55 protein-coding genes (1 of these 55 only partly in view) are annotated in these 57,039 nt (G+C 54.8%); 36 read left to right on the top strand and 19 right to left on the bottom strand.

Going from position 1 to position 57,039, the window contains the following annotated elements; translation table 11 throughout:
* A protein-coding gene (gene mgtE / locus A6R74_RS00310; RefSeq protein ID WP_064232393.1) for a magnesium transporter crosses the window boundary here: on the top strand, positions 1-890 show its 3' portion. The gene continues 493 nt to the left of window position 1, outside the view; the window shows 890 of its 1,383 coding nt (coding positions 494-1,383); the start codon falls outside the window, past its left edge; it ends in the stop codon at positions 888-890.
* Positions 891-966: 76 nt separating this feature from the next.
* Here mgtE and A6R74_RS00305 read toward each other — a convergent pair whose 3' ends face one another.
* Entirely contained in the window at positions 967-2,160 is a 1,194-nt protein-coding gene (locus tag A6R74_RS00305; protein ID WP_064232392.1) for a cation diffusion facilitator family transporter, read from the bottom strand.
* Between the two features lie 246 nt (positions 2,161-2,406).
* Between A6R74_RS00305 and A6R74_RS00300 the strand changes: the two genes are divergently transcribed.
* From A6R74_RS00300 to nhaD, 5 genes are all read left to right on the top strand, one after another.
* Complete coding sequence (locus tag A6R74_RS00300; RefSeq protein WP_064232391.1) at positions 2,407-3,207, top strand: undecaprenyl-diphosphate phosphatase; 801 nt, start codon at positions 2,407-2,409, stop codon at positions 3,205-3,207.
* Positions 3,208-3,331: 124 nt separating this feature from the next.
* Complete coding sequence (locus A6R74_RS00295) at positions 3,332-4,441, top strand: FAD:protein FMN transferase (RefSeq protein ID WP_064232390.1); 1,110 nt, start codon at positions 3,332-3,334, stop codon at positions 4,439-4,441.
* Between the two features lies 1 nt (position 4,442).
* Positions 4,443-5,813, top strand: a complete 1,371-nt coding sequence (gene glmU / locus A6R74_RS00290; RefSeq protein WP_064232389.1) for a bifunctional UDP-N-acetylglucosamine diphosphorylase/glucosamine-1-phosphate N-acetyltransferase GlmU — start codon at positions 4,443-4,445, stop codon at positions 5,811-5,813.
* A gap of 207 nt (positions 5,814-6,020) precedes the next feature.
* Positions 6,021-7,847: a glutamine--fructose-6-phosphate transaminase (isomerizing) gene (glmS, locus tag A6R74_RS00285; protein ID WP_064232388.1), complete on the top strand. Its 1,827-nt coding sequence runs from the start codon at positions 6,021-6,023 to the stop codon at positions 7,845-7,847.
* Between the two features lie 158 nt (positions 7,848-8,005).
* Entirely contained in the window at positions 8,006-9,472 is a 1,467-nt protein-coding gene (gene nhaD / locus A6R74_RS00280; protein ID WP_064232387.1) for a sodium:proton antiporter NhaD, read from the top strand.
* A 118-nt stretch (positions 9,473-9,590) separates the two neighbouring features.
* Here nhaD and A6R74_RS00275 read toward each other — a convergent pair whose 3' ends face one another.
* The 3 genes from A6R74_RS00275 to A6R74_RS00265 form a co-directional block, all read right to left on the bottom strand.
* Positions 9,591-10,190 (bottom strand): CBS domain-containing protein, encoded by a 600-nt coding sequence (locus A6R74_RS00275; protein ID WP_064232386.1) that lies wholly within the window; start codon positions 10,188-10,190, stop codon positions 9,591-9,593.
* A gap of 132 nt (positions 10,191-10,322) precedes the next feature.
* Positions 10,323-11,708: an ATP-binding protein gene (locus A6R74_RS00270; protein WP_064232385.1), complete on the bottom strand. Its 1,386-nt coding sequence runs from the start codon at positions 11,706-11,708 to the stop codon at positions 10,323-10,325.
* Positions 11,705-12,385 carry a response regulator transcription factor gene (locus A6R74_RS00265; RefSeq protein ID WP_064232384.1) on the bottom strand — a complete coding sequence of 227 codons (681 nt, stop codon included), beginning with the start codon at positions 12,383-12,385 and terminating at the stop codon, positions 11,705-11,707. The genes A6R74_RS00270 and A6R74_RS00265 overlap by 4 nt, the downstream gene beginning before the upstream one ends.
* Positions 12,386-12,610: 225 nt before the next feature.
* Here A6R74_RS00265 and A6R74_RS00260 point away from each other — a divergent pair, with 225 nt between their 5' ends.
* Both A6R74_RS00260 and A6R74_RS00255 read left to right on the top strand, forming a co-directional pair.
* Complete coding sequence (locus tag A6R74_RS00260) at positions 12,611-13,609, top strand: GNAT family N-acetyltransferase (RefSeq protein ID WP_064232383.1); 999 nt, start codon at positions 12,611-12,613, stop codon at positions 13,607-13,609.
* Between the two features lie 208 nt (positions 13,610-13,817).
* A complete protein-coding gene (locus tag A6R74_RS00255; protein WP_064232382.1) occupies positions 13,818-14,678 on the top strand; it encodes a c-type cytochrome in 861 nt (286 codons plus the stop codon).
* A gap of 87 nt (positions 14,679-14,765) precedes the next feature.
* On the opposite strand, the gene rep is transcribed toward A6R74_RS00255, so the two are convergent.
* Positions 14,766-16,835, bottom strand: a complete 2,070-nt coding sequence (rep, locus tag A6R74_RS00250) for a DNA helicase Rep (protein WP_064232381.1) — start codon at positions 16,833-16,835, stop codon at positions 14,766-14,768.
* 96 nt (positions 16,836-16,931) lie between these two features.
* On the opposite strand from rep, the gene A6R74_RS00245 reads away from it, so the two are divergent.
* Positions 16,932-17,402 (top strand): tRNA (cytidine(34)-2'-O)-methyltransferase, encoded by a 471-nt coding sequence (locus A6R74_RS00245; RefSeq protein WP_064232380.1) that lies wholly within the window; start codon positions 16,932-16,934, stop codon positions 17,400-17,402.
* Here the strand turns inward: A6R74_RS00245 and pyrE are convergent, their stop codons facing one another.
* Positions 17,403-18,068 (bottom strand): orotate phosphoribosyltransferase, encoded by a 666-nt coding sequence (pyrE, locus tag A6R74_RS00240; RefSeq protein WP_064232379.1) that lies wholly within the window; start codon positions 18,066-18,068, stop codon positions 17,403-17,405.
* A gap of 285 nt (positions 18,069-18,353) precedes the next feature.
* On the opposite strand from pyrE, the gene A6R74_RS00235 reads away from it, so the two are divergent.
* Positions 18,354-19,121 (top strand): exodeoxyribonuclease III, encoded by a 768-nt coding sequence (locus A6R74_RS00235; RefSeq protein WP_007112246.1) that lies wholly within the window; start codon positions 18,354-18,356, stop codon positions 19,119-19,121.
* Between the two features lie 104 nt (positions 19,122-19,225).
* On the opposite strand, the gene rph is transcribed toward A6R74_RS00235, so the two are convergent.
* The gene (gene rph / locus A6R74_RS00230) at positions 19,226-19,948 is read right to left on the bottom strand and encodes a ribonuclease PH (RefSeq protein ID WP_205634119.1); all 723 of its coding nucleotides are present in this window, start codon (positions 19,946-19,948) and stop codon (positions 19,226-19,228) included.
* A gap of 161 nt (positions 19,949-20,109) precedes the next feature.
* On the opposite strand from rph, the gene A6R74_RS00225 reads away from it, so the two are divergent.
* Positions 20,110-20,988: a YicC/YloC family endoribonuclease gene (locus A6R74_RS00225; RefSeq protein WP_064232377.1), complete on the top strand. Its 879-nt coding sequence runs from the start codon at positions 20,110-20,112 to the stop codon at positions 20,986-20,988.
* Positions 20,989-21,040: 52 nt separating this feature from the next.
* Here A6R74_RS00225 and A6R74_RS00220 read toward each other — a convergent pair whose 3' ends face one another.
* On the bottom strand, positions 21,041-22,135 hold the full coding sequence (locus A6R74_RS00220; protein WP_240488121.1) for a type II toxin-antitoxin system HipA family toxin: 1,095 nt from the start codon (positions 22,133-22,135) through the stop codon (positions 21,041-21,043).
* 146 nt (positions 22,136-22,281) lie between these two features.
* Positions 22,282-22,647 (bottom strand): helix-turn-helix domain-containing protein, encoded by a 366-nt coding sequence (locus A6R74_RS00215; protein ID WP_082906528.1) that lies wholly within the window; start codon positions 22,645-22,647, stop codon positions 22,282-22,284.
* A 309-nt stretch (positions 22,648-22,956) separates the two neighbouring features.
* Here A6R74_RS00215 and A6R74_RS00210 point away from each other — a divergent pair, with 309 nt between their 5' ends.
* Entirely contained in the window at positions 22,957-23,562 is a 606-nt protein-coding gene (locus tag A6R74_RS00210; protein WP_064232376.1) for a hypothetical protein, read from the top strand.
* A 1-nt stretch (position 23,563) separates the two neighbouring features.
* On the top strand, positions 23,564-24,775 hold the full coding sequence (locus A6R74_RS00205; RefSeq protein ID WP_064232375.1) for a helix-turn-helix domain-containing protein: 1,212 nt from the start codon (positions 23,564-23,566) through the stop codon (positions 24,773-24,775).
* A gap of 216 nt (positions 24,776-24,991) precedes the next feature.
* Here A6R74_RS00205 and A6R74_RS23315 read toward each other — a convergent pair whose 3' ends face one another.
* Both A6R74_RS23315 and A6R74_RS00200 read right to left on the bottom strand, forming a co-directional pair.
* Positions 24,992-25,279 carry a DUF3800 domain-containing protein gene (locus A6R74_RS23315; protein WP_121499335.1) on the bottom strand — a complete coding sequence of 96 codons (288 nt, stop codon included), beginning with the start codon at positions 25,277-25,279 and terminating at the stop codon, positions 24,992-24,994.
* Positions 25,280-25,449: 170 nt separating this feature from the next.
* Positions 25,450-26,496 (bottom strand): PDDEXK nuclease domain-containing protein, encoded by a 1,047-nt coding sequence (locus A6R74_RS00200; protein WP_064232374.1) that lies wholly within the window; start codon positions 26,494-26,496, stop codon positions 25,450-25,452.
* 85 nt (positions 26,497-26,581) lie between these two features.
* On the opposite strand from A6R74_RS00200, the gene A6R74_RS00195 reads away from it, so the two are divergent.
* From A6R74_RS00195 to A6R74_RS00185, 3 genes are all read left to right on the top strand, one after another.
* Positions 26,582-27,157: a histidine phosphatase family protein gene (locus tag A6R74_RS00195; protein ID WP_064232373.1), complete on the top strand. Its 576-nt coding sequence runs from the start codon at positions 26,582-26,584 to the stop codon at positions 27,155-27,157.
* A 62-nt stretch (positions 27,158-27,219) separates the two neighbouring features.
* Entirely contained in the window at positions 27,220-28,260 is a 1,041-nt protein-coding gene (locus tag A6R74_RS00190) for a zinc-dependent alcohol dehydrogenase family protein (protein WP_064232372.1), read from the top strand.
* A 113-nt stretch (positions 28,261-28,373) separates the two neighbouring features.
* Positions 28,374-29,252 (top strand): pirin family protein, encoded by an 879-nt coding sequence (locus A6R74_RS00185; RefSeq protein ID WP_064232371.1) that lies wholly within the window; start codon positions 28,374-28,376, stop codon positions 29,250-29,252.
* Between the two features lie 38 nt (positions 29,253-29,290).
* Here A6R74_RS00185 and A6R74_RS00180 read toward each other — a convergent pair whose 3' ends face one another.
* Complete coding sequence (locus tag A6R74_RS00180) at positions 29,291-29,902, bottom strand: DNA-3-methyladenine glycosylase family protein (protein ID WP_064232370.1); 612 nt, start codon at positions 29,900-29,902, stop codon at positions 29,291-29,293.
* A gap of 280 nt (positions 29,903-30,182) precedes the next feature.
* Between A6R74_RS00180 and A6R74_RS00175 the strand changes: the two genes are divergently transcribed.
* Positions 30,183-31,412 (top strand): MFS transporter, encoded by a 1,230-nt coding sequence (locus A6R74_RS00175; RefSeq protein ID WP_064232369.1) that lies wholly within the window; start codon positions 30,183-30,185, stop codon positions 31,410-31,412.
* 121 nt (positions 31,413-31,533) lie between these two features.
* Positions 31,534-31,785, top strand: coding sequence for a hypothetical protein (locus tag A6R74_RS00170; RefSeq protein ID WP_064232368.1), 252 nt, complete (start codon positions 31,534-31,536; stop codon positions 31,783-31,785).
* 28 nt (positions 31,786-31,813) lie between these two features.
* On the opposite strand, the gene A6R74_RS00165 is transcribed toward A6R74_RS00170, so the two are convergent.
* Entirely contained in the window at positions 31,814-32,509 is a 696-nt protein-coding gene (locus tag A6R74_RS00165; protein WP_064232367.1) for an extensin-like domain-containing protein, read from the bottom strand.
* Between the two features lie 149 nt (positions 32,510-32,658).
* Between A6R74_RS00165 and gmk the strand changes: the two genes are divergently transcribed.
* The 4 genes from gmk (at position 32,659) to A6R74_RS00145 (ending at position 36,310) form a co-directional block, all read left to right on the top strand.
* Positions 32,659-33,291 carry a guanylate kinase gene (gene gmk / locus A6R74_RS00160; RefSeq protein WP_064232366.1) on the top strand — a complete coding sequence of 211 codons (633 nt, stop codon included), beginning with the start codon at positions 32,659-32,661 and terminating at the stop codon, positions 33,289-33,291.
* A gap of 94 nt (positions 33,292-33,385) precedes the next feature.
* Positions 33,386-33,643: a DNA-directed RNA polymerase subunit omega gene (gene rpoZ / locus A6R74_RS00155; protein ID WP_007112267.1), complete on the top strand. Its 258-nt coding sequence runs from the start codon at positions 33,386-33,388 to the stop codon at positions 33,641-33,643.
* A gap of 32 nt (positions 33,644-33,675) precedes the next feature.
* Positions 33,676-35,823: a RelA/SpoT family protein gene (locus A6R74_RS00150; protein WP_064232365.1), complete on the top strand. Its 2,148-nt coding sequence runs from the start codon at positions 33,676-33,678 to the stop codon at positions 35,821-35,823.
* Between the two features lie 97 nt (positions 35,824-35,920).
* Positions 35,921-36,310: a RidA family protein gene (locus A6R74_RS00145; protein WP_064232364.1), complete on the top strand. Its 390-nt coding sequence runs from the start codon at positions 35,921-35,923 to the stop codon at positions 36,308-36,310.
* An 11-nt stretch (positions 36,311-36,321) separates the two neighbouring features.
* Here A6R74_RS00145 and A6R74_RS00140 read toward each other — a convergent pair whose 3' ends face one another.
* Complete coding sequence (locus A6R74_RS00140) at positions 36,322-37,203, bottom strand: SDR family oxidoreductase (protein WP_064232363.1); 882 nt, start codon at positions 37,201-37,203, stop codon at positions 36,322-36,324.
* 168 nt (positions 37,204-37,371) lie between these two features.
* Between A6R74_RS00140 and A6R74_RS00135 the strand changes: the two genes are divergently transcribed.
* Together A6R74_RS00135 and recG are read left to right on the top strand one after the other, a co-directional pair.
* On the top strand, positions 37,372-38,301 hold the full coding sequence (locus tag A6R74_RS00135; protein WP_064232362.1) for a hydrogen peroxide-inducible genes activator: 930 nt from the start codon (positions 37,372-37,374) through the stop codon (positions 38,299-38,301).
* Entirely contained in the window at positions 38,298-40,373 is a 2,076-nt protein-coding gene (recG, locus tag A6R74_RS00130) for an ATP-dependent DNA helicase RecG (protein WP_064232361.1), read from the top strand. Before A6R74_RS00135 ends, recG begins: the two co-directional genes overlap by 4 nt.
* Here the strand turns inward: recG and yccS are convergent.
* A complete protein-coding gene (gene yccS / locus A6R74_RS00125) occupies positions 40,370-42,577 on the bottom strand; it encodes a YccS family putative transporter (RefSeq protein WP_064232360.1) in 2,208 nt (735 codons plus the stop codon). The two genes, recG and yccS, sit on opposite strands and share 4 nt — an antisense overlap.
* Positions 42,578-42,762: 185 nt before the next feature.
* Between yccS and A6R74_RS00120 the strand changes: the two genes are divergently transcribed.
* From A6R74_RS00120 to A6R74_RS00100, 5 genes are all read left to right on the top strand, one after another.
* Positions 42,763-43,581, top strand: a complete 819-nt coding sequence (locus A6R74_RS00120; protein ID WP_064232359.1) for a DUF3100 domain-containing protein — start codon at positions 42,763-42,765, stop codon at positions 43,579-43,581.
* Positions 43,568-44,062, top strand: coding sequence for a hypothetical protein (locus A6R74_RS00115; protein WP_081899118.1), 495 nt, complete (start codon positions 43,568-43,570; stop codon positions 44,060-44,062). Before A6R74_RS00120 ends, A6R74_RS00115 begins: the two co-directional genes overlap by 14 nt.
* Before the next feature lie 10 nt (positions 44,063-44,072).
* Positions 44,073-45,230, top strand: coding sequence for a M20 aminoacylase family protein (locus A6R74_RS00110; protein WP_064232358.1), 1,158 nt, complete (start codon positions 44,073-44,075; stop codon positions 45,228-45,230).
* A gap of 119 nt (positions 45,231-45,349) precedes the next feature.
* Positions 45,350-46,252: an NAD(P)-dependent oxidoreductase gene (locus tag A6R74_RS00105; protein ID WP_064232357.1), complete on the top strand. Its 903-nt coding sequence runs from the start codon at positions 45,350-45,352 to the stop codon at positions 46,250-46,252.
* Entirely contained in the window at positions 46,249-47,799 is a 1,551-nt protein-coding gene (locus A6R74_RS00100; RefSeq protein WP_064232356.1) for an aldehyde dehydrogenase family protein, read from the top strand. Before A6R74_RS00105 ends, A6R74_RS00100 begins: the two co-directional genes overlap by 4 nt.
* Here A6R74_RS00100 and A6R74_RS00095 read toward each other — a convergent pair.
* From A6R74_RS00095 to A6R74_RS00080, 4 genes are all read right to left on the bottom strand, one after another.
* A complete protein-coding gene (locus A6R74_RS00095) occupies positions 47,778-48,722 on the bottom strand; it encodes a LysR family transcriptional regulator (RefSeq protein ID WP_064232355.1) in 945 nt (314 codons plus the stop codon). The genes A6R74_RS00100 and A6R74_RS00095 overlap by 22 nt on opposite strands.
* A 13-nt stretch (positions 48,723-48,735) precedes the next feature.
* Positions 48,736-49,092: a hypothetical protein gene (locus tag A6R74_RS00090; protein ID WP_064232354.1), complete on the bottom strand. Its 357-nt coding sequence runs from the start codon at positions 49,090-49,092 to the stop codon at positions 48,736-48,738.
* Positions 49,092-49,364 (bottom strand): HU family DNA-binding protein, encoded by a 273-nt coding sequence (locus A6R74_RS00085; protein WP_064232353.1) that lies wholly within the window; start codon positions 49,362-49,364, stop codon positions 49,092-49,094. The genes A6R74_RS00090 and A6R74_RS00085 overlap by 1 nt, the downstream gene beginning before the upstream one ends.
* Before the next feature lie 108 nt (positions 49,365-49,472).
* Positions 49,473-50,663: an NAD(P)/FAD-dependent oxidoreductase gene (locus A6R74_RS00080; RefSeq protein ID WP_064232352.1), complete on the bottom strand. Its 1,191-nt coding sequence runs from the start codon at positions 50,661-50,663 to the stop codon at positions 49,473-49,475.
* A 182-nt stretch (positions 50,664-50,845) separates the two neighbouring features.
* Here A6R74_RS00080 and A6R74_RS00075 point away from each other — a divergent pair, with 182 nt between their 5' ends.
* The 7 genes from A6R74_RS00075 (at position 50,846) to A6R74_RS00045 (ending at position 56,949) form a co-directional block, all read left to right on the top strand.
* On the top strand, positions 50,846-51,421 hold the full coding sequence (locus A6R74_RS00075; RefSeq protein WP_064232351.1) for a chorismate--pyruvate lyase family protein: 576 nt from the start codon (positions 50,846-50,848) through the stop codon (positions 51,419-51,421).
* 35 nt (positions 51,422-51,456) lie between these two features.
* Complete coding sequence (gene ubiA / locus A6R74_RS00070) at positions 51,457-52,347, top strand: 4-hydroxybenzoate octaprenyltransferase (protein ID WP_064232350.1); 891 nt, start codon at positions 51,457-51,459, stop codon at positions 52,345-52,347.
* 142 nt (positions 52,348-52,489) lie between these two features.
* On the top strand, positions 52,490-53,179 hold the full coding sequence (phoB, locus tag A6R74_RS00065; protein ID WP_009286297.1) for a phosphate regulon transcriptional regulator PhoB: 690 nt from the start codon (positions 52,490-52,492) through the stop codon (positions 53,177-53,179).
* 2 nt (positions 53,180-53,181) lie between these two features.
* Positions 53,182-54,468 carry a phosphate regulon sensor histidine kinase PhoR gene (gene phoR / locus A6R74_RS00060; protein WP_064232349.1) on the top strand — a complete coding sequence of 429 codons (1,287 nt, stop codon included), beginning with the start codon at positions 53,182-53,184 and terminating at the stop codon, positions 54,466-54,468.
* Positions 54,469-54,774: 306 nt separating this feature from the next.
* Entirely contained in the window at positions 54,775-55,083 is a 309-nt protein-coding gene (locus tag A6R74_RS00055; protein ID WP_082906527.1) for a hypothetical protein, read from the top strand.
* A gap of 633 nt (positions 55,084-55,716) precedes the next feature.
* A complete protein-coding gene (locus A6R74_RS00050) occupies positions 55,717-56,019 on the top strand; it encodes a hypothetical protein (protein WP_064232347.1) in 303 nt (100 codons plus the stop codon).
* Positions 56,020-56,625: 606 nt separating this feature from the next.
* Positions 56,626-56,949, top strand: coding sequence for a hypothetical protein (locus A6R74_RS00045; RefSeq protein ID WP_064232346.1), 324 nt, complete (start codon positions 56,626-56,628; stop codon positions 56,947-56,949).
* The last annotated feature ends 90 nt before the right edge of the window (positions 56,950-57,039 follow it).

Here is a 57,039-nt window from a genome sequence, read left to right as displayed (position 1 = left end):
TGATGCGGGTGCGTCAAACCGCCCCGGATGCGGAAACGGTCTACCAACTGTATATCCTGGATAGCGATGGGCAACTGATCGGCACCATGTCGCTGCGCCAACTGATGGTGGCGCGCCCTGGTGCCATTGTCGATGACATTATGATCAAAGATGTTATCAGCACCGGGGTCGATAAAGCTCAGGAGGATGTCGCGCGTATAGTGGCGAAGTACGACCTTTTAGCCCTGCCGGTGATCGATGCAGATGACCGTATGGTGGGTATTGTGACCCACGATGATGCCATGGACGTAGCCGAATCCGAGGCCACCGAGGATTTCCATAAAGGGATGTCGATTGGCCAGCTAGAAGACGGCGTTAGCCGTGTGAAACTCTGGAGCCTCTACCGTAAGCGGGTGTTTTGGCTGGTTCTGCTGGTCTTCGCCAACCTGTTTTCAGGCGCCGGGATTGCCTACTTTGAAGAGACCATTGCTGCCCAGGTGGCCCTGGTGTTCTTTTTACCGCTGTTGATCGGTAGTGGCGGTAATGCTGGGGCCCAGGCCGCCACGCTAATGGTGCGCGGTATGGCAACCGGTGATGTAGGCGTCAAAGATTGGGGCAAGCTACTGGGCCGCGAGCTACTCGTCGCCGGATCACTAGGTATTACCATGGCCATCGCGGTAACGCCGATTGGCATCATGCGCGGTGGCGAGGCGCTGGCCATGGTGGTCGCCTTTAGCATGGTGGTTATTGTGCTGTTCGGCAGCCTGCTGGGGATGTGTCTGCCGTTTGTGCTGGAACGCTTTAAGGTTGACCCGGCAACCGCGTCGGCACCGTTGGTGACCACGCTGATTGATGCTTCTGGGGTAGTGATTTACTTCAGTATCGCCACACTCATGCTGTCCGGATTATAATAACTTTAGATTGTAATAACTTTAGATTGTAATAACTTTAGATTGTAAGCTAGCGGTTAAACCTAGTTTATCGAACCTAGCGCATCGAACTGCTGGCGGCGCGGGTAATAAACAGCACTTCTACATGACCGAGCCACTCAATATCGCTAGCCAGCGCTTTTAGCTGGCTGGCGAGGCACTGGGGCGGTTGATGCACCGCGTCATCGATGATCAGCGATACTGATACCTTATCGTCCAGGTAGTGCAACTGAAGCTCGTTTAGCGTGCGCCACACCGGGTGCTTATACCAGCGCGCATCCAGGGCGGCCTCCACTTCAGGGCGCAGCGGTAGGCCGGGAAGGCGGCTGGGGTCGCCCGCACCGGCGTCGTCTTCGGGGTCAACGTGGAAGATCACATCGGTCAGCGCGGGGAATTCATGGCGTAGGCGACGGCTCACTTCGTTGCCGATTTCGTGGGCTTCCGAGACGGTAATTTTTGGCCCCACCACCACGTGCAGATCGACCATCACCCAGCCCGCCGACTGGCGGGTGCGCAGGTCGTGCACGCTATCCACACCCGGCACGCTGCAGGCAACGTCGTGCATCTGATTTTGTACATCCACCGGTAGCGCAGTATCCACCAGCTCCCGCGCCGACTCCCACAGCAAGTCCAAACCAACCTTGCCGACCAATAAGCCCACGATGATGGCGGCCACGGCGTCCAGCCAACCCAAACCAAACTGGGCGCCCACCAATGCCACTAGAACCACGGCGGTGGATAGCGCATCGCTGCGCGAGTGCCAGGCGTTGGCTTCGAGTAATTTAGACTTTACCCGCTTGGCGACCCGCATGGTGTAGCGAAAAATCCACTCTTTGCTAAACAGTGCAATCACGGTAATAACGATCGCCACCGCGCCAGGAGCGTTAACGTCGGCCCCGCTAAACAGGCGATCCAGGCTCGACCAGGCAATCGCGCCAGCCACGAAAATCAGCACGCTACCGAGTAGCAGCGTGGTCAGCGTTTCGATTCGGCCGTGGCCGTAGTGGTGGTCTTTATCGGGTTCTTGACGCCCATAGTGAATGGCCGCCAGTACAAAGCCGTCGGTGACTAAATCAGACAGGGAGTGAATGCCATCGGCGATTAATGCCGCTGAGCCGACCATAAAGCCGATCGTGACTTTGACGATGCTCAACAGGCCATCCAACCACGCACCTATGTAGGTGACACGCTTAGCTTCCTGGCTAAGTCGCGCTTGGTCGTGAACCACTGGCGTTTCGATGGTCTGAGTCATGGCTACCTTGCAGGGACGCACGCATTCAATAGTCGCCTATTGTAGCGCACTCCTTATATCCTCTATAGCCTCCACTGCGTTCAAACTGTGAAACGGCTTTTTGAGAGTCAGTGGCGGATAGCGTCAGTAAAAGTGTGTCAGTAAAAGCGTGTCAGTAAAAGCAGTGGCGGACAACGAATAAGCGGATGTGTATCCTTAAGCGCCATTGCAAACCATCAAATTGTTTCTATTACACAGGATGTTTTTATGGATTGGCTCCAGGTGGTGGTGTTAGCGATTGTTCAGGGAGTTTCAGAATTTTTACCCGTTTCGAGCTCTGCCCATCTGATTTTGGTGCCCGTTCTGACAGATTGGCAAGATCAAGGCTTAGCCTTTGATGTGGCACTGCATTTAGGCAGCCTCTCCGCAGTTATCCTCTATTTCAGGCACGAAATTTGGCAAATGATCACCAGCAGCCTGGCTGCCATCGGTGGGAAGGGCATCAACGATGATGCGCGGCTCGCCTTTTGGGTAACGCTGGCGACCATCCCCGTGGGGGTTGTTGGCTTGCTGCTGCACGATGTTATTTCTGGCTATATGCGTTCTACATTGATTATCGGCGTTAGCTTAATTGGTTTCGGTTTATTGTTGGGCTACGCCGACTGGCGCAAACGGGGAACGCGTAGCGAATACCAACTGCGATTAAAGGATGTGCTGATTATTGGTGGTGCTCAAGCATTGGCGCTGATTCCCGGCACGTCGCGCTCGGGGATTACCATTACGGCGGCGCTCATGGTCGGGATGAGTCGAGAAGGGGCTGCGCGCTTCTCTTTCTTGCTATCGATTCCAGTGATTGTGTTAGCCGGTGGACTGGAAGCCATAGGCCTTGTTAATGCGTCGCAGTCGGTCGACTGGGCCGCGATGCTAGTGGGTACTCTGCTTTCAGGGGTAAGCGCGTATTTGTGTATCCACTACTTTCTGGTGATTATAAAAAAATTGGGAATGCAGCCCTTTGTGATTTACCGCGTGCTGTTCGGCGCCTGGTTGCTGTGGTTCTTTCATTTTTAAGCACTTCACTTTTAGGGCTTTAAGTTTAGGTAAGGCAATGATGAAAAAAATGAAACAGAAACTGGGTGGCGAACAGAGTCTGGCTGTTGAACGCAGTACAAGGTGGCGACGTGGATTGTCCGTGATGGGCGTTTTACTAGGCTTAGTGATAGCCATGGCTGGCTGCTCAGAGAGTGATCGTCCGCTGGAACCTCCGGTACGCTTTGAGGGTAATATTTTTGGCACCTTCTATCAGGTGACCATTATGGATCCGCTTACACAAGGCGAGTCCCTTGAGCTGGAAGCGGGTTTTAAAGCAGAACTGGAGAGCGTTGATCAGGCGATGTCCACCTACCGGGATGATTCAGAGCTGATCGCGTTTAATGAAGCCCCGTTAGGGGAGTGGCAGCCGCTCTCCAATGAACTTATTGAAGTGTTGGCGATCAGCCAGTCAGTGGCTGAAGCCAGTCACGGTGCCTTTGATATTACCGTGGGCGACCTGGTTAATTTATGGAGTTTTGGCCCTGGTGCAAGGCCTGAAGAGGTGCCCGCCGATGATGTTCTGGCCGAGCAGCTTGCTGAGGTAGGCTTTGATGCGGTGGAGGTCGATACGCAAAATATGCAGGCACGACGTATCCGCGATGTGTTTGTCGACCTGTCTGGCGTCGCGAAAGGCCATGCCACTGATAGGGTGGCCGCTTACCTTAATCAGCAGGGCATAGAGCACTACTTGGTGAATTTAGGCGGTGACCTAATTGCTCGTGGAGTGCGTGATGAAGAGGAACAGACACCGTGGCGAATTGGCATTGAGGTACCCGAGGATGGTGAGCAGCGAGCCCAGCATATCATTCCGCTAGAGAGTATGTCGGTGGCTACCTCCGGCGATTACCGCAACTATTTTGAAGTCGACGGCCAGCGCTTCTCTCACACCATTGATCCACGTTCGGGGCGGCCAGTCACCCACCAGCTTGCCTCAGTGTCGGTGTTCCATCCATCCAATGCTTGGGCGGATGCCTGGGCGACAGCGCTACTGGTGGTGGGCGAACCGGACGCTATACAGATGGCCCTCGAGAACAATCTCAAGGTACTCCTGTTGGTGCGCGACGGTGAGCAGTGGCGCAGCATTGCAAGCCCTGAATTTGTTAACTATTTCGGTGAAACACTGGTCAATGAATTGGGCATTGAATCATTTTCAATCTCTCCATCACCAGCCCCCGAGGCAGTGCCCGCCATCCAACCGGTAACAGGTGAATAACATGCAAGAACTGGATATTGTCATTCTCGCCGCGGGTAAAGGCACACGGATGCATTCGCAAATTCCTAAGGTGCTTCACCCCTTGGCAGGCAAGCCTATGGTGCAGCATGTGCTGGATACAGCTTCTGGGTTGCAGCCTGACAGAACCCATGTGGTGATTGGTCATGGCGCTGACCAGCTGCGCGAAGCGCTGACAGACAATGCCGTGCAGTTTGCCGTCCAGGCCGAGCAGAAGGGCACTGGGCACGCGGTGGCTCAAGCGCTTGAGCAGTTGGGGAGCGGCAAGGTGTTAGTCCTTTACGGTGACGTTCCCTTGCTGCAGCGGGAATCGCTGAGCGAACTATTAGCCTATGTGGATGAGCAGCACATGGGGCTATTAACGGTAACGCTAGCTGACCCCACTGGCTATGGGCGGATCGAGCGCAATGAGGCGGGCGATGCCGTGGCGATTGTTGAGCAAAAAGATGCCAGCAGTGCCCAGCTTGCTATCACCGAATGCAATACCGGCATTATGGCCATGACCAGCGCCCAGCTAAAACGCTGGTTACCGCAACTTTCCGCTGAGAACGCGCAGGGCGAGTACTACTTGACCGATGTGATCGCCATGGCTGCAGATGAGGGCATCAAAGTTTGCACTGTCCAACCGGCCACCACCGTTGAAGTGGAAGGCGTCAACAACCGGGCACAAATGGCTCGCTTGGAGCGTTTTTATCAGCGCCAATTGGCCGATAAGTTAATGGCGCAGGGGGTGGCCCTTGCTGACCCTGAACGTCTCGATGTGCGTGGGCGCCTGACCTGCGGCCACGATGTGTTTATTGATGTGGGCTGCGTGTTTGAAGGCGACGTTGAGCTAGGCGAAGGCGTGCGGGTTGGCCCTTACTGCGTGATTAAAAACAGCACTATTGGTGCCCAGAGCGTGGTAGATACCCATAGCGTGATAGAACGCACCGTGGCTGCGGGCCTCAACCAGATTGGCCCCTTTGCCCGGTTACGCCCCGGCACGCGGCTAGCGGTAAAAGCCAAAGTGGGCAATTTTGTCGAAACCAAAAACGCCGATGTGGGTGAGGGCAGCAAGATTAATCACCTAAGCTACGTTGGGGATGCACGCTTAGGACGGGATGTGAATGTGGGAGCAGGCACCATTACCTGTAACTACGACGGGGCTAATAAGCACCATACTGAGATTGGTGATAATGCCTTTATTGGCTCGAATTCTGCGCTGGTGGCGCCTGTCACCATAGGCAAAGGCGCCACTGTCGGGGCAGGTTCCACGATTGCCAAAGATGTCACCGATTACGCCCTGGCAGTCACCCGTAGTCGCCAGCTAGAAAAAATTGACTGGTTGCGCCCTTGCAAGCACGAAGAGCCATAGTGCTGATAGCAAGCGCTTAAAGTAAGTTTTTAAAATCGCTCTAAAGCAGTTCTAAAAGAGTTTTTAAAAGAGCTCTTAAAAGAGTCCTTAAAATAGCCCTAAGCATCATTAAAAAGCCGTATTTATATTCGCAGGCGGTTGATTTACCGTTCTGCGGATTGGTAGAACTTTTGTAAGGGCTCTGGTTAATAACCTAGGAGAGTAGCTATGTGTGGCATTGTGGCCGCCGTTGCCCAGCGCAACGTCCAAGAAATTTTATTAGAAGGACTGAGGCGCCTGGAGTATCGCGGCTACGATTCGGCCGGTATGACAGTGTTCAGTGACGGCGTATTAACTCGCCACCGGGCGCTTGGTAAAGTCGCGGCGCTGGCTGCACAGCTGGAGGCCTCGGCACTACCGGGTTTGTCGGGGATTGCCCACACTCGCTGGGCCACTCACGGTAAACCCTCTGAGGCCAATGCCCATCCGCATCATAGCAGTGATCAGATTGCCGTTGTTCATAACGGTATTATTGAGAACTACGAACACATAAAAGATAGCCTGCAGCGTAACGGTTACTCGTTCAGCTCCGAAACCGATACTGAAGTGATTGCTCACTTACTCGCTGAGAAGCTGAAAGATGGATTCAGCCTGTTTGCTGCTACCCAACAGATCGTAAACGGTTTAGGCGGTGCTTACGCGTTGGGTGTGATGAGCGCCAAGGAGCCGGGTGTGGTGGTCGGTGCTCGCCAAGGCAGCCCGCTGGTAGTCGGTGTAGGTATTAACGAAGCCTTTTTAGCTTCTGACCCGCTGGCGCTACTGCCGGTGACCGATCGCTTTATTTACCTTGAAGAGGGCGATTTGGTTGAGCTTCGCGAGCAGGGCACCATTCGCATTGTGGATCGCGACGGTAACGACGTAAAGCGTCCTATTCATACCTTTGAGCACGGCGATGGCGCGGCTAGTAAGGGCGAATACCGTCACTATATGCTTAAGGAAATCTTTGAGCAGCCAACGGTTATCGAGGCAGCATTAGAGGGTCGGCTGAGCGCCCAAAGCGTGTTGGTCGAAAGTTTTGGCCCGGATGCCCAGGCGCTTTTCCAGCGTACTCGCCATGTGCATATTATTGCCTGCGGCACCAGCTATCATGCAGGGCTAGTGGCGCGATACTGGCTAGAGCGTTACGCAGGCGTACCGGTGCAGGTCGAGGTTGCTTCTGAATATCGCTACCGCCATCCGGTGGTGCCTGAAGGTACGCTGTTTATCAGCCTCTCCCAATCCGGCGAGACCGCCGATACACTGGCCGCGCTTCGCTTCGCTAAAACCCTCAACTATGTAGGCTCGCTGGCGATCTGTAACGTGCCGGGTAGTTCGCTGGTGCGTGAGTCGGATATTACCCTTATGACCCGCGCAGGCCCTGAAATTGGTGTCGCCTCGACCAAAGCCTTTACCACCCAGCTGGTAGCGCTAATGCTGCTAACGCTTTCGGTGAGTAAAGCCAAAGATCAGGCTGAATACCCGGATATTATCGCTGCGCTGCGCTCGCTGCCCGAGGTGTGCCAGCAGGTGCTGGCGCTGGATAGCCAAATTGAAGCGCTTTCCCAGGCGTTTGCTGAAAAACATCACGCGCTGTTTCTGGGGCGCGGTGCCCACTACCCGATTGCCCTGGAAGGCGCACTTAAGCTCAAAGAGATCTCCTATATCCATGCCGAGGCTTACCCCGCCGGGGAGTTAAAGCATGGCCCGCTGGCGCTGGTGGACAGCGAAATGCCAGTGATTTCGGTCGCCCCCAACGATGACCTGCTGGAAAAGCTTAAATCCAACCTTCAGGAAGTCCGCGCCCGCGGCGGCCAGCTGTTTGTGTTTGCCGATGAGAGTGTGGGGATCGACGCCCAGGAAGATATTCGTGTACTGACCCTGCCCCACATCCACGAAGCGCTGGCGCCGCTGCTGTATACCCTGCCGTTACAGCTGTTGAGTTACCATGTGGCGGTCTTAAAAGGCACCGATGTCGACCAACCTCGCAACCTAGCCAAAAGTGTCACGGTGGAGTGATTGAGGCGTCAGACTTTCGTTTTAGTTAAACCCATAAAAATGCTTTACAAGATGCGGCGATAAGTCGCATCTTATGCGCAACCGTTGCGTTGCAGCATGTGGTTAGGGTGCTTATGATCGTGGCGGTCTTCCCTCCCTTCTGATTGGATAACATTGCTATGAAACCACCAAACGTCCTCGTAACCCGGCAATATGCCAGCCGGGTCGCTTGGCTGTTGCTCGCCTGCTGTCTGTTTGTTTTTCCTTCCCTCTCTTATGCCGCCGCCGGGCCCCTTGATCTTACTCTTTCGCTTGCCGGTATCTCTTCTGTCGTGATCTTCGTGCTCGCCTACGCGTTGGTGATGAGTGAAGAGCTACTGCATATGCGTAAGTCTAAGCCGGTACTGGTCGCTGCGGGGCTTATCTGGGGGCTAGTGGCTTGGGTTTATGTACAAGCGGGGATGCCGGAAGAGGCGGAAACCGCCTTCCGTGAAACACTGCTTGAGTACGCCGAACTACTGCTGTTTTTGCTGGTCGCGATGACCTATATCAACGCCATGGAGGAGCGTCGGGTATTTGATGCGCTGCGTTCCTGGCTGGTGCGTAAAGGTTTCAGCTACCGCACGCTATTCTGGATTACCGGTGTGATGGCCTTCGGTATTTCGGCGATCGCCAACAATATGACCACCGCCATGCTGATGTGTGCTGTGGTACTCAAAGTGGCCGAAGGTGACAATAAGTTTATCGGCCTTTGCTGCGTGAACGTGGTGGTCGCCTCTAACGCGGGTGGTGCCTTCAGTCCGTTTGGCGATATCACCACACTGATGGTGTGGCAGGCAGGACAAGTACCGTTCGAAGGCTTCTTTGCGCTGCTGCTTCCCGCGATAGTTAATTTCATGGTGCCTGCGGTCATCATGAACTTCTTTATTGTTAACCGTCAGCCTGCCTCGCTTAAGGAAAACGTCTGGCTCAAGCGTGGCGCGCGGCGCATTATCGTGCTGTTTTTAATCACCGTGGCCATCTCGGTACTGTGTCACTCAGTTCTCTATTTACCGCCTGCCATGGGCATGATGTTTGGTTTGGGCCTGTTGCAGTTCTTTGGCTACTACCTGCGCCGCAGCCTGCCACGTTCGCTTGAACGCAAGCGCGAGCGCTACTCCCGCCGGGGTGACTGGAAGAAGCTGGAGCAGCTTGGCAGCGTCGTTCCCTTTGATATTTTTAGCCGTATCGCGCGCTCCGAGTGGGACACACTGCTGTTCTTCTATGGGGTAGTCATGTGCGTAGGTGGCCTTGGCTTTATGGGCTATCTCAGCCTGCTTTCCGAAACGCTCTACGGCAGTTGGAACCCGGTGTGGGCGAACGTGGTACTGGGGCTTATCTCGGCCGTCGTCGATAACATCCCGGTGATGTTTGCGGTGCTTTCTATGGCCCCGGATATGAGCGAGGGGAACTGGCTGTTGATTACCCTTACCGCCGGTGTCGGGGGTAGTTTGCTTTCCATGGGCTCCGCTGCGGGTGTCGCCCTTATGGGCCAGGCACGCGGCATCTATACCTTTGCCGTTCACCTGCGCTGGGTGCCGGCCATTTTATTGGGCTATGCTGCCAGCATTGCGACGCATCTTTGGATTAACGCCGGTTTATTCTAGACAGCGTTAGGTGCGTTAAAACCTAAAACGCCCTTCACCGAGGAATCGGTGAAGGGCGTTTTGCTTTATGCATCCGGCAGTTAAAGGCGATTAACTTAAAACGGTCAGCGATGAAGTGTTATAGGTCGTGGCCGGTAATGACCTGGCAAATCTCCGCGAAGCTCTTCGCTCTGGGCACTGGGTTAATCTCTTTATCCACTGCACTCTGTATATCGCTGGCCGAAATAATGCCGCGAATTCTAAGTTCATGGTGATCATTTTGCTCGGTGATTAACAGGTGTTGCTCGGTGAACGCTTCCATCGACATCACCAAGTCCTCAATTGTCAGCGAGGCCAGCTGGGCGACGGGCATGGCGCTGAGCTTGTGCCACGGGGTCATAATCATTTCCGCCGTTATATCTTCACGCGAGAGATTGCGCTGCTGCATGGCTAAATTAATACGCCGGGTGCCAATCATCTCTTTGGAGGTAATAATGCCGACACAGTGCGCTTGGTGATCCATGACGAATAGCAGTCTTACACCGCTATAACGCATCTTATGATGAGCCTCATCGATAGGGGTATCGGCATCAACCGATTGAGGCGCTACTTGGGAAAAATCGGTCAGCACGGTCATGGCAGGGCTGGTAGGCAGTAGCCGACGCGCTGCTGGCATGGCGAGTAGTGGCGCTGAGCTCAGTTGAATTAAGGGTTTATGTGAAAAGGTGACTTGGTTCATCAGGGGAACCTCCATGTGGAGAAAAGGGCGAGCCGTTGGTATCTGGCTCACCATGCATCTCCACAGTTGCACGCAATTCTTATCGCAATCTTAAGAGAGTCATAAAACGCCGCTTAGTACACAAAGAAAGTGTTATTCCTCTTTCGGGCGCTGCAGAGAAATACGTATGCGCAATCCCCCGCGAGGAGCGTCATCAAGTTGTAGGGATCCGCCGTGACGCGTGACCAGTCGCTCAACAATGGAAAGTCCTAACCCTGATCCTGCGCTGGGGCCAGCACGCTGAAAACGCTCAACCACTTTTTTGCGTTCATTGATCGGTATGCCTGGGCCCTGGTCATCCACCATTAACTGGAAGCCTTGTGATGTCATCGCTAGTGTGATGCTGATTTCACTTTGATTAGGCGAGTGTTGGATGGCATTACCGACCAAATTCTGTACTAGAGTTTCAATGGCGCCCGGTTCTTCTAGCATTAACCAATCCGCCTGTTCATCCGCGTTTAGCAACAGCTGCTGCTCGCGTTCAGCGGCCAGGGGCGAAAGTTTGGCCAAGGTTTCTCGCACTTCACTAAGCAAGTGGCTAGTACGGTACTCGGGCAGGGACTCCTCTTCAGGCTCCAGGCGAGCCAGCGTTAATAGCTGGGTGACCAAACGCGTGGCTCGTGCAACGCCTCCGCGCAGGTGGTTGAGTGCCTCTTGGCGATCTTCGAGGTTATCGGCAGTCAAGGCGTTCTGAGCGTGTAGATCAAGAACCGCTAAGGGCGTGCGTAGCTCATGGGCGGCATCGGCAATAAAGCGCTTTTCGCGCACACGCATTATGCGGATTCGCTTTAACAGCCGATTAAGCGCTCCGGCGATAGTGTCTAACTCATGAGGCAGGGGGCTAAGCGTTAAGGGCTGCAAATTATGCGGATCACGGCTGCGAATTTGCTCAGCCATGCGTGATAGCGGTGCTAATCCCCAACCGATAGACCACCACAGCAGAGCGGTCAGTAGTGGCAGGCCAATGAGGTCGGGCATCAATGTGCGTAGTGCAACCGCTCTTATGATATCGCCGCGAACGTCCTCACGCTCGCTAACGACAATTCGCTGAGTGGAATGGGTGACTTCAAGTACATAAATGCGCCATTCGACCTCATCAATAGAGCGACTAATGAAGCCTGAGGGGAGACTCTCCAGAGGTGGTTCGGGGGCATTGGCCGAGCGTAGCAGGAGGTGGCCCTCTTCCCAGAGTTGGAAGCCCAACTGACTATCCGCACGGTATCCCGCAAAGCGGCGATCAGACCTCGCCGTACCCCCAAGGGCATTTTCTAGACTACTGAGCAGCGCGCCGCGTGTCTCATCCGGCAGTGGGGCTTGCAGTAGGCCTGCTAATAAACGCGCGTCTTGCTCAAGACTGGCATCGTACAACGCTTCAATTTCATGGGCAGCGTAGCGATAACTGATAAAGCCAATCACCAGCATGCTAATGCCAAACACCAGCAGCGCTAGCCCAAGTGTGCGTTGGCGAATAGAGGTCATGGGTGCTGATCCTTATCCGCTTTATCCATTACGTAACCAATGCCGCGCAGCGTGCGAATCAGGTTAGGAAAAAATTTGCGCCGGAGGTGGTGCACATGGACTTCAATGGCATTGCTTTCTACGTCTTCATCCCAGCCATAAACCAAGCGCGTTAGCGTATCGCGGGTGAATACTCGCCCAGGGTGGCTCATAAACTCTTGCAGTAGGGTGAGCTCGCGGCGTGATAATGCCACAAGTTTCCCCTGATAACTCACCTGCATGGTCAAAGGGTCAAGGCGGATTCCTCTGCACTCCAAGGCACTGTTGACTTGATCACTACTACGCCGCAACAAGGCACGGAGGCGGGCTTTTAATTCAGCGACTTCAAACGGCTTGGTTAAATAATCATCGGCACCCGCATCTAACCCCGCGATGCGTTCGTCAACAGCATCCCGGGCGGTTAACACCAAAATAGGCACGCGATTGCCTTGCCGCCGAACGGCTTCGAGTACCTGCATGCCATCCATGCGTGGCAGCCCCAGGTCGAGAATGACTACGTCAAAGGGTTCGCCTTCCTTTAATGCAGCCAGAGCGGTAATACCATCGCTAAGGTGATCCACCGTGAAGTGCTCGGGCTTTAACGCCAAGCGAATGCCCGAGGCTAAACTTGGGTCGTCTTCTACCAACAATATACGCATGGCGGGTTGATTACTCCTTCAGAACGATTCCTTCAAAACAATTCCTTCAAAACGATTTCTTCAAGACGATTTCTTCAAGATAATCGCCATCATGAAAACATGAAATAAGCCCTGATAAGGGTGGCGTATAAAGGCTTAGGAAGTCAGGATAAGGCTATAAATTGTAGGCTAATAACGTAGCACGCTTTATTACTCCTTCGGAGCTCTACATTTGATTGATCAGCCATGACGTCTCAGCATCCTTCAAGCACCCCAAAGGTAATGCCTTGCCCACCCGATAAGCGACGCGAGGCGCTGCTGCAGCTTGCTGCCGCCCATAACCCTAAGCTTCAAGCCGCTCTGAGCGCTGCAGTAAAGGCAATGTACAATCAGCCAGATGCCGAGTGGGAAGGGCTATGGGTAACGCTTGAGGCGGGCCAGCTAACGGCTGCTATCTGGGTGCAACGCCTGCCCATGAACATGGCGCAGCTGTGGCTGCCAAAGACGGGGTTACCAAAGACAGGGTTACCAAAGACAGAGTTACCGAAAGCTGGTGTGTCGAGAGCAGGGGGAGAGGCCGCCGATTTGTTGTTAGATAGGGCTCGTCAGTGGGTGAAAACGCAGAATATTCGCCTGTGTCACCTGGAGCTTTCTTGCGAAGACGCCGACACGGAAGGGTTGTTGCTTAAACACGCTATGCAGCGGTTAGTCTGCTTGGCGTATTTAACCGGTAGCAGTGACCGCCGCTTAGCGATGAATGAAGCGGTGCCGCTGTCACTGCAGCCATTTGGCGGGCTTTCTCAAGCGGATCAGCTGAGCCTATTGGCCGCAGTAGGGCAGGATTCGCTGGATAGCCGTCCTCTGCGCGACGTACTCTCGGTTAAAGAGTTGTTAGCTGGGTTTTATCAGCAGGTTCCCCAAGCGCCTCAGCACTGGTACGCCGTTGGTTATCAAGGTGCCGTTGTAGGCGTGTTACTGCTTGCGCCGCGCCCGGCGCTTGGCCGCTGGGAGCTAATGTTAATGGGACTTACACCGGATTGGCGCGGCAGAGGCTTGGGTCGTTCGCTGTTAAATAAAGCCCTGGAGCTTGCCCAACAGGCCGGCGTTCAGGAAATGGTGCTGGGCGTTGATGAGGTTAACTTACCGGCTAAGCGGCTCTACCAGCAGGCCGGTTTTGTGCGCTATGCACAGCAACGTTTATTAGCGTGGAAAGGTGGTGGTGAGAAGGACGAAGCGCCAAAATAAGGCGTAGATAGTACCTATGGATCACGTAAGCGCGCTTAGTAGCATTTTCTTGTGCTTTGCGTTGCCGTTATACTGGTTCTATAAGCGTGTCTTGGCGTCTCGGCGATGCATCGTGGATTTTAGCGCTGCCGCGCATAGGGTTTGAGGCAACGGTTAAGACAGAGGTTGAGAACAAACGTTTGATGACAATACTCAAGAGGTGGTGAGAGTGAAAGCTAAGCTGATCATGAGCGGGCTGGCGGCCCTCGGCTTCATGGCGGGCACATCCAGTGTTTATGCCCAAGATGATGCCGCACGTGATGCGATTGCCGAGCGTTTGGCGCCGGTAGGGCAACTCTGTTTACAAGGCCAAGACTGTGGCACCGCGGCGGCACCGGCGGCAGCCGCTAGCAGCGGCGGTGATATCGACGGAGAGGGCATTTACGGCAATGTGTGTAGCGCCTGCCACGAATCCGGTGCTGCGGGTGCCCCTATCCGTGGCGATGAAGCGGCCTGGGCCGAGCGTACTGAGCAAGGCTTTGCCACGTTGCTAGAGCACTCGATTAACGGTATTGGCGCAATGCCCGCTCGTGGTGGCAATCCCAACCTTTCTGATGAAGAGATGGAAGCAGCCACTGCCTACATGGTTGAGCCGGTCATGGAAGTACCTGAATTAGGCGGTGGCGAAGAAGCGGCTGCTGACGAAGGTGCAGTGGAAGAAACCGCCGCTGCGGAAGATGAAGCAGTAACTGAAGAAACAGCAACTGAAGAAACAGCGGTAGCCAGCGACGACGCGGCGAGTGAAGAAGACGCGGCAGCATCAGAAGAAGCGAGCGGTGGTAGCGGCTTAGACGGTGAAGCGCTGTACGCAAGCTCTGGCTGTGTAGCGTGCCACGCATCCGGTGTAGCGGGTTCGCCTATGCTGGGCGATTCTGAAGCTTGGGCAGCGCGTTTAGAAAAAGGTGCTGATGAGCTCTACGCCAGCGCCATCAACGGCATTGGTGCAATGCCAGCCAAAGGCGGTAACCCAAATCTGTCTGATGAAGAAGTGATGGCGATTGTCGATTACATGGTGGCTGAAGTTGAGTAATCGCTGGTAAGCATGCCACTTAAGTAGCGTATCTATCTTATCCACAGGGTGTTTTTTCGTCGCCCTGTGGATTGTTTTTCCTTGTTATTATCCAAGCAGCGAACGCAGCCCCGCAATGGCGTCTTTGCCACGGGCCTGTTTTTTCTCGGGATCCTCTTTATCTGCACGACCTTCCCACTCTAAATCCTCCCCAGGCAGCTCGTCTAAAAAGCGGCTCGGTTGGCAGTCCATCAGTTCACCGTAGGCTTTACGCTGGCGCGCAAGCGTCAAGGTTAGCGTGCGCCGTGCCCGGGTGATGCCCACATAGGCCAAGCGCCTCTCCTCTTCTACGGTGCCAACCTCAATGGCGTTGCGGTGGGGTAGCAAATCTTCCTCAAGCCCCATTAAATAAACGTGGGGGAACTCGAGGCCTTTTGAGGCGTGCATAGTGAGCAGTTGAACGCGATCGGAGTCATCCTCTTCCGCCTGCTGCTCCAGAATATCGCGCAGCACCAAGCGTGAAATCGCTGCTTCCACACCATCGGTTTCCGTATCGGTGGAGTCAGTATCCTCTTCCGGTTCGCGGTTAAGCGATTTTTCCAACTGATCAATGAGAATCCACACATTGGCCATACGTCGTTCAGCAACGGTGGGCGCGCTGGCGTTTTGGTATAGCCAGGCCTCGTAATCCATATCCCGCAGCATGTCGCGAATGGCGGCAATCGCATCACCTTGATCCATACGCTTACGCACACCATCGATGAAATGGGTAAAGCGGCTTAAGCGCTCCGTAGCTCGTGTCGGCAATACCTGCTCTAACCCAAGCTCATGGCAGGCAGCGAACAGCGAAATGGAGCGCTCTGTAGCGTAGTTGGCGAGTTTCTCTACCGTTCCAGGGCCCACTTCACGGCGCGGCACGTTCACAATACGTAAAAAAGCGTTATCGTCAGCGGGGTTAATCAACAGGCGCAGGTAGGCCATGGCGTCTTTAATCTCGTTGCGCGAGAAAAATGACGTGCCGCCGGAGAGCTTGTAAGGAATCTGGTAGTGCTGCAGCTTAAGCTCCAACAAACGGGCCTGGAAGTTACCGCGATACAGCACCGCAAAGTCGCGCCACTCGGCTTTTTCCTTGATGCGCCGGGTAAGCATTTCGCTGGCAACCCGCTCGGACTCCGCCTCTTCATGGCGATTCACAATTACCCGAATCGGCGCGCCGTCGCCCATATCAGACCAAAGCGTTTTGTCATAAATATGAGGGTTATTGGCGATGAGCGTATTTGCCGCGCGCAAAATCGTACCGGTCGAGCGGTAGTTCTGCTCCAGTTTGATCACTTTCAGGCGCGGGAAATCTTCACCCAGGGTAATCAGGTTTTCAGGCCGGGCGCCGCGCCAGGAATAAATCGATTGGTCATCGTCGCCTACCACGGTAAAGGTGGAGCGCTCTGCCATGAGCAGTTTCACCAGCAGGTACTGGGAGACGTTGGTGTCTTGGTACTCATCCACCAGCATATAGTGAATTTTGCGCCGCCAGCGCTCCAGCGCTTCAGGGTCGCGCTGTAGCAGTACCACCGGGAGCAGAATCAGATCATCAAAATCCACCGCATTGTAGGCTTTTAAGTGGCGTACATAGGCTTCATACACCCGGGCGGCAAAGTGCTCATCGTCATCGGCGGCAAACGAGAGCGCGTCGCTGGGCAATACTAAGTCATTCTTCCAGGTGGAAATTTTGCTCTGCACAGCGTTGATCTGCTCGGCATCCACCTGGGCGTCTTTGTTCATCAAATCGCGCAGCAGCGCTTTGGCGTCTTCCGGGTCGAACAGTGAAAAGCCTGGCTTATAGCCCAGGGTTTTAAGCTCACCGCGGATAATATTCAGCCCCAGGGTATGGAAGGTAGAGACCGTTAACCCGTGACCCTCCTTGCCATGTAGCATCTGGCCCACTCGCTCTTTCATCTCCCGGGCGGCTTTATTGGTGAAGGTCACCGCAGCGATCTTACGCGCGCTCATCCCACATTCTTGAACTAAATAGGCAATTTTGGTGGTGATTACGCTGGTTTTGCCGGAGCCTGCGCCCGCCAGCACCAGGCAGGGGCCATCGATATAACGCACCGCTTCCTGCTGGCGCGGGTTTAGCCCTTTAATACGGCTAAGAATGCTTTTTGGCGTTGCAGGCGTCATGGCGTCAGTGATCCTCTGCGAGAGTTGCTAGGCGATTTCGATTACAATCGGCGGCGCTTAGTAAAAGCATAATGGGCGAACAATAGGCAGGTGGCGATGTTTGAAGTAGCGCTTTTTGAACCGCGCATGGCGCCCAATACGGGCAATATTATGCGCTTGGTGGCCAATAATGGCTGCCGGTTACACCTGATTGAGCCGCTGGGCTTTGACCTGGAAGAGAAAAAGCTGCGCCGCGCCGGGCTGGATTATCGTGATCTTGATAACGTCACTCGCCACGCCAATTTTAGCGCCTTTCAAGCGGCGATGCAGGGGCGGCGCATCTGGGCGATCACCACCAAGGGTACGCGCAGCTACAGCGATGCCGACTTTGCCCCCGGCGATGTGCTGCTGTTCGGTTCGGAAACTGCCGGGCTTTCACCCCAGGTGCATGAAGCGCTCCCTGCCGAGCACAAACTGCGCCTGCCCATGCAGCCCAATAACCGTAGTCTGAACCTCTCCAACGCCGTGGCTATTGTGAGTTACGAGGCGTGGCGCCAGCAAGGTTTCGCTGGCGCAGGTTCGGTCTAATCAGTTAGCAATGCCGTAGCGATCACGATACGCCCTGATCGCTTCGGCATAGGCAAGCATTTCGCTACCGGCATGCTCTTCAAGGTAAGTGAGCACTTGCTCTAAGGTGACGATACTGACCACCGGCATACCGTACTGGGCCTGCACTTCCTGAATGGCGCTCTGCTCGCCCTGACCGCGCTCCTGGCGATCTAGGGCGATAATTACGCCCGCGGCGCGGGCACCGTTCTGCTCAATTAACGTCATCACTTCGCGAATCGCGGTGCCTGCGGTAATCACATCATCAATGATCAAAATATCGCCCGCGAGTGGTGCACCGACGATGTTGCCGCCTTCGCCGTGAGTCTTGGCCTCTTTGCGATTGAAGGAGTAAGGCATATCCCGGTCATGATGGTCGGCCAAAGCCGCCGCCGTGACTGCGGCCAGGGGAATGCCCTTATACGCTGGGCCAAACAGTACATCGGCGTTTAAATCGCTATCGACAATCGCCTGGGCGTAAAAGCGCCCAAGCTTGGCCAGCGCTCGCCCGGTTTGAAACAGCCCGGCGTTGAAAAAGTAGGGGCTAACGCGACCAGATTTCAGGGTAAACTCGCCAAACTTAAGCACGCCTTGCTCAATGGCAAAGGCAATGAAATCGCGCTGGTAGGGTTGTAGAGTGGTGGCCACGGTATTCCTCACTAGGCGGTAGGAAGCCTCTGATTAACTATTACGCTTGGCCATACGGCGTTAAAAATCGCCTCAAAATGCTCATTTACACCCCGTAAACTCCGCTTTTTCGTTGATTTTTGCCTTGTCTGGCCTGCGCTCATTACATTAATCAGAGGCTCCTTAGGTTTAAATCGGCACGAAAGCAACAATAAAAGTAGGGTAAATGGCAAGTTTTAGCTGCTGCCTTTACCCAAACGTCTAAACGTCGGGTATCATACAGCAGCGACGCAAAAGGGACGATTTATGAAAATTGCCAGCATCAATGTCAATGGTATTCGTGATGCCGTCGATCGTGGCTTCCTGGACTGGCTGGCTCAGCAGGATGTCGACGTGGTCTGCGTGCAGAACATCAAGGCAAAAAGTTTTGAACTGGGTGATCACATTCTCTATCCGGAAGGCTATGAAGGCTATTTCCTGGATGCCGAAGAGGATGGTTTCTCCGGTGTGGCACTCTATTGCCGCAAAATCCCCAAGGCGATTATGTATGGCCTAGGGTTTCCTCAGTGTGATCATGAAGGACGTTTTCTGCAGGCGGATTATGAACGCTTCAGTATCGTCTCCTTCCTGATGCCTGATGGAAGTGACCAAAAAGCCAAACAGGCGTTTATGGAGCAGTATCAAGAGTACCTGACGAAGATGTCGCGCAAACGCCGCGAATACATCCTCTGCGGAACTTGGCATATTGCCCATAAAACCGTTGATTTGGCTAACTGGTCCGACAACCAGCTCACTTCGGGCTTCCGCCCGGAAGAGCGCGCCTGGATGGATCAGGTGCTTGGCCCCACCGGCTTTATTGACACCTTCCGCGAAATTAATCGCGATGCAGGTGAATATACCTGGTGGCCAAAGCTTGACCAAGACGTGCCTCGTGAGCGGCAGGAAGGCTGGCGGATCGACTATCAATTAGTCGGCCCCAACTTCCGCCGCCACGTGGTCGACGCGTGGATTGATTACGATGCGACTTTCTCCGAATTCGCGCCGCTAATCATTGAGTACGACCTAGCGCTTTAAGCGTTAGACAACGCACTTTTCCCGCGTCGCAGTCTGTCAGCAGTGGTAATAAGCAACAAGCCGACCCTTGGGTCGGCTTGTTGCGTTGCGGTGCTCGCTCGCGTTTAGCCTCGAATTCCCAGCGCTTCGCGCTGCTTCTCGCGCAGCTCATCACCGGCTTTTTCGGCCAGATCAAGCATCGCGTTCAACTCGGCGCGGGTAAACGCACCTGCCTCGGCGGTACCCTGTACTTCGATCAGCTCGCCGCTTTCGGTCATTACCACGTTTAGATCGGTATCGGCTTTGCTGTCTTCCGGGTAGTCCAGATCCAGCACCGGCACGCCTTTATAAATGCCTACAGAAATGGCGCTGACCAGCTGCTTAAAAGGATCGCTTTTGATTTTCTTTTCGCGCTGTAAATAGCGGATGGCATCCATCAACGCCACGCAGCCACCGGTGATTGCCGCGGTGCGGGTACCGCCATCGGCCTGGATCACATCGCAATCCACGGTAATAGTGAACTCGCCCAGCTTCTTCAAATTAACTGCGGCGCGCAGGCTGCGGCCAATCAAACGCTGAATTTCTAGCGTGCGGCCACCCTGTTTGCCCTGGGTCGCTTCGCGGTTGCTACGCGAGTGCGTCGCCCGGGGCAGCATGCCGTACTCAGCGGTTACCCAGCCCTGATTTTTGCCACGCAGCCAACGCGGTACCGTGGCTTCTACGCTGGCATTACACAGCACCTTGGTATCGCCAAACTCCACCAGTACCGAGCCTTCCGCATGGCGGGTGTAATCGCGGGTTATGCGAATATCACGCAACTGGTCGGCCTCGCGACCGCTGGGACGCACAACATCAGGACGCTTAGCACTGCTCACAAATAGTACCTCTCAATAAACACGTAACTAGGAAAAGCCCTCCATTGTACACGTCTGGGCGTGCGCTGATTGGCCTATCGGGTAGACTGGACGCAATGCTATATGAACTGCTATTTACTTTATTAGGATAAATCATGGCCGCTTCCAGCCGCGTACACAGCATGACCGCCTTTGCCCGCACCGAGCAGGCCGCCAGTTTCGGCACTCTGCAGGTGGAAATCCGCTCGGTGAACCAGCGCTATTTAGAGCCGCATTTTCGCCTTCATGAAAGCTTGCGTGACTTAGAGCCGATCTTGCGCGAAGCGCTGCGCACCCGCTTGGCTCGTGGAAAAGTTGAATGCAGCGTGCGCTTTGAGAGCGCCGACACCGCCTTGGCCCCTGCCGTGAATAGCGTTCGCCTAGCCGCCATTGCGGATGCGCTAAGAGCCATCCAGCAGCAGGTGCCCAGCGCTGTGCCGCCCACCACGCTTGCGCTTCTCAATCAGCCCGGCGTAATGGAAACCCAGCACCTGGATCAAGATGCCATCAAAGCCGCCGCCAAAATGCTGTTTGACCAAGCGCTGAATGAACTGATTGACGCCCGCGCCCGTGAAGGCGACAAGCTCGCCGAGATGATCACCACTCGCCTGACAGCAGTAAGCGAACAAGTGGCCACCGTGCGCAGCCTGCTGCCGCAGATTTTAGAGCGTCAGCGCGCCCAACTGTTGGAACGCCTTGAGGTCGCCAAAACCGAACTCGACCCGCAACGCCTGGAAGCTGAGCTGGTGCTCGTTGCGCAAAAAGCTGACGTAGATGAAGAGCTGGATCGCCTTACCGCGCATATCGAAGAAGTGAGCCACCAGCTGGCCCAAAAAGGCCCCAAAGGCCGCCGACTGGATTTCCTAATGCAGGAACTCAATCGCGAAGCCAACACGCTCTCATCAAAATCCGTGGTGGCTGAGACGACCCGTTGCGCGGTGGAGTTAAAAGTGTTGATCGAACAGATGAGGGAGCAGATTCAGAATATAGAGTGATAGAAAATGAAACTATATTTTCTAAATATGCTATTTTTTTGCATATATAGATTTAAATAATCGCGGATGCAATTAGCTGCTGCTCTTGCCGATGGATACCTATTTCATTGGCATAGTGATGCCAACGGCGTGTTACTTTTTGGAGCTGATCAAGAATTAGCCGTGCCTCTCTTGGTGAGAGCTGAAAATAGGGTGAAACTTCCAGCGCTAACGCTAAATCCAGCGCATTGGAGTGCTCATCAATATTTAAATGCAGCCCTGCAGCCCCCAGCGAGATATTGATATCGTAGGCGGGCGACAGTCGCCAGCCGCTCTTATTTTCTGCCAACAAGAAACCATGGTTGCGCAGATGATCATCAGCATTTGAGACAAGTATATTGAATACCATTCTGCGCCAAAGTTGGTGCAGATCCTGCTCAGTATTGGCGCCTTGCTCGATAAGAAACTGGGCGAGCTCAAGATAGCTCGCGCCTGCATCGCCATCGTAATAACCCAGCTGAGTCATCGCTGAACTAAAGTGCCGACGTAAGCTACCAACACGGTCAAAGCGTTGGGTTAGAAAGGTGTGGTGGGAACTATTGAACCGCTGAAGTCGGCAAGGCGCCATTTCAACGCCCGCATCCACTGCCATGCGATAAAGCAAGTATTCCCATGCGGCTATATCGTAATCGTCATACCGGCTAGGAAATTTAGCTAGCCAACGGTCATCACCGTCCATGACACAGGCTTTTGGTCTCGCCCCACCTAACGATGAGCCGGGTGAAATCAGCATATACAACCACTTTAGATAGTCGGGGCTATCCAAATCAGGCTGTAGCTCTATCTGGCTAACCGCAAACTCCAATTCTCTCAGGCTGGATAATGGCGGAGCAGCTAACTGCTGGTTGTCATCGAGAAAAGGGCCGTCTTCTTGCAACTTAAAACGCAGCCCACCCATTCGAAACGTATCGTGTACACCCAAGAGATAGTCGGATTCGTTGAGTTTTACTAAACGCCTACCCTCTTGCCTAGCCACAACCGCTTCACGCCGCTGCATGAGCAGGCGACCCCATCTATCTGGGCAGGAATCAAGAAACACACGGAAGTTGCGCGCGTCATTATTGAACTGATCCCCCGCAAACAGCTGCAACTCAGGGTCAATCTGCACCGCAAGCGGAGAGTCGAGCCATGTCTTTGCGTAGGCGAAGCGTTAGACTTCGCTGCCCCGAACAAGGTCGACTTCTAGCCTTCCAACTAGCTCAGGTGGCTGCGTAGCAAGCCAATCAGCATAGACCCATATTGATTTACTCATGATCAACGCCTGCCTTCAGTGGAAGGGCGATAAACCACAGAGCTAGCGTTTTTCGACTTAATAGAGGCCTTGTGAGACGTTTTTAGTAGCTCGATATCTTGCAGTTTACGTCCAAACTCATCATCTAATGCTACCTTCGCTAAATCGCTAGCAAGGCCAAGTGACGATAACACCACTAGGTAATGGCCCATTGAGACGCTGGGCTCACCACGCAGAATATTGCGCAGCGTCGGCATAGAAAGCCCTGTGCGCTCTGATAGCTGGGTTTGAGTGATTTTACGGCGCTTCATGGCTAGCAAGATGTTCTCGCCCAGCGTTTTTAACACCTTGAGATCCTTAGGGAACACAACCGCTGAACGAGATGGCATAAAGCTATACCTTCATTAATACGTAAATTTTGAAATTATAGTTTCAATTTATTCAGTTGCCTAGGTGCCTTACGGCGGAATAGCGCAACTTACTTTTGTAACAACCGAAGATTTTTCGGTTCCGGCTCTGCCGAAAATATAGGGCTGCGTGGATAGCAGGAAAATATGGGTCTATAATCCGCTTTACCGGATCTCCATCCTGCCCAGGAGTCGCTCTTGAACTAAGCAGAACTTAATGGAGAAGAGCTGAACAAAGAAGAGCTGTGCCGCTTTATTTGCCAGGAACTACCTAGCCATCGCTTACAACAAATGCTCGAAAGCATAGAGGCGGCTTTTCAGAAGAGCGATAGCCACCTCAAAGAGACTTATAAGCATGTGCCGTTGGCTGGGCCAGGGCCGCAGTCCCATCATTTCACCGTGCAGGAAGCATTGCTGAGCCTGCCAAAAGATGAAAAATTCGAAGCGAGTAACCAAGCGACTAAGCCTGCGGGCGGCTATTACGCACTTATTCGTGCCGGTACCATGCAAATTACTACTAGCGTTATTACGATGGGTAGGACACCCCCTATTCGAGATGCTAAATTCCGGCGCGATCTTAGTAGGGAAAATGAAAGGCTGGAGAAACAACATCCTGATCTTTTTAGTGCTTCTGCATCACCTTTAGGATCTAGCCAAGACGCTCTCCATGCTTTATTGCTGCCACATACAAGTGATCACAGTAGCCCAATCGGCGTGACGATAGCAGTTCCCTACAGTGATCCTCGGGCAGGGTTTCATTTGTATATGGATGTAGGTCAATTGTGGCAGTACTACAGCGAAGCAGGTGACGAGGTAGTAGATATTGCCTATCCGACCCTGCGTGATAGGATGCGTCGCGCAGAGAAGCGAGATCAAAGCGAAGGTGGAAACGAGTGACATGAGAACAGGGGTGGATGGCTTTCAAGGCCAGCGGTTGAACCAACTGCGCATGGCTCAAAATTTGACCCTCGCGGAACTGGGAGAGCAAATAGGACGCTCTTCTAGTACGGTTTCGGCCTGGGAAAAAGGCACCCAGCTACCTGAGGTCGAGTCATTTGATCGCCTTTGCCACGTGTTTCACGTTTCGCGCATGTGGTTTTTGAAGCCTGGCCCTCCCGTTGTTCAGGAAAGCCAGCGACCTTATTTTTTCCGTTCTCAAGCCTCTGCTCACAAGCAGGCGCGTGAGAGATCACAGCTCTATTTGGCGTGGCTCCAAGAGATATCTGAGTTCTTCCAAGATGCGATGGAGTGGCCAGAAGTCAATGTGCCGATGCTGGATGCAGACGACTGCCGATTGATTAGTGATGAAGAAATAGAAGACATCGCCAGAGAGTGCCGAGAGGCTTGGAAGTTGGGTTCTGCCCCAATCCCAAACGTGATTCAAGTAATGGAAAATTCGGGGATTATCTGCACTCGCGCTACCCTGGGGCACGTCAAAATGGACGGTGTTTCCCATGTCTCCGTTTTGGATGGCCGCCCCTACGTGTTGCTCGCTGAAGACAAAGCGAATGCAATACGTAACCGCTTTGATGCCGCGCATGAGCTAGGGCACGTAGTGCTGCACTCCAAAATACCGGCGGCGCAATACGCAAAAAAAGAGCTATATGACCTGTTAGAAGGGCAAGCGCACCGCTTTGCCATCGCATTCCTAATGCCACCAGAAAGCTTTGCCCAAGAGGTGGTATGGCCAACGCTGGATAACCTGCTTTCGCTTAAGACGCGCTGGAAAGTCTCAGTGGCATCAATGATTGTGCGCTGCCGTGATTTGTCATTGCTGACGGAACAGTTAGAACTAAGGCTATGGAAAGGGCGTTCGGCACGTAAATGGACGAAAGGCGAGCCAGGCGATGATGCCTTGGCTTTCGAGCAACCCAAGCTGATGATGCGCGGTGCTCACCTTCTGGTAGATAACGGCATTTTTGAGCGTACTGAATTAGTTCACCAGATCGGCTTACCGCCAGAGACGATTGAGATGTTGTGTAATTTACGCTCAGGTTATCTAAGTGTTCAACCTGATGCTGGGGATAACGTGGTGCCTCTTAAGCTCAAACGTAATAGCGCCACGGCTGGCCGGGCGAGGCGGGCAGAGGTGCTGCCGTTTAAAAAATAGAGAAAGGTGATTGTACTCTATGGCTCAACTCTGTCGTTATAGAGCTAATCGAACGTGCACAGAATGAAATTCCGAATATTGAGTAATGACGGTAAAAATTGACTTTAGTGTATAGAGTATCCAAAATGTCCAGCATGTGGACTGGGAGTGCCCGGTCGGCGTCTAAACCTCGGTGAGTTTCATCGGGGTTTTTCGCTGTTTGGACGATACAAAATATCAAGGAAAGTGCTTCAGTCCCCATTGATCGTAGCCATCCCCTACCGCCTGTCGTCCGCCTTCGCAGTAAAATTTACTTCTCAATACATCGAATGCCTGATTCGGCTGCTCTGGATTAAGGACATGTCGTCCGATGGGCCGCGCTACTAAATCTGCTAACTGTAAACCTGCTGAGTTACTCGCTTTTGCTGCCATACGGATACTAAACGGTAAGTCACGCTGATATTTATTGTCACCATCACAAATACGGCGAAACTCCAGTTCCAGCTCCGGAACCTGCCTTGCCAAACGAGCGGTGGAACCAGATGGCCAATTCGCGCGCTAGTTTCAGGCCATCCATGGCTTCTTTGTGGTGGGTGCGAAACTGGTGAGGTGGCTTTGTCGCGAATGCTTTATTACCACCCATACTAATGAAATAGGGTGTGCTTAGCTAAGTCTACTTTTGGGTTGTGGCTCGGTCACTCAGCGCCCAGTGCTTGCTGCTGAAGCTGTTCAATTGCCTGAGTCCGCTCGCGCTCTAACTCACGTTTCAGTTCATCCTCAGAGGGCAAGTACGGTAAGTATTTTGCCGCAAACAGCTGTTTTTGCTCGGCCAGCACCGAATACTTCACTACGGCTTCGCTTTTTTCGCTGCACAGCACCAAGCCAATGGTTGGGTTATCGTCGCTGCCTTTGCGCTGTTCATCGTATAGGCGCACGTAGGTATCCATTTGACCAATATCCTGATGCCTGAGTTTGCCGAGCTTTAGATCCACCAGCAAAAAGCACTTCAGTTTGAAGTTGTAGAATACGAGGTCGATGTAGAAATCCTCGTCATCAAAACGGATGCGTTGTTGGCGCTCCACAAAGGCAAAGCCTTTGCCTAGCTCCAGTAAAAACTGCTGTAGGTTGCTGATAATCGCCTGCTCTAGCTGGCTTTCCTGGTAGGTTTTATCCTGCAGATTAAGAAAATCCAGAATGTAAGGGTCACGCAGGTAGTCTTTGGCGGTTTCAGCCAGCGGTTGGGTGTTGTCTTTTGCTTCCTGCTCAACCAGGGAATTATCCTGGCTGGTCAGCAGGCGCTCGTAGTAGAGGGTGCTTATTTGGCGTTCTAGAGCTCTGGCGCTCCAGCTTTGGTTGATAGCTTCTTGCAAATACCAGTCGCGAGCTTGGGGATTCTCCACTCGCAGGAGGGTGCGATAGTGCGTCCAGCTCAATTCGAGACGCACTGCGTCGCGAATTGGAAAGCTCTGGTAAAACTGGCGCATATTGCGCAAGTTGGTGACATCGAAGCCCTTTCCCAGCTGCTCAGTCAGCTGTTGCGAGAGCTGCTGTAGCTGCTGCTTACCATACTCTGCACGACGATTGCCTTGTTGTTCGTGTTCGACAATTAAACGGCCTATTTCCCAGTAGCTTTGTACCATGGCCGTATTCACGGCTTGGCGAACCTGCCCGCGGGCTTGCTCTATCTGTTGGGTAATCGCGCTAACAAGGCGACTAAAAGCGGTTGGGTTCTGCTCCGTCATAGGCTTACCCTCTGGCGTCATAGCGGAATGGCGGCTGGCTTAGGTTTAACAATATCAAATTTTGCCGATTTAAGGACACCTCTCCATGCCCACCTTACGCCACCTCACCTTAACCCTACTGCTCGGTGCGCTGGTTATGCTCCCCATCACCGCCCAGGCAAATGAAGCCACCTGGCAAGCGTTAAAAGAGGGCGGCTTGGTGATCTTAATGCGCCACTCCCTGGCCCCTGGTATTGGCGACCCGCCGGGTTTTGAGCTTTCGCAGTGCGAGACTCAGCGCAATCTCTCGGCTCAGGGGCGCGCCCAGGCACAAGCCACTGGTCGTGTGCTGCGTGAGCGGGCTATCCCCATTGCAGCGGTGTATTCATCTAGCTGGTGCCGGGCGATGGACACCGCCGAGCTAATGGATGTCGGTGAGGTAGCGCCAGCGCCGTGGTTAGACTCCTTCTTTCGCGGGCGTGGTGATCAGACGCAAATCACTCAAACCGCCCAGGAGCAGATCGCCGCGTGGCAGGGGTCGGGCAATTTGCTGCTGATCACTCATCAGGTAAATATCACCGCATTGGTGGGTAGCGGTGTGGGTTCGGGAGAAATGATTGTGGTGCGACCCACAGTTGATCCGTTTCAAGTAGTAGGGCGGTTAAACGTTAGCGGCAACTAATTCGCTTCTTATGCCCTGAGCAGTTATAAACGAAAAACAGCGATACAGTTTAGGAGACCTTGATGAAGGCCGTTGTTTTTGAGCAGTTTTCTGCCCCGCCGAGTATTCAGCAGTTGCCTGACCCAACACCTGAACCCCACGGCGTGGTGGTCAAAGTGATGGCGAATGGCGTTTGTCGCAGCGATTGGCATGGCTGGGTAGGGCACGATACCGATATCCAGCTCCCTCATGTGCCGGGCCATGAGTTGGCAGGCGTTGTGGAAGCCGTTGGTAAGGACGTAAAGCAGTGGCGCATTGGTGACCGCGTCACGGTGCCGTTCGTGGGTGGATGCGGCACTTGCTCAGAGTGCCACTCTGGCAATCATCAGGTGTGCGATAGCCAGTTCCAGCCCGGTTTTACCCACTGGGGCTCCTTTGCCGAGTATGTGGGTATTCACTACGCTGATGTGAATTTGGTCGCGCTGCCGGAGACGCTCGATTTTGCCACGGCAGCGAGTCTGGGGTGTCGGTTTGTCACTTCGTTTCGGGCGGTGGTCGACCAGGGGCAAACATCGGCTGGGCAATGGGTGGCCGTTCATGGCTGCGGGGGTGTGGGCCTATCCGCCGTAATGATTGCCAACGCTATCGGCGCTAACGTTGTCGCCATCGATATTTCGGAAGAGGCGCTTACGCTGGCCCGGCAGCTGGGCGCTACGGCCACCGTGAATGCCGCCAAGGTGGCCAATGTGGTTGAAGCGGTGACGGACATAACTCGGGGAGGCGCCCACGTATCGCTGGATGCGCTAGGGCACCCGACGACCTGCTTTAACTCCATCAGCAACCTGCGTAAACGGGGCAAGCATATTCAGGTGGGGCTGATGCTGGCCGAGAACAGCACGCCTGCCATACCCATGAGTAAGGTGATTGCCAACGAGCTGGAAATTCTGGGTAGCCATGGCATGCAGGCGCATCGTTATGGCGCCATGCTGGCGATGATTCACTCTGGAAAGCTGGCGCCTGAGCAGCTGATCGGCAAGCGGATCACTCTTGAGCAGTCGATTGATGCGCTGATGAACATGGATAAGTTTGAAGGAGCGGGGGTGACGGTGGTGACGGAATTCTAAACAGGAAATAGCGGCGGTACGTAACAATTTCCTGCAATGAAACGGGGCAAATTATTCGCTCCTCATCCACCGCTGCAGGTTTTACGCTGTACGGTATTGATAAGGAGTACGTTATGTCATCAGACACTACCCAATCCGTGCGCCGCGTCATCGCCCAGCACCCCGCCCAGCGCGATGATATTGGTGATTTGGTCACCCGGCGGCCACTGCCGGGGCCTAGTTTGGATCAGCTTGATCCGTTTCTGTTTTTGAACCACCACGGCCCGCAAACGTACCCCGCCAATAACCGTGGGCTGCCGTTTGGCCCGCATCCGCATCGCGGCTTTGAAACGGTGACGTTTATTCTGGAAGGCTCGCTTGCCCACGCGGACAGCGCCAGTCATCAAAGCGTCATCCACAAAGGGGGCGTGCAGTGGATGACTGCGGGCAGCGGCATTGTGCATGCGGAAATTTCGCCACCCGAGTTTTTACGCGACGGCGGCGCGCTGGAGATTCTTCAGCTGTGGGTCAATCTACCGGCGCGTTTGAAGATGAGCGAACCGCGCTATGTGGGACTGCAGCAGGCATCAATTCCTGCGATTGCCCTGCCGGGCGGCGGTGAACTCAATCTGATTGCTGGGCAGTGGCAGGAAAGCGTTGGCCCTATAGAAGAGACCTTAACCGGTGTCTTTATGTCGACCCTACGGCTGCCTGCGGGGGCGCACGAACAGTTACCCGTATTACCTGGGCGGCAGGTGTTTCTCTACGTGGTGGAGGGAAACGTTGAGGTAGGCGGCGAACCCGTTCAGCCTCACCATCTGATCGAGATAGACCGCGATGGCGAGCGCCTCGACATCGAAGCCAGCAGCGATGCACGTCTGCTGTTTGGCCACGGGGAAGTGATAGACGAACCTGTCTACTCCCATGGCCCCTTTGTGATGAACACCCGCGAAGAGATTGTTCAGGCGGTTGATGATTATCAGAGCGGCAAATTTGGCGGGCTCGACGGCTAAGATTATTTAAAGACAGGGGGATTGGGTAAATAGAGTCGCTATAACGGCTCGCCGCGGTAGTAGTGCCACAGAAACAGCGACCCCACGCTGCGCCAGGGCGTCCAGTGTTCGACTAGCTGGCGGGCTTGCTTCGGCGTGGGTTTGTCATCCATCCCTTTCAGGCGGCCTAGTGCCACTCGCAGGGCGAGGTCATCGGCGGGAAAAATATCTGAGCGGTTGAGCGAGAACATCAGATAGATCTCGGCGCTCCAGCGGCCAAAGCCGCGTAGCTCCGTAATCGCGGCAATCGCCTCGTCATCGCTTAGCTGTTCAAGCCCATCGGCGCTGAAGGTGCCTGCCAGCTCCGCTTCTGCCAGGCCCTTGGCGTATTCGATCTTGCGCCAGGAGAGTCCGGCATCGCGCAGCGCTTGGCCCTCTACCTCCATAACCGCTTTAGCATGCAGTTCAGGCAGCAGCGTATTGACGCGCGCCATAATCGCACGTGCGGCTTCGGTGGAAAGCTGCTGGCTAACGATGGTACTGAAAAACGTCGCAAAACCCTGGTCGCGCTGGCGTGGGGCCGGTGCTCCTACCAAGGGATAGGCGCGAGCGATATCCCGGTCACATTCAGCGAGGGCTTGCATGGCTTGCTCGATTGTTTCGGGCGTCATTATTGCCTCACGCGTCGAAGTTAAAGCTTCACACTAGCAAAATGAGGGTGAAAGCGTGAAACCTTGGCGTCTTTTTTCTCGACTACTTTCTCAGCTACTTTCTCAGCTACTTTCTCAGCTACTTTCTCAATTATTTTCTCAATTATTTTCTCAATTATTTTCTCAATTATCTTATTCGCTCGCTAACTTTTTTAAACGCAGTGTATTTCTACTTTCGTCTAATCCTGCGATCATTTGCGCCATCGTGATACCAACCGGGCGGTATCCCAAGGAGATAAGCATGCAGGATTCGACAACATCGTTATCTCAAGATCAGGCGTCGTCTCAAGGGCTGGCGCGCAATCCGCGCTTGGCTGAATTTGTGTTGGCGCTGGGTGGCTTTGGGATCGGCACCAGCGAGTTTGTCATTATGGGTTTGATGAACCGCGTGGCGGGTGATTTAGCGGTGACAGTGCCTCAAGTGGGCTATGCGATTAGCAGCTACGCCCTAGGTGTGGTGGTCGGCGCGCCGCTAATTTCGGCGCTGGCCGCGCGAGCACCAAGACGAATGCTATTGATTATTTTGATGCTGGTGTTTGCAGTAGGCAATATCGCCAGTGCCATGGCGCCAGGGTTCTGGTCATTCGTCGGCCTGCGTTTTCTGGCTGGCTTGCCCCACGGTGCTTATTTTGGCATCGCCGCGCTGGTAGCAGCGGGCGCAGTGCCGATAGATCAACGGGCGCGGGCTATCTCCCGGGTGATGATGGGTTTAACCGTGGCGATTTTGATCGGTGCGCCGCTGGGTACCTGGGCGGGTAACCTGCTGGGCTGGCAGATCGCCTTTGCGGGTGTCGGCGGCATTGCGCTGCTTACCGCCCTGTTGATTCGGCTTTACGTGCCGGTTCAGCCCGTCGATACCCTCGCAAGCCCTGTGCGTGAGCTTTCAGCGCTGCTTAAACAGCGGGTGTTGGTCACCTTGGCGCTTGCCTGCATCGGCTGCGGCGGTATGTTCGCCATTTTTAGCTATGTGATGCCGACATTGACCCAGCAAGCGGGTATGAGCGAAGCGCTGGGGCCATTGGTGTTGGTGATTTTCGGGCTGGGCTCGATTGCTGGCAATTTAATCGGCGGGCGTATGGCAGATAAAAACCTGATGCGCGCCATACCGGCTATTTTGCTCTGGTGTGGGGTGATCCAGGGGCTGTTTTACTTTGCCGCTAATAATGTCTGGACGGGGCTGCTGTTCGTTGGCCTCGTCGGCACCAGCATGGCCTTGGCGCCTTCGCTGCAAACCCGCTTGATGGATGTGGCCGAAGATGCCCAAACCATGGCAGCCTCCCTCAACCACGCGGCCTTTAACGGTGCTAATGCGTTAGGCGCATGGTTGGCGGGATTGGCAATTAGTGCAGGCTTTAGCTGGTCAAGCACGGGTCTAGTAGGCGCTTTTTTGGCGCTCTGCGGCTTGGTGATTTTTGCCGCTGGGCGCTGGCTGGAGAAGCGCACCTATGACGTCGTGGCCCAGCGTGCATAGCTTTGCCTGACGTTGCCTAGTTATTGACCAGTTACATAGTTATCGAACAGTGATAATTAATATGGCTAAAACGTTGAATCCTTTCTAATGTGTAAGAGCAGGAACCCATAAGGAGATGACCATGCACATTCAGGTATTGAATTCGACGCGTATTGTGACCCTTGGCGCGGTAATGGCGTTAACCATTGGCTTGGCAGGCTGCGGAACCTCCACCGGAGAGCGCGCCACTAGTGGCGCCGGTATCGGTGCCGCCGTTGGCGCGGGTGCCGCAGCCGTAACGGGTGGTAGCGTCGTCCAAGGTGCTGTTATCGGTGGTGGCGTTGGTGCTGCTACCGGTGCCGCCACGGACGAAGATGATATCAACCTCGAGTAAGTAGTGGCAGTAAGTAGTGGCTGATCCACTAGCGACATAGCCGAAACCCGCGCATGCCCATATGAAAGTGATCGGCATGCGCGGCGTTGTAGTCAGGCCCTAGCACGTTGCCAAAGGTATTGCAGGCGCCATCCCGTGCGGCGCGTAGAAACTCCCCCACATCACCTTCATCATCCCAGTGATTGATCAATGTGATGCGCTGGCCGTTGTCAAACTGAAAACCCACTACATCCAGCGCTTCGGCGGTGGCGTGTTCGCTGCGCCTGCCGGTTTCGCGGCCATACACGTTGCGGCAGGCAAAGCTACCCACATGGTTAACCTGGCTCACCCGGCTGCCCATAATCTCCTCGGCGGCAGGCTGTAACGCATGCCGCTCATACATGACCCAGGCCAGTGCCATGGGGCAGGAGGCCACAAAGCTCTGATTGAACGCGACGCCGCTTGACTGCATGCGCACGACATTGGAAAGCGGGCAGCTCGCTGTAGGGCTGTAATCGGCTAGCGGCGTGTAGCGTAATTCGCTTTCGGGAACAGTGTCTAGCGCGGCTAAGCAGCCTGGGCGGTCATCCGCCAAGCGGCTTAGCTTAAGCTGCGTGACCAGCGTGATGGGGTCATCAATATGCAGCGGTGCCCAAGGCGCCCAGTGGCGGGGAATGTCTATCAGGCCTTTTTGCAGCGCCACGCCCAGTGCAATGAGACCTAAAATTAATAGCGTACTGCGCATGCCTACCTCCCTGTATGTCACCACCAACGCTACAGTCGTCGCGCTGGGTGTGCGATACTGCGCAGCCTCGCTGCTCTGCTGCAGTCGCGCTAGTTGTTTTGCTACTTTATCCGCTACTTATTTTTCGCTAACTGAAGGGAAAGTACTTCATGTCCCAAGGTACGCTGTTTATCGTTTCCGCCCCGTCAGGTGCTGGTAAGACTAGCTTGGTGCGTGAGCTAATCGAAAGCCTGGATGGGATTCAAGTGTCGGTGTCGCACACTACGCGTGCCAAACGTGAGGGTGAGGTGGATGGTGTGAACTATCATTTCACCGATGTGGCAGAATTTGAAGCGATGATCGCGCGCGGTGAGTTCTTTGAGTATGCCAAAGTATTCGATAATTACTACGGCACCTCGCGCCAGGCGGTAGAGGTATTGCTGGCGGCAGGACAGGACGTGATTCTGGAAATCGACTGGCAGGGCGCTAACCAGGTGCGCGAGCAAATGCCGAACGCGGTATCGATTTTTATTCTACCGCCCTCGCGCAACGAGCTCGAGCGACGCCTTGCTAGCCGCGGCACCGATGAGCATGCAGTGATTGCTCGTCGCATGCGCGATGCCGTTAGTGAGATGTCCCATTACCACGAATATGATTACCTTGTTGTTAACGATGACTTCACCACGGCGCTGCAGGAGTTACAGTCATTGGTGATCAGTCGCCGTTTGAGTCGACCGGTAATGAGCGAGCGCCACGCGCCGCTGTTGGCTGCACTCTTGTCACAGGCGCCTACGGTCGAGTAATCTATCTGGTTCTACATCTTTTTTCGCTGGGTCGACGCCGTTTTTCAACTCTATAACGGCGTCGGCCCGGTTCCGTCATAACAGGAAGGCTCCCATGGCTCGCGTAACCGTTGAAGATTGTCTTGAAAATGTTGAAAACCGTTTCAAGCTGGTAATGATTTCCACCCAGCGTGCTCGCCAGCTAGCGCGTGGCTCTCGCGATGCCCTGCTACCTTGGGAAAACGATAAACCCACGGTGATGGCGCTGCGTGAAATTGCCGCAGGCCTGGTCGATCACACTGTACTCGACGAGCCCGTTGAAGCCGCTGTTCGTCCGCGCCCGGCTATGGCGCCTACTCATATCGACGACTAACGTTTTCAACGACACCGATAGAGGCGCGGTAGATGTTCACCATTGATGACCTGGCCGATCGACTCGGCGGCTATTTACCCTCGGATGAAATCCAGCAGGTCAAACGCGCCTTTTACTACGCTGAGCAGGCCCATGATGGCCAGCGGCGGCGTTCCGGTGAGCCTTACGTTACCCATCCGCTCGCGGTGGCGAATATTCTTGCCAATATGCACATGGATCATCAAAGCTTGATGGCCGCCATGCTGCACGACGTGATTGAAGACACCGGCGTTTCCAAAAAAGCCCTGGAAGCACAGTTTGGTAAACCGGTAGCCGAACTGGTAGACGGAGTCTCCAAGCTTACCCAGATCACCTTTGAAGACAAAGCCGTCGCCCAAGCGGAAAACTTTCAGAAGATGGTGCTGGCGATGTCGCGGGATATTCGCGTCATCATCGTTAAGCTGGCCGACCGGCTGCATAATATGCGCACTCTTGGCGCTTTGCGCCCTGATAAGAAGCGCCGCATCGCCCGCGAAACCCTGGAAATTTACGCACGCATTGCCGGGCGTCTGGGTATCAATACGATTCGTATTGAGCTTGAGGATCTCTCCTTTCAAGCGATTCACCCCATGCGCGCGGAGCGTATCAAACGCGCCGTTGCCAGTGCGCGTGGACACCGGCGCAGCGCTATGCGCGAAATACAGTCATCGCTGCAAAAAAGCCTGGATGACGACGCGCTTAACGGCACGGTGGTTGGACGCCAAAAGCATCTGCTGTCGATCTATAAAAAGATGCGCGACCAGCGTAAGCCCTTTGCCGAAATTATGGATGTGTTTGGTTTTCGCATCATTACCGAAGATGTGGCCAGCTGCTACCGTATTCTAGGCGTGGTGCACAACCTCTATAAGCCAGTGCCTGGGCGCTTTAAAGACTATATTGCGATTCCCAAAGCCAACGGCTACCAGAGCCTGCACACCACTCTATTTGGCTCCCGCGGTATGCCGATAGAAGTGCAGATACGCACCCGCGAAATGGAAGCGATGGCCAATAACGGCATTGCCGCCCACTGGCTTTATAAGGCGGGCCAGACCTCGCACCCGATTGCCGAAGGCAGCCATGCCCGCGCCCGTGCATGGGTAAAAGGTCTGCTCGAAATGCAGCGTCACGCCGGCGACTCGTTAGAATTTATCGAACACGTTAAAAACGATCTCTTCCCCGACGATATCTACGTGTTCACGCCTAAAGGTGACATTATGGAGTTGCCCCAGGGCGCTACCGTGATCGACTTCGCCTACACCGTGCACACCGATATCGGCAATAACTGCATCGCCTGCCGTATTGATCGCCATTTGGCTCCGCTTTCGACGCGCTTAGAGAGCGGTCAGACGCTGGAAATTATCACCGCCCCCGGTGCCAAGCCCAATCTTGCCTGGCTAAATTTTGTCACCACGGCAAAGGCGCGTTCGGCTATTCGCCACGCGCTTAAATATCAGCAGCACACAGAAGCAATAATGCTGGGCCGGCGATTACTCAATAAAGCGCTGGCGCCTTTCGATACCAGCCTGGAAGAGCTGGATGAGAGTGTCCTCAAGCGAGCCTTCAAAGAGCTGGATGTGACGTCCGAAGAGTCGCTATTGGAGTCGTTAGGGTTAGGTAACCGCATGACCCATGTGGTGGCGCGGCGGCTAGTGGATGCAGCCCACGGTGATGATACCTATGAGCATCCTGCAGGCGTTGAAGTCAGCAAAGCCGTGATGATCAACGGCAGCGAAGGCATGGTGATTAACTTTGCACGCTGCTGCCATCCGCTGCCGGGCGATCCAGTGGTCGGTCATCTTTCCACTGGCAAAGGCTTGGTGGTGCATCGCGCCGAATGTAAAAACGTGATTGATAAGAACTTCGCCGATAAAAATGATCCGGATAAGCTGTTCGCGTTGGAGTGGTCAGACACTATTGATGAAGACTTCCCGGTTGCGCTACGTATTGAAATTGAGAGCCGTCGTGGGCTGGTCGCAGAGCTTGCCGGGCTGGTCACCGATGCGGATGCCAACATTGAGCGGATTGGCATTGAAGAGCGTGATGCCCACCTTTCCACCGTCAATCTAACCCTGTCGGTGAAAGGCCGCGTGCATCTGGCGCGGATTATCAAACGTATTCGTAATCTTCCCAACGTTGGCAGAATTACCCGACTCGCTAACTAACACCGGATATAACAATAGGCTGATTAAAATCGGCAGCGATCGCTATTTTTTAGTATCAAATAATTAGCTATTACCCATTACAGGAGCGAAACAACGTATGAGCAATAAAGCTGTTATCAACACTAGCAAGGCCCCTGCGGCTATTGGCCCATACTCCCAGGCCATTAAAGCGGGTAACACGGTGTATCTTTCCGGCCAGATCCCGCTGGATCCCGCGACCATGGCGATTGTGTCCGAGGATTTTGAAGCCCAGGCGCGCCAGGTGTTCACCAACCTGCAAGCGGTATGTGAAGAAGCCGCGGGCTCGCTCAGCGATATTGTAAAATTGAATCTCTATCTGGTGGACTTGGATAACTTTGCGATTGTTAACCAAGTCATGGAAGAGTTCTTCACCGCTCCTTTCCCCGCCCGGGCCGCCGTTGGCGTGAAAGCGCTGCCCAAAGGCAGCCAGGTGGAAGCAGACGCGGTCATGATCATCGGTGATTAAACAGGTGTTGCTTAAACCTTATTAACCTCTAGAAAGCCGCCCTCTTTAAGTACCTGTGCATAACCTTCGCGGTAGCTAGGGAAGCGGAACTGATAGCCAGTGCTTAATAGGCGCTGGTTATCGCAGCGTTTGCTGGTTCGCCGACGTAAAGGCGACTGCATGGTCTCGGTGGCCTCTACGTTTAGCTGCTCGGCCAGCCACATCATGACGTTATGCATGGTGACCGGTTCGCAGTCGCTGCCTAGGTAAATATCTGCCAGCGTCTCACCACTTTCTTGGTAGCGAATCAGGTGGGCAAGAATGCCGGTACAATCGTCGCGGTGAATACGGTTGGAGTACACCACAGGCGTGATTGCGGCCACACGGCCTTCAGCCACCTGATGAATCAGCCGGTCGCGGCCTGGGCCGTAAATGCCGGAAAAGCGCACCACTGTGCCGGGTAGCGCATGATTGATCAGCGCCTGTTCGGCTTCGCACATTAGCGTGCCAGAGAAGCTGGTCGAATCGGGCGGGGTCTCTTCGTTGACCACTTCGCCTTCCTGCTGGCCGTGTACGCTGGTTGATGAGACAAAAAATACCCGACGCGGCGGCGTTTTGTGCTGCTCCATCACGCTCAACACGCGCTTTAAGCCGTCAGGATAAGCACTTTGATAGGCACTCTCTTCGAAACGGTCAGCACTGACGGTATACACCACATAGTCAGCCTGGGGCAGGCTTTTGGCATCGGCCTCTTCAAGGCTATCCAAGTCTAACGCTAGCGGTTTAATACCGGTGCCTTTTAGGGCTTCCACGTTGCGACGTAAGCCAATCACCTGGTGTCCTTCCTCAAGCAGTTCGCGCCCAAGGTTGATCCCAATATCGCCACAGCCGATAATCAGTACGGTTAGCTTCACCGTGCTTACTCCTCTTGATTAATATTCCCTATTAGATGCAAAGTCTCTACCAAATATGCGATTGTCGGATGAGAAGACCGACGGCAGAGCTTGCTTGTCCTTTTCCATCCCGCTGACTGTCACTATGTTAGTCACACGCTGCTACGAGAGGATGCCACTGGCACCGCTATGACTTTAACAGAACTTCGCTACATCGTAACCCTTGCCCAGGAGCGTCACTTTGGCCGCGCGGCAGAACGCTGCCACGTTTCGCAGCCTACGCTCTCGGTGGCGGTGAAAAAGCTGGAAGAAGAGCTCGAAACACCGCTATTTGAGCGCTCCAAGTCCACTGTGCAGGTGACCCCGCTGGGTGAAAAAATCGTTGCCCAGGCCCAGCGTGTGCTGGAGCAGAGCAGCCTTATTTTTGAGCTCGCCAGCGCGGGTAAAGATCAGTTGGCCAACCCGCTGCGCATTGGGGCGATTTATACCATTGGGCCCTACCTGTTTCCCCATCTAGTGCCAGCCCTGGCTAACGCGGCACCGCAAATGCCGCTGTATATTGAAGAGGGTATGACCGGTACCCTGCGCGCCAAGCTGAGAAGCGGTGAGCTGGATGTGATTATTGTCGCCCTTCCGTTTACTGAAACTGATGTGGTGACCAAGCCGATTTACGATGAAGCCTTTGAAGTGCTCATCCCCGCCAATCACCCCTGGGTCGAGCGGGAGGCGATCAATAAAGAGGACTTACTCGAAGAGCGCCTGCTACTGCTTGGCGAAGGCCACTGTTTCCGCGATCAGATTTTGGAAGCCTGCCCGGCGATTACCCAAAAGCTCAACAGCCCCAACAATACGCTGATCGCCGAAGGCGGGTCGCTGGAAACCATACGCCACATGGTGGCTTCCCGGTTAGGCATCACAGTGCTGCCGCAGTCGGCGCTGGGCACCGACCAGTATGAAAATGCCATGCTGGTTAGTCGACCGTTTGTTGATCCAGCGCCCTCGCGCACCGTGGCGATTGCTTGGCGGGCGAGCTTTCCCCGGCCCAAAGCCATTGAGGCGCTGATTCAGGCGATCAGCCATTGCCGTCAACCTGCCAAAGCCGTGAAAAGCGCCCCATGAGCGACCTCTCCGCGCCGATAACCGCGCTGAAGGGCGTGGGCGAAGCGCTGGCGCTAAAACTTGGCCGGTTGGGGATCGAGCGGGTCAGCGATCTGCTGTTTCATCTGCCGTTGCGCTACCAGGATCGCACGCGGCTGACACCGATTGGCCTGCTACGGGCAGGCCAAGAGGCGGTGATAGAGGGCGAAGTGACCGCCTGCGACGTGGTCAAAGGGCGCCGCCGCAGCCTGCTGGTGCGCCTGCGCGATGCCAGCGGTATTTTAAGCCTGCGGTTTTTTCACTTCTCCCCCGCCCAGCAACAGCAGATGCGCCCCGGCGCTACGGTGAGGGCTTTTGGCGAAGCGCGGGCCGGGGCCACCGGGTTGGAAATCTATCACCCCGAATATCGTTTGAGTGGCAGTGAAACCCCGGTAGACGAGTATTTCACGCCCATTTACCCCACCACCGAAGGTCTTAATCAGCCGCGGCTGCGTGCATTGGCGCAACAGGCGCTTGGGCTGCTGGATGACGCCCCCGAAGCCTTGCCGGACGTGATCCCCGATACGCTTCTCCAGCGCTTTCAGCTACCAGGGCTCCATGCCAGCCTGCATTTGCTACACCAGCCACCGCCCGATGTGAATATCGAGCAGTTAACTTTCGGTCAGCACCCGGCCACGCGCAGGCTGGCGCTGGAAGAGCTGCTAGCCCACCAATTAAGCTTGCGCGAAGTGCGGCTGCGTATTCAGGCGGATGGCGCGCCGACGCTACCCTCCGGGCGCAGCCTGCAGGCGCGCTTTTTGGCCCAACTGCCGTTTGCCTTAACCGGCGCCCAGCGCCGCGTGCTGGAAGAGATCGGCCACGATTTAAGCCGCCCAGCGCCGATGCTGCGACTAATTCAAGGCGATGTCGGCTCGGGCAAGACTGTAGTGGCGGCCATGGCCGCGCTAAGCGCCCTGGCGGGTAATTGCCAGGCGGCGATCATGGCGCCGACGGAAATCCTCGCCGAGCAGCACTTCCGCTCGTTTAAAGCCTGGTTTGAGCCGCTGGGCATCGAAGTGGCGTGGCTGGCGGGCAAGCTTAAAGGCAAAGCACGGCTGGATGCCAAGGCGGCGATTGCCGACGGCCGCGCGCGCATGGTTGTGGGCACCCACGCGCTGTTTCAGGACGACGTGCACTTCCAGTGTTTAGGGCTGGCGATCATCGACGAGCAGCACCGCTTTGGCGTGCATCAGCGTCTGGCGCTGCGCGAGAAGGGCGAAGCGGGTGGGCTGACGCCGCACCAACTGATCATGACCGCCACGCCTATTCCCCGCACCCTGGCCATGAGCGCCTACGCGGATCTGGATGTTTCAGTAATCGACGAGCTGCCCCCCGGCCGTACGCCGGTGAAAACCGTGGTAGTGCCCGACGAGCGCCGCCCTGAAGTGGTTGAGCGTATTCGACTAGCCTGCAGCGAAGGCCGCCAGGCCTACTGGGTGTGCACGCTGATCGATGAGTCCGAGGTGCTGCAGTGTCAGGCCGCTGAGGTCACCCGCGACGAGCTCACCGTCGCCTTACCTGAGCTGGCGGTGGGCTTGGTTCATGGGCGCATGAAATCCAGCGAGAAAGCCGAAGTAATGACCGCCTTTAAAGAAGGAGAGCTGGATCTACTGGTCGCGACTACAGTGATCGAAGTGGGCGTGGATGTACCCAACGCCAGCCTGATGATTATCGAAAACCCGGAGCGCCTGGGGCTTTCCCAGTTGCACCAGCTACGTGGCCGGGTAGGCCGAGGCAGCACGGAAAGCTTCTGTGTACTGCTCTACCATCCACCGCTGTCGAAAAGCTCCCGCCAGCGCTTAGCCGTCATGCGCGAAACCACCGATGGCTTCCGCATCGCCGAAAAAGATCTGGAAATCCGCGGCCCCGGTGAAGTCCTCGGCACCCGCCAAACCGGCCTGGCACAGATGAAAATCGCCGATCTGGAGCGCGATGCCGACCTGCTAGAGCGAGTAACGGCCATGGCCCAAACACTGCAAGGCAACCCCGACATCACCTCCGTGCTGGTGCGCCGTTGGCTGGGGGAAGCGGCAGGGCGTTATGGGCAGGTTTAGGCGTTAGCAGTGGCGCTGCTTGGCGTGTGATCTTCACTTCCCACCAACCTATTCGCCGCCTCGCCCAGCGGGGCCAGTTGCTCGGTAATAAGGCGCAGCTGGCTTTGGATAGGGCGGTAGAGGGTAACCGCTTGTTCGTCTGCTGCGGCACTCTGCCCTTCTAACTGGCTTAACAGTTCGGCGGCTTGATCCGTTAGTGCCTCAACCGGCTGGCGCTGGCGTAATCGTTCCGCAATCTGGCCCAACAGCTCACCAATGCGTTTTGCTACCGGCACCAGTGTGGCGTCGTCTTCATCGTCTGCCAACTGGTGGCGATGGGCGCCCAGCGCAGAGAGGTGGCTAAGCAGGGTGTTGGAGAGCACCAAAAAGCGCAGGCCGTTGTCTGCATCCTGTTTACGGTAATGCCCTGGTTCGTGGAGCATATTAGTGAGCAGGGTGGAGAGTGCGGCGTCGGCGTTATGGGCATTGCGCCGCGCTAGGCGATAGGCCAGGTCATCCTGTTTGCCCGCCTCGTACTGGTGGATGATCTCCTCCAGGTAGCGGCGATGGTTGTTTAGCGCGTTGGCAGCCTCACGATAAAGCCTGCGGCCCTGCCAATCGGGGAGAATAAAGAACACTGCTAACCCCGCAATCAGCGAGCCAAGCAGGGTATCAAGCAGGCGTGGCAGGATTAGGTTATAGCCGTCGCCCACCTGATTGAAGCTGCACAGCACAAGCAGGGTGATGGACGCCGTGGCGATCACGTAGTGTTTTTCACGGTTAGCGAAAAACGAAACCCCAGCGGCCACGGCGATGATACTTTGCACAAGCGGATGCGGAAAGAGACTGATAGACGCCCAGCCCACTACCAGGCCTAATACCGTGCCGATAATCCGCTGTGACAAAAATCGTCGCGTGGTAGCAAAGTTGGGCCGACAGACAAACAGCGTGGTAAGCAGAATCCAAAAGCCCTGCGCCGGGTCGATCCACTGCATGATCCCGTAGCCGGTCATTAGCGCGATGGAGAGCCGCACCGCGTGACGAAAGGTGGGCGAGCCAAGGGTAAAGTTCAAACGCACTCGCTTCCACGCTTCCAGCAAGCTCGACGGTGAGCGATCAAATAGCGAACTGTCGCGCCGCTCATCGCTGACGCCAGGATTGTGGGCGCTGGCGAGCTGGTTTTCCAGCGTGGCCAAGTTGTCAGCTAGGGCGCTTAGAGGGTATAGCAGCGGTCGCCATTCGGGCTTGCCCCGGTCGCGCAAGTTCTCAATGGAAGCGTGTAAGTCAGCCAGCGCCTCTTCACTCTGCTGGTGATCAAACGGCCTATTGAGTAGCAGCGATTTGGCCAACTGGCGGCAAGAGCGCCCCTGCTGATCCAGCAGCCGCTGACAGCGAAACAGCACATCGTGGTGGAAGAATGCTTTGCTGAGCGCACTGTAGGGGTAGTGGGTGGAGCTGGCGCGTTCGTGAATATCCTGGGCGATAAAGTAGATACGCAGGTAGCGGTTGAGTTTTTGGTCGCCGCGCTGGCCCTCTAAGCGTCTGAAAATCATCTCTTTAGCTTGGTTGAGCGCATCGACGACTTTGCCGTTCTGGCGCGCCAGGGCCACCCGGCGGGCTTCTACATCCACACCGCGTACCGGTTCAAACAGCGCTGATTTGAGTATCAAAAACTCGCCCAGCGCTTTGTACACCCGCGCCATGCTCTGCTTGACCGGCTGGCGGGAGAACAGCGCACACCACACTACCGAAATTAACCCGTACCACACCGCACCCGCCAACAGCAGCAGTTGGCGTGCCGCCACGTCTTCATCGACCCCGCCGTGCTGCTCGATATTGATCATCGAGTAGATCGATAGTATCAGCGTGCCAGAGGCAATGGTGGCGTAACGCTGGCCGATGGCGCCGAGCATAATCAGGCTAAAGGTCGAAAGGCCCAGCCCGACTACAAACAGCCACGGCCAGGGAAACAGCCACTGGACAATAAATGATGCCGAGGTAAAACACACCAGCGTTACCAGCAGGGCTTGCAAGCGGCCTTGCCAGCTGTCGTCGGTTTCAGACAGCGCGCAGGCGATAATGCCCAGGAAAAGCGGAATCACTAGCGCTACATCGCTCATCACGCCGCTGAACAGCAGCGCTCCGCTGAACGCTATAAAAACGCGCAGGCTGTAGGCGAATTTATCCAGCGTCCAAAGGCGCCGTAGCGGCAAAGTAATGGGCATAGAGGCTCTTATGGGTGATTGTTAGACTTTAGTATAAAGGTGTGGGCGTTGGATGTCGCTACCTCAGCGATCAACGTTTAACCCACAGCGCTTAGTGTTCTAAAAAATAGCGCACTAAAACCCTATGATTGAAACACCAACCTTTCGATACTCGGAGTGACTCTAAAAAAAACAGGGACACTCCTATGGATCTCAAACTGCTGCTGGACTGGCGTCTTCACCTCTTGGTGATTGCGACGTCAATGTTTGCCGAGTGGATCGGCATTGTACGCATCCCCCTCGGGCCCGGAACACTGCTGTTACTACCGCTGCTCTACGCCTTTGTGATTGGCGTTTTGTTTAATCCCCACCTTTTTTCGGCCATGGGCAAGGTTATTCCCAAACCGGTCAGCAATGCCGCAGGGCCGATCATTCTGATCGCTATATTGCCGTTTATTGCCAAGTTTGGCTCCACCATTGGCCCAGCGATCGAGCAGATTATCGCCGCAGGCCCAGCGCTGATACTCCAGGAACTGGGTAATCTCGGCACCATGCTGATAGCGCTGCCCTTTGCGGTATTAGTGCTCAAAATGGGCCGGGAAGCGATTGGCGCTACCTACTCTATCGCCCGTGAACCCAATATTGCCATTATTTCAGACCGTTATGGACTCAGAAGCCCTGAAGGTATCGGCATTATGGGCGTTTACGTCGTGGGCACCATGTTCGGTACGCTCTACTTTGCCTTAATGGCGGGCTACATCGCCTCGCTGGATATTCTTGATATTCGTGCCTTGGCCATGGCCTGCGGAGTAGGCAGTGGCAGCATGGTGGCGGCGTGTTCGGCAGCCTTAGCCGAAGCGGTACCGGCTTCCAAAGATGAACTGCTCGCCTTCGCTGGGGCTAGCAACCTGCTTACCTACGCCACCGGCCTGTATATCTCGCTATTTATCGCGCTACCGGTCACCGAGTGGATGTACAAGCGCTTAAAAGGCTCACGTCAGGAGGTTAGCCATGAAAACTCATGAGAGCACGGTCGATCAGTTTGATGCCGAAGCGCTTAAAGAGCTACGCCCGGAAAATCAGCTAGGCAAAACCGCGTTGGTGCTGGCAGCGGTGTGTATCGCTGCATGGTTTAGCAATATCGTCAACGGTTCGCCGCTGTTAGATGCGCTGCCCGGCATGCTGATTTTGTATGTGATGGTCATCATTGGCTTGGTGATCGGGCGCTTTTGCCCCTTTTATTTACCCAGCGTGGCCTGGGTGTCATTGATCAGCATTATCGCAACGCTGCCGTTTTTTCCTGGCAACGGCTGGATCATTGCGCGATTAGCCGAGGTGGATTTCCTGGCCGTAGTAACCCCCGTGTTGGCCTATGCAGGGCTAGCGCTTACCGGGCGCGAGTTTGCCATGTTCAAGCAAACCGGCTGGAAGCTGGTGATTGTGGCTCTGCTGGTCTTCACCGGTACCTTTATCGGCTCCGCCGTTGTCGCTCACGTAATGCTGTAAGGATAGGCCGATGACTACCCCCATTAATTTACCGGATAGCGCCGAACTTACCGCCTGGCGACGCGATTTTCACCAACACCCGGAAACCGCGTTTGAGGAGCACCGCACCAGTGCGCGTATTGCCGCGCTGCTCAATGAGTGGGGCTTCGAGGTGACGACGGGGATTGCGGGTACCGGCGTGGTGGCGACCCTGGATGGTCGCTTGGGTGAAGGCAAAACCATCGGTCTGCGGGCCGATATCGACGCCCTGGATATTCGCGAAGAGACCCAGCTTGCCTACGCCTCGCAAACCCCCGGCAAGATGCACGCCTGCGGCCACGATGGTCACACCACCATGCTGTTGGGCGCCGCCTGGGCGTTAAAGCAGCAGCCGGATTTCAAAGGCCGGGTGGTGTTTATCTTTCAGCCCGCCGAAGAGAATGCCGGTGGCGGAAGGGTCATGGTCGAAGAGGGCCTGTTCGAGCGCTTCCCCATGGACGCCGTGTACGGGCTGCACAACTGGCCAGGCCTGCCCGTCGGAGTCGCCGCGGTGCACGATACTGACGTGATGGCCGCTTTCGACATCTTTAGCCTAACGCTGACCGGCAAAGGCTGCCACGCGGCGATGCCCCACTTAGGGACTGATACGGTATTGGCGAGCTGCCAATTGATCAGCCAGCTGCAAGGGCTGGTGAGCCGCGAAACGCCGCCAGATAAATCAGCAGTGCTGAGTATTACCAGTATTAACGCGGGGGACACCTTCAATGTGATCCCCGAGCAGGTGGCGCTGCGGGGTACGCTGCGCTGTTTTGATATGGCGCATAAAGAGCATCTGGAAGAGCGCTTTAAACAGGCGATTGCTAGCCTAGCTGAGTTCCACGGCCTAACCGTTGAGCTGGATTACCAGCGCTGCTACCCCGCCACTATCAATACCCCGGAGCATGCCCAGCACTGCGCCACGGTACTGGAGAGCTTGCTGGGTAGCGAGCACGTGATTCGTAACCCACCGCCCAGCATGGCCTCTGAGGATTTCTCGTTCCTGCTTGCCGAACGCCCAGGTGCCTATATCTGGATGGGCAATGGCGAGGAGTCCGCTTCGCTACATAATCCGCGCTATGACTTCAACGATGCACTATTGCCGCTGGGCGCACGCTACTGGGTGGAGCTGGTAAGGGCACTGCTCGTCTAAATCGCCACCTTTGTCTCAACGATAAGCGTTATTCGCTCTCTGATGCCCACTGGGTAGGGGAGCGTCTACCCCGAATATGGCGTCTTCATACTTAGTAGGACGTTTAAGGAGCACTTACGATGTCTTCAACAACAGCATTATCGATCGTGGTCATTGGCCTCGGGCAGATGGGCGGGAATATGGCCCTCACCCTTCAAGCCGCAGGGTTTGCGGTAACTGGCAGCGATGTATTTGAACCAGCGCGATCACGTCTTGCAGCGCAAGGGCTAACCGTTGTGGCGCCCGATGCGCTACCCGCAAGCGATGTTTACCTGCTGTCGCTGCCGACTTCTGCCCATGTGCGCGAAGTGATCGAGCAATCCCCAGGCTTGCTCACGCTGGCGCCGAAAGGCAGCGTGATTGTTGATACCTCCACCAGTGACCCCGCCGTCAGCCGTGAACTGGCCGAAAAAGTAACCGCTGCGGGCCTTCTGTGGCTGGACGCGCCGGTCAGCGGGGGCCCGAAAGGGGCTGCCAGCGGCAAGCTTGGCATGCTGTTGGGCGGTGATGTCGCCACTGTTGAGCGAGTGTTGCCGATGCTGGAAGCGATGTCGGCCAAGCGCACCCATGTAGGCGGCCCCGGCAGCGGCCATGTGGTCAAGCTGGCCAATAACTACCTATGTGCAGCGCACTTGCTGACCACTGCCGAAGCGGTAGCCATGGCGGCCCAGGCAGGCGTTGACCCCGCCGCCTGTTTGGCGGGCCTCAATAGTGGCTCTGGGCGCAGTGCGGTTAGCGAGGTGAACTTCCCCGAGTGGGTGCTGAGCGAACGCTTTGATTCGGGCTTTACCACCGGGTTGATGCGTAAAGACCTGCGCCTGGCGCGGGATGCCGCTGAGCAACTGAGTGTTCCGCTGCCGCTGTTGCAAGCGGTTGTCGATGCCTGGCACGCGAATGCCGATAACCCCGCCGATAGCGACGACTTTAACCATATCACCACGCCGATTTTAGCGCGTGCTAGCCAAGCGGAGGGCAACCAATGAACGTACTTAGCCAACACGCCAGTGAGCATCTTGCAGAACTGCTTGAAGGTTTCGGGCTAGCGGCGGCCACGCCGCTGAGTAACTGGATTGATGGTGACTTAGTCGCGGGAGAGGGTGAGTCAATCACCTTAACGAATCCGGCCACTGGCGAAACGTTGGTAAGCTATCGCGACGCCAGCGCGGCGCTGATTGAACGCGCCACCCGAGCGGCTGTGCGTGGGCAGCAAGAGTGGATGGCGCTGACCGCCAGCGCGCGCGGGCGGCGCATGAATGCGGCACTTCGCGGCCTGGAGGGCCATGAAGAGTCGCTGGCGCAGTTGGAAAGTGTCGTTGCCGGTAAGCCAATTCGTGACTGCCGGGCCGAAGTCGGCAAAGTGCGCGAGATGTTCGAATACTATGCAGGCTGGTGCGATAAGCAGCATGGCGAAGTGATACCGGTACCCACCTCGCATCTTAACTATGTGCGCCACGTGCCTTATGGCGTGGTGGGGCAGATTACCCCCTGGAACGCACCGATGTTCACCTGCGCCTGGCAGTTGGCGCCAGCGATAGCAGCGGGCAATGGGGTGGTATTGAAGCCCTCCGAGCTTACGCCGTTCTCATCGGTGGTGATTGCCAAGCTACTTGAAAGTGGCGGGTTGCCGAAGGGGCTTATCAATATCGTTAACGGCCTGGGCAAAACGACGGGCGCGGCGCTCACCGATCACCCGATCATCAGCAAGCTGGTATTTGTCGGCTCGCCTCAAAGTGGCCGCCTGATTGCCGAGGCGGGGGCGCGTCGATTGGTGCCCAGCGTGTTAGAGCTGGGGGGCAAGTCCGCCAATATTGTGTTTGCCGATGCCAAGTTGGATGAGGCCGTTGCGAGTGCCCAAGCCGCCATTTTTGCCGCCGCAGGCCAGAGCTGTGTGGCAGGGTCGCGCTTATTGATTGAGCGCTCGGTGTTTGAGCAGGTCACCACCCGTTTGGCGCGGGCAGCAGAACAAATTGCGGTGGGCCTGCCCAGCGATGAAGCGACCCGTATGGGCCCACTGCAGAATCGCCGTCAGTTTGAGCAGGTGACACGAATGATCGACGCCGCCGTCGCTGTGGGTGCGCGGCTATTGACGGGTGGCAAGCGCCCGGCAGGGCTGCCAGATGAAGCCCAGGGCTACTTTATCGCCCCTACCGTGCTGGTCGATGTCACACCGGATATGGAGATCGCCCAGCAAGAAGTCTTTGGCCCGGTGCTGGTAGCCATGGCCTTTGACGATGAAAACCAGGCCGTTCAACTTGCCAATGAGACGCGGTTTGGCCTGGCGGGTGCGGTGTGGAGCCAGGATGTAGCGCGAGCCCACCGTGTTGCCGGGCAGCTGCGGGCGGGTACCGTGTGGATTAATAGCTATAAAGCGATTAGCGTGATGTCGCCGTTTGGAGGCTTTGGCGAGAGCGGCTTTGGCCGTTCCAGCGGCCTGGATGGCCTACGTGAATACACGGTGCCGCAAAGCGTATGGGTGGAAACCGCGCCAGAAGCCAGCGTCGCGTTTGGTTACGGTAGCGGTGTTGGTTGATCGCTTACCGGACTGGGCTCTCGGAAGGCCTGCATCCAGCGCTGCAAATGGCGTAGCAATAGTATGCAGGCCTTGGGCTGCTGGCGGCCCACGCGGGTGACCATGTGGGCATGGGAGCGCTGAAAGAGCGGATTATCGACCGGCCGCGCCACAAGCGTACCGACCTCTAAATCATGCGCAACGGCAAAGGCGGGTAGCAGCGTGATCCCCATACCGCTGCGTACGTACTGTGCCAGTACCACCATGGAGTTAGTGTTCATGGCCAGACGTGGGGCGATCCGCGCCTGTTGAAAGGCTTGATCGACCATCTGACGCACTCCGTGGCTAGCATCCCACATAGCCATGGGTTCAGCGCTAAGTTGCTCCAGAGAGAGCGGCGCAGGCTGGTTGGCCAAGGGGTGTTGCGGTGACAGGATGGCCATTAATGGCTGGGGGCTAGATGCCCAAAAACGCAGTTGAGGATGGGTTCTTTCGTGGAACATTAAGCCGATATGGCTGTGGTCATCAACCACGGCTTCAATAATGCCCGAGGTACCGGCGATATGAATATCGAGCTGGATACCCGCATAAAGTTGGGTAAATTCGTGCAGCGGGGAAGCCACTAAATCGCTGACAAACCCTTCGCCTACGGTGAGCGATATTCTGCCAGTTTCCAGGCGTTGGTAGGATTCAAGCGAGGCAATAAAACCTTCATCGAGGGCACCGCGCCGTTCGCAGTACTCAAGCAGCATTTCACCTACCGGGGTAGGCGAAATGCCATCGCGCTGACGCTCCATCAGAGAGGCTCCCAAGGCTTCTTCCAGCAGCGCAATTTGCCTGCTAACTGCCGAGGGAGCAATGTCCAAGCGCGCCGCTGCGCGGCGCACTGAGCCAGACTCCAGGGTAACGCGGAAGTACACTAAGCGCTGATGAGGTATGTCCATCGATAGTAAGGCGCTACAAATACTTGAGTAGTTTTTGCAGCTTATTCATATCGGCGGAGTCCCCCACCAAGCGCACGCTACCGTTCATCATGCCGTCGAGAAAGGCCTGCTGGGTCGGCTTTTTGAGCACTTTCAAGGCGGTATCCTGATCACGGAAGCGCAGCTCAAGATCCAAGTCGACCGGCAGCCCTTTAGCAGTACTGACACTTTTCGGCGTCATCCGATAGTGACGGGCAATGCTTAGATCTTCCGTGGCAATTCCCCAGTCCAGGCCGCGCATACGTTCTAACTGCTCACGAAAGCGCGGCTTGCGGCGCAGGGCGCGTTTGAGCAGTACGCCCAGCAGCCACAGCGTCAGCTTGAGCTTCATTAGGAAACGGCGTCCTTAAGGCCTTTGCCTGGCTTAAAGGCGACGTTTTTGCTGGCTGGAATTTGCAGCGGGGCGCCGGTCTGCGGGTTTTTGCCGGTACGCGCTGCGCGCTCACGTACGGTGAAGGTGCCAAAACCAATCAGCGCGACATCTTCGCCCTTGGCACAACTGTTGGTGATTTCATCCAGAATGACGTTCAGCACTTGGCCTGCTTTATCTTTGGACAGGTCGGCACTTTCAGCGATGGCTGCAGCGAGTTCAGGTTTGCGCATAAGGAATCTCCCCTTTTGAATAGAAATCAAACATCAAACAAATGAATGTTGTTGGGTGCGTAGCCGATTAGGTTAGCTTCTCTAGCCTAGTCGTGAACGCGGCGAAAATCAGCCTAGCAGCGCAGGCGCTGCTCTGGAAAGCTCCACTTTCCTTCTCACGCAGCCGCCTGTCAACGCAAAACCAATCAAACGTCCGTCTTTATTTTCCGCCAAGGCACTGATATCACCGCCTTCACCTTCAATTTGCCAGCGCTCAGGTGTGGTCGCAGGCGGGTAGGCAACCACTGGCAGCAGCGGTGTTTTAACCACCACCGGCCAAGCGCCAAAGCTAACCGGCGTGGGGGTGCCCGAAAGGGTTGCCGCCAGTGCCTTAGCACTGGCTTGCAGAGGCTGAACGTACATGGCATTAACGCCATCTACGCAGGCTGTATCCCCCAGGGCATAGATATTGGGATGCGAAGTCTGCAACTGACGATCAACCACTATGCCGCTAGGTAACACGTTTAAACCAGCGGCTTCGGCAAGCATTGTGCGGGGCGCGAGGCCGGTGGCCATCAACACGAGATCCGCGCCGACGGTGTCGCCGTTATCTAATTGCAGAACCGTGTTTTCATCGCTGCTGAGCGCTATGGAATGAAGTGAGCGGTCAAGGTGAAGATGGATACCCGCTTCGCTAAAGGCATCGCCCAGAGCGTTCCCTAGGGGCGGTGGCAGCAAGCGAGGAAGCAGGGATCTCTCGGGGGCGACAATGCTGACTTGATGACCGCCAGCGTAAAGGTCGTTGGCAAATTCACAGCCAACCAGCCCCGCGCCAACAATTGCTACCCGTGCAGGGCCATGACCCAGCGCGGTATGAAAGCGGCGGTAGTCGTCTAGGTCATTGATAGTAAAACAGCTAGGGGCCACGCTGGAGGCAATGTTGAAGGGCACCCGTGGCGCAGCGCCGGTGGCTAATACCAGCGTGTCATAGCCAATCCTCTGACCTTCTTTGAGGAGCACGAATTGGTTATCCACATCCAGTGCGCTTACCTGGGTGTGGATAAACATCTTGGCGTTGAGCTCATCGCCAAGTTCCGCTGCGCTGCGCTGGGCTAATTGATTGGGCTTCAGGCCCTTGGCGAAGCCGGTGGAAAGCAATGGCTTGCTGTAGTCATCGCCGCTGTCGGCGCTGACCAGCGTGATTGAGCGTTGGTCGCCCAGGCGACGCAAGGCACGAGCAAGGCCAACCCCTGCCATCCCGGTGCCAATAATTACCAGTGCAGCGTGTGTAGACGTTTTATGTGTTTGGGTGGCGGGCATGCAGATACCAACATAGTAGTTAAGACATAGTTGTTAAGACATAGCTGTTGAAATGTGGTTGTTAAAACAGAGTCGTTAAAACAAAGTTGTTAAGACAGAGTCGTTAAAGAGGTCGCTGAAACAAAAGCCTGTTAGTACCCCATGTTACACTAGCCGCCTCGTTTATTGCCCTGGAGAACTCGGTGACGCCTGCTGCTTTTCGGCAAATTCCGCTATTTTCGCGCTGGCGCCCCATTGATGCGGCACGCCCAGCGATGAGCCCTACCTGGTGGCAGTGGGTTGCCTCCACCGACTCGTTGACCGCCCGCCTAATCGCTGCGGGTGGAGACAAGCCGTTTCGCGTACGGCTGCTACGCCAGGGGGTCGGTTGGCCGCGGCAGGATGAGGCTAAGGCGCTGGGCATTGGTGCTAAGCGATACGCCTGGCTGCGCGAAGTGGCGCTGTGCTTGGATGAGACCCCTTGGGTGGTGGCACGCTCGGTCGCCCCGCTCACGCAGCTAAAGGGTCAGCGCTTGGAGCGTCTGGGCGAACGCTCCCTAGGCAGTTGGTTATTTCGTCAGCCAGGCGTAATCCGCGGGCCATTAGAAGCGACGAGGCAAGCGCCCACTTTTGCTAGCGTGAGCGGTATTCAGGGAGATGCTACCTGGGGCCGTCGCTCTGTGTTTTATCACGGCTGTCAGCACGGCGGTCTGTCGTTATTAGTTCAAGAGTATTTTTTGGGTGCGATGGCTGATGATCTTGGCCTGCCTTCGCGCTAGGCTAGCGCCTGCATCTTATTCTTGGTGAGGTAAGCATGGATCGTTCATTGTTGCGGCCGAAGGGGTGGGCTCGCGTGGCAGATTTCTTACAGCTGATGCGTTTGAATCGGCCGATAGGCACATGGCTGTTGATGTGGCCGACGCTGTGGGCTCTTTGGGTCGCTGCGGAAGGTGTACCCGGGCGAAATGTGCTGCTGATTTTTGTGGCAGGTGTTTACGTGATGCGTGCCGCGGGCTGCGTGGTCAACGATTATGCTGATCGTCACTTTGACGGCCATGTAAAACGTACCAAAAACCGTCCATTAGCTACGGGCCGGATCAGCGAAACCGAAGCCCAGTTGCTGTTTATCGCCCTGGTGGCCGCGGCGTTTATTCTGGTATTACTGACCAACTGGTTTACGGTGCTGCTCTCGCTAGGCGGGGTGCTGCTGGCAATTATTTATCCGTTTATGAAGCGCTATACCCATTTTCCTCAGGTAGTGCTGGGGGCGGCGTTTTCCTGGGCGATTCCGATGGCCTTTGGTGGGGTGCTTGGCTACGTGCCACTGGAAGCATGGCTACTATTCTGCGCCAACGTGCTGTGGACAGTCGCCTACGATACCCAGTACGCCATGGTCGATCGCGACGATGATTTAAAAATTGGCATTAAATCGACGGCGGTGCTGTTTGGAAATGCCGATCGTTTGATTATCGGCCTACTCCAGCTAGCCACGTTGGGGTTGTTGGCATGGGTAGGTTGGCGGGTCGGTTTAGGTGGATTCTTCTGGTTAGGGCTTGCGGCAATGGCGGCGACTTTCCTGCATCAGCAACGCTTAATTCGCTATCAGGAGCGAGATGCCTGCTTTCAGGCGTTTCTCAATAATCACTGGTCGGGGCTACTGATTTTTGCCGGTATCGCGCTAAGTTGGTGGCCTGCGGCGGGCTAATTTTTTTGAATGTCATATAATTGTCATCAAGTCATGGTGTTATCGTCATTGAGCTGTTTTTCTTTGAGCTGTTTTTCTTTGAGCTAGCTTGCTTTGCACTAGTTCTCTTTGAGCTATTCTTTGAACACCGTGAGGCTCTGGTATGACCGCCAAGACCGTTCTGATTGTCGATGATGAAGCGTCGATTCGCGAGATGATCGCGGTAGCGCTGGAAATGGCTGACTATCGCGTGCTCGAAGCGGATAACGCCCAGGATGCTCATGCCATGGTGGTCGACCACCAACCCGACCTACTGCTACTGGACTGGATGATGCCCGGCACTAGCGGGATTGAGCTGGCTAGACGCTTAAAGCGTGAAGAAACTACCGCTGAGATTCCCATTATTATGCTCACCGCCAAAGGCGAAGAGGATAATAAGATTCAAGGGCTTGAAGCCGGTGCCGATGACTATATCACCAAGCCTTTTTCGCCCCGGGAATTGGTGGCACGGCTAAAAGCGGTGCTGCGTCGTGCCACGCCGCGTGGCGTTGAAGACCCGATAGAGATTAACGGCCTGCTACTTGATCCGGTAAGCCATCGGGTAAGCGCTCACGGTAAAGCGCTGGAAATGGGGCCTACCGAGTACCGTTTGCTGCAGTTTTTTATGACCCATCAAGAGCGCGCTTACACGCGCAGCCAACTGCTTGACCAAGTGTGGGGCGGCAACGTCTACGTCGAAGAACGCACGGTCGATGTGCATATTCGCCGCTTGCGGAAAGCGCTGGGCGACGTGCATCAAAACCTGATTCAAACGGTTCGGGGTACCGGTTACCGTTTCTCTGCACGGGTGTAAATGTGCGTTTATGGAGTCGTGAGCTGTGGCGAATAGCGTGGCTGGCCACGCTGGGTACTTGCTTAGGTTGGCTATTGGGCTCGGCTGGGCTAGGACTTTCGGCAGGGCTTGCGGTATGTCTGTTTTACCATTTACGACAGCTGCGCGAGCTCTATAAGTGGCTCACTCTTCACCCTCACGATGAGCCTCCTGCTGCCCGCGGAATGTGGGGCGAGCTATTTGATCGTTTATACCGCTATCAAAAAAGTCAGCGAATTACCCAAAGCCGCCTGCGCGCTACCTTGGCGCGTATTCAAGAGTCGTCTGAAGCGATGCGCGACAGCGTGGTCATGCTTGACCGTCACGGTGACCTGGAGTGGTGGAACAGCGCCGCCACCGCCATGCTGGGGCTGCAAACCGCCCATGACCGTGGTCAGCACATTACCAACCTGCTTCGCGAACCAAGCTTTATCAGTTACTTTAATGCGCGTAATTACAGTGAGCCGTTAACGCTAACCTCACCGATTGATGAACGGCGAATACTGCAGTATCAAATTACCCTGTACGGTGACGACGAGCGCTTAGTCATGGCCAGGGATATTACCCGTTTGCATCGCCTTGAACAGATGCGGCGCGACTTTGTTGCCAACGTCTCCCACGAGCTACGTACCCCTCTGACCGTTCTTTCAGGCTATCTGGAAACCTACAGCGACATTGCCGATCAGCTGCCGCCGCGTTTAGGTCGTAGTATTCAGCAAATGCAGGAACAGACCCAGCGGATGCAGAATTTGGTCAATGATTTATTGCTGCTCTCGCGCCTAGAGATTGATCAGGGCGGTAAAGATCATCACCCGCTGCTACTTGGGCCTTTACTGAACAGCGTTTGCGAGGACGCGCTTGCTCTCTCGCATCAGCGGCATACCATCACCGTGGCGCTTGAGAGTGATGCGCGGTTGTTAGGTAGCGAACAGGAAATTCGTAGTGCTGTTTCTAATCTTGCCTTTAATGCGGTTCGTTACACGCCTGCAGGCAGCCAAATCACACTACGCTGGAAAGCTAGCGCCAATGGCGGTGGCTATATAGATGTTGAAGACAATGGCGAAGGGATTGATCCCGTGCATATTCCCCGCTTAACCGAACGCTTTTATCGTGTAGATAAAGGGCGCAGCACGGCGACCGGTGGCACAGGTTTAGGCTTGGCGATCGTTAAGCACGTGCTGTTACGCCACGATGCGCAACTACATATAGAGTCCCTTCCCGGCAAAGGCGCACTGTTCCGCTGTACCTTCCCCCCCTCGCGGTTGGTTTAATCCAGCAAGGCGCCCTGCACAATATTTGTAGAAGTGTTCAATATTGACATGTAAGGCTGGTGAAACTTACTCATGTGCCATTTTTACACAGGAAAAAGCGTGGGTAATGGCTCATAATTGGCCGTTATGCAATGTTTAATTTTAAATAAAATATTGATTTATATGATTTAAATTTCACATTTCGGTTTTTTGGCATGACTGCTGCAGCATACTAGTTAAGAAAGATGACCGCAGGAATTGCTGGCTACTTGTTAGCCTTTCTTTCTTAACCCAGCGGTAACAAACAGCGATCAGAGGTGGAATATGATGTCCAAGGATTTTCTCAAGAAAGCTGGCATTTTAGGTGTTTCTTTTGGCCTGATGGCAAGCCCATTAGCCTTTGCACAAACAGATGAAAACACCGCGATTGATGACAACCAAGGTATCACAGCTGACGAGCAGCCAATGGATCCCCAAGGAACCGGTAGCTCAAACGGTAGCGATACAGATATGACTAATGATTTAACCCATGACGAAGGCGATGGTGTCAGCGACATGGAACCTCAATCAAGCAGTCACTCAGATGACGCTGAGTATGATGCAGATGAACTTGTTGAAGAAAATAGCGGTAGCTAATTATTGATGTTTTTTAGATATCACTGAATGCTTTTTCATAGGATGAAAAAGCGATTAACAGGATGTTATACAGGCAAGGATGCCTTTCGGATTCAAGGACGAATCATTAGGAAATCAAAACGTTAGTCAGGGTAAATTCCAAGGTTGGAGTCCCGCACAAGGAGTGGAAGCTAGCGTTAGTCATTACCTATCATCAATTCTGATATCGGGCCTCGCATTGCGAGGCCTAATTTTTTGTCGTCTGCTTTTTTTGCTCCTCGCTCGCCTTTGCTGCCACTCCCTTCTAGTGCTTTTTTCATTTTCCTTTCAATTTCGCCATAGCGCGACCCATTCGCAATTGTGCCTGGGTAGTGCCTTGATTGCTTTGCGGAGTGTGTCATAAAGGCACAGACTATTTTGCGCATGTGTCATTACTGCACACGTAATTAGCGTGCTTTTGTTTTTAGTGACGTATTATTGCGCACAATATATCTATATTAAATATTTGATTTTAATGAATTTATTATTTTATTGGTGATATTGGCACAGCGTGTGCAGTATCGGGGTAATGAAGCTAAACGCAGTGAGATTCTTGCCACAGTGCCCCTCTCACTTCACTTCAGCGGTCTCAAACAGTCACCAGGAGTAAATAGTATGTTTAACGCATTTGTTAAAAAAGCAGCCGTGGTAGGTCTTTCATTTGGTTTGCTGGCAAGCCCGCTAGCTTTTGCCCATATCTCCATCGATGCTAATCAAGACTTCACGGTTGATGACGAGCCCATCCAGGCGCAGTCTCATCACACATCCGGCCAAGCGGATTTTAGCCCATCTGATTTGATGTACGACGAAGGCGATCGCCCTAATGTCATTAAGGCAGAGTCTCATCGCACTAGTGCTCAGGCAGAATACACCGCAAAAGACTTAACGCACGATGAAGGTGATGGAAACGTTTGGTAACAAAAATTTGCAATTCTGAAGAAATACATTACGATTAGGGTGTGAGCTAAAAACGCAAAAGCGTGTCACATCGATAGGGATGCGCATCGATTCATGGAATGAATCACACGACAATCAGAGCGCTGGTCAGGGTTAAATTCCAAGGTTGGAATCCCGCAAAAGGAGAGGAAGCTGGCGCTAGTCATTGTCAACGTACTGTGTCCTTAGACCCTGCTGATGCGGGGTCTGATTTTTTGGGTGCTCAGCGCTCTCTTCGCTATCCTCTTCTTCGTTTCAAGTACGGTTTTCAAGTACGGTTTTCACCGACTGTTTTGGAATGGCGTTATTGAATCCTTTTCTTTATCGCGTTGCCTCAGTCTGCTCGTATGGATGTCCTTGGCCACTTTTTGTATAGATATAATCGCTCATGTGTAATTATTGCACAATTTTTTTGGACAAAATAAACCTGTGCCAGTTTTTTGGCGCACAATATTTTATCTATAAGAATTTGATTTTATTGTATTTGTTATTTAATAATGGTTTTTGGCATATGGTATGCTTAATTAAGAAAGCAATAGCCGTTCTTATTACCATTGAACGGTATACAGAAATAATGAGGAGAACGTCATGTTATTGAAAGAAATGGGCAAAAAAGGCGCTATCGTAGCTATCGCTTTTGGTCTAATCGCGAGCCCGCTGGCAATGGCGAACTCATCAATTGAATTGAACAAAGATCGTTCCGCTGGTCAGAATGTGATCGATAAACCTACGTCGCATACAACGTCGAATGCAGATAATGCTTCTGCTCATCAATTGAACCGCGATGAAAGCGATAGTTTAGATTTTTCGCCATCAAGCAGCTCTTCTGATATTGGGGAAAGGAAGCACCGCAGTGACAATATCCGCCCCGAAGATTTGACCCGGGATGAAGGCGATAGCACCGACTGGTAAATAACAGAATAAGTGTAACTGCTAATGTAAACGTAACTCGCAAAAAGCCCCGCTTTTGAACTGCACCCCAAAGTTGGACACTCCTCCAAC

Source organism: Halomonas sp. ALS9, assembly GCF_001651035.1.
Taxonomy (GTDB): domain Bacteria; phylum Pseudomonadota; class Gammaproteobacteria; order Pseudomonadales; family Halomonadaceae; genus Vreelandella.
Note: the sequence above shows the minus strand (reverse complement) of the source record. Positions and strands in the feature narration are given on the sequence as shown.

Bases quoted from the DNA above. Each gene is read 5' to 3' on its own strand.
- A6R74_RS00305 (WP_064232392.1), bottom strand. From the start codon at position 2,160: ATGACTCAGACCATCGAAACGCCAGTGGTTCACGACCAAGCGCGACTT.
- A6R74_RS00300 (WP_064232391.1), top strand. From the start codon at position 2,407: ATGGATTGGCTCCAGGTGGTGGTGTTAGCGATTGTTCAGGGAGTTTCA.
- A6R74_RS00295 (WP_064232390.1), top strand. From the start codon at position 3,332: ATGGGCGTTTTACTAGGCTTAGTGATAGCCATGGCTGGCTGCTCAGAG.
- glmU (WP_064232389.1), top strand. From the start codon at position 4,443: ATGCAAGAACTGGATATTGTCATTCTCGCCGCGGGTAAAGGCACACGG.
- glmS (WP_064232388.1), top strand. From the start codon at position 6,021: ATGTGTGGCATTGTGGCCGCCGTTGCCCAGCGCAACGTCCAAGAAATT.
- nhaD (WP_064232387.1), top strand. From the start codon at position 8,006: ATGAAACCACCAAACGTCCTCGTAACCCGGCAATATGCCAGCCGGGTC.
- A6R74_RS00275 (WP_064232386.1), bottom strand. From the start codon at position 10,190: ATGAACCAAGTCACCTTTTCACATAAACCCTTAATTCAACTGAGCTCA.
- A6R74_RS00270 (WP_064232385.1), bottom strand. From the start codon at position 11,708: ATGACCTCTATTCGCCAACGCACACTTGGGCTAGCGCTGCTGGTGTTT.
- A6R74_RS00265 (WP_064232384.1), bottom strand. From the start codon at position 12,385: ATGCGTATATTGTTGGTAGAAGACGACCCAAGTTTAGCCTCGGGCATT.
- A6R74_RS00260 (WP_064232383.1), top strand. From the start codon at position 12,611: ATGACGTCTCAGCATCCTTCAAGCACCCCAAAGGTAATGCCTTGCCCA.
- rep (WP_064232381.1), bottom strand. From the start codon at position 16,835: ATGACGCCTGCAACGCCAAAAAGCATTCTTAGCCGTATTAAAGGGCTA.
- A6R74_RS00245 (WP_064232380.1), top strand. From the start codon at position 16,932: ATGTTTGAAGTAGCGCTTTTTGAACCGCGCATGGCGCCCAATACGGGC.
- A6R74_RS00235 (WP_007112246.1), top strand. From the start codon at position 18,354: ATGAAAATTGCCAGCATCAATGTCAATGGTATTCGTGATGCCGTCGAT.
- A6R74_RS00225 (WP_064232377.1), top strand. From the start codon at position 20,110: ATGGCCGCTTCCAGCCGCGTACACAGCATGACCGCCTTTGCCCGCACC.
- A6R74_RS00215 (WP_082906528.1), bottom strand. From the start codon at position 22,647: ATGCCATCTCGTTCAGCGGTTGTGTTCCCTAAGGATCTCAAGGTGTTA.
- A6R74_RS00210 (WP_064232376.1), top strand. From the start codon at position 22,957: ATGCTCGAAAGCATAGAGGCGGCTTTTCAGAAGAGCGATAGCCACCTC.
- A6R74_RS00205 (WP_064232375.1), top strand. From the start codon at position 23,564: ATGAGAACAGGGGTGGATGGCTTTCAAGGCCAGCGGTTGAACCAACTG.
- A6R74_RS00200 (WP_064232374.1), bottom strand. From the start codon at position 26,496: ATGACGGAGCAGAACCCAACCGCTTTTAGTCGCCTTGTTAGCGCGATT.
- A6R74_RS00195 (WP_064232373.1), top strand. From the start codon at position 26,582: ATGCCCACCTTACGCCACCTCACCTTAACCCTACTGCTCGGTGCGCTG.
- A6R74_RS00190 (WP_064232372.1), top strand. From the start codon at position 27,220: ATGAAGGCCGTTGTTTTTGAGCAGTTTTCTGCCCCGCCGAGTATTCAG.
- A6R74_RS00185 (WP_064232371.1), top strand. From the start codon at position 28,374: ATGTCATCAGACACTACCCAATCCGTGCGCCGCGTCATCGCCCAGCAC.
- A6R74_RS00180 (WP_064232370.1), bottom strand. From the start codon at position 29,902: ATGACGCCCGAAACAATCGAGCAAGCCATGCAAGCCCTCGCTGAATGT.
- A6R74_RS00175 (WP_064232369.1), top strand. From the start codon at position 30,183: ATGCAGGATTCGACAACATCGTTATCTCAAGATCAGGCGTCGTCTCAA.
- A6R74_RS00170 (WP_064232368.1), top strand. From the start codon at position 31,534: ATGCACATTCAGGTATTGAATTCGACGCGTATTGTGACCCTTGGCGCG.
- A6R74_RS00165 (WP_064232367.1), bottom strand. From the start codon at position 32,509: ATGCGCAGTACGCTATTAATTTTAGGTCTCATTGCACTGGGCGTGGCG.
- gmk (WP_064232366.1), top strand. From the start codon at position 32,659: ATGTCCCAAGGTACGCTGTTTATCGTTTCCGCCCCGTCAGGTGCTGGT.
- rpoZ (WP_007112267.1), top strand. From the start codon at position 33,386: ATGGCTCGCGTAACCGTTGAAGATTGTCTTGAAAATGTTGAAAACCGT.
- A6R74_RS00150 (WP_064232365.1), top strand. From the start codon at position 33,676: ATGTTCACCATTGATGACCTGGCCGATCGACTCGGCGGCTATTTACCC.
- A6R74_RS00145 (WP_064232364.1), top strand. From the start codon at position 35,921: ATGAGCAATAAAGCTGTTATCAACACTAGCAAGGCCCCTGCGGCTATT.
- A6R74_RS00135 (WP_064232362.1), top strand. From the start codon at position 37,372: ATGACTTTAACAGAACTTCGCTACATCGTAACCCTTGCCCAGGAGCGT.
- recG (WP_064232361.1), top strand. From the start codon at position 38,298: ATGAGCGACCTCTCCGCGCCGATAACCGCGCTGAAGGGCGTGGGCGAA.
- yccS (WP_064232360.1), bottom strand. From the start codon at position 42,577: ATGCCCATTACTTTGCCGCTACGGCGCCTTTGGACGCTGGATAAATTC.
- A6R74_RS00120 (WP_064232359.1), top strand. From the start codon at position 42,763: ATGGATCTCAAACTGCTGCTGGACTGGCGTCTTCACCTCTTGGTGATT.
- A6R74_RS00115 (WP_081899118.1), top strand. From the start codon at position 43,568: ATGAAAACTCATGAGAGCACGGTCGATCAGTTTGATGCCGAAGCGCTT.
- A6R74_RS00110 (WP_064232358.1), top strand. From the start codon at position 44,073: ATGACTACCCCCATTAATTTACCGGATAGCGCCGAACTTACCGCCTGG.
- A6R74_RS00105 (WP_064232357.1), top strand. From the start codon at position 45,350: ATGTCTTCAACAACAGCATTATCGATCGTGGTCATTGGCCTCGGGCAG.
- A6R74_RS00100 (WP_064232356.1), top strand. From the start codon at position 46,249: ATGAACGTACTTAGCCAACACGCCAGTGAGCATCTTGCAGAACTGCTT.
- A6R74_RS00095 (WP_064232355.1), bottom strand. From the start codon at position 48,722: ATGGACATACCTCATCAGCGCTTAGTGTACTTCCGCGTTACCCTGGAG.
- A6R74_RS00090 (WP_064232354.1), bottom strand. From the start codon at position 49,092: ATGAAGCTCAAGCTGACGCTGTGGCTGCTGGGCGTACTGCTCAAACGC.
- A6R74_RS00085 (WP_064232353.1), bottom strand. From the start codon at position 49,364: ATGCGCAAACCTGAACTCGCTGCAGCCATCGCTGAAAGTGCCGACCTG.
- A6R74_RS00080 (WP_064232352.1), bottom strand. From the start codon at position 50,663: ATGCCCGCCACCCAAACACATAAAACGTCTACACACGCTGCACTGGTA.
- ubiA (WP_064232350.1), top strand. From the start codon at position 51,457: ATGGATCGTTCATTGTTGCGGCCGAAGGGGTGGGCTCGCGTGGCAGAT.
- phoB (WP_009286297.1), top strand. From the start codon at position 52,490: ATGACCGCCAAGACCGTTCTGATTGTCGATGATGAAGCGTCGATTCGC.
- A6R74_RS00055 (WP_082906527.1), top strand. From the start codon at position 54,775: ATGTCCAAGGATTTTCTCAAGAAAGCTGGCATTTTAGGTGTTTCTTTT.
- A6R74_RS00050 (WP_064232347.1), top strand. From the start codon at position 55,717: ATGTTTAACGCATTTGTTAAAAAAGCAGCCGTGGTAGGTCTTTCATTT.
- A6R74_RS00045 (WP_064232346.1), top strand. From the start codon at position 56,626: ATGTTATTGAAAGAAATGGGCAAAAAAGGCGCTATCGTAGCTATCGCT.